The organism is Erysipelatoclostridium sp. MSK.7.34 (assembly GCF_019041935.1).
Lineage (GTDB): Bacteria > Bacillota_I > Bacilli_A > Erysipelotrichales > Coprobacillaceae > Thomasclavelia > Thomasclavelia ramosa.
The window spans coordinates 57,672-115,342 of sequence record NZ_JAHPYJ010000002.1 but is presented as its reverse complement, the minus strand read 5'-3'; the positions used below and the strand labels follow the sequence as shown (position 1 = coordinate 115,342).

Annotated in this window: 59 protein-coding genes and 1 other annotated feature (2 of these 60 cut by a window edge); of the genes, 48 read left to right on the top strand and 11 right to left on the bottom strand. The window is 31.1% G+C overall.

Going from position 1 to position 57,671, the window contains the following annotated elements; genetic code table 11:
• From KTF99_RS02060 to KTF99_RS02050, 3 genes are all read left to right on the top strand, one after another.
• Positions 1-843 carry the 3' portion of an L-rhamnose isomerase gene (locus KTF99_RS02060; protein ID WP_029481679.1) on the top strand. 411 nt of this gene lie to the left of the window's left edge, so only the last 843 of its 1,254 coding nucleotides appear in the window; its start codon lies off the left edge, out of view; it ends in the stop codon at positions 841-843.
• Positions 844-853: 10 nt separating this feature from the next.
• Positions 854-1,678 (top strand): rhamnulose-1-phosphate aldolase, encoded by an 825-nt coding sequence (gene rhaD / locus KTF99_RS02055; protein ID WP_029481678.1) that lies wholly within the window; start codon positions 854-856, stop codon positions 1,676-1,678.
• A gap of 216 nt (positions 1,679-1,894) precedes the next feature.
• Positions 1,895-2,860 (top strand): AraC family transcriptional regulator, encoded by a 966-nt coding sequence (locus KTF99_RS02050; protein ID WP_029481676.1) that lies wholly within the window; start codon positions 1,895-1,897, stop codon positions 2,858-2,860.
• A 60-nt stretch (positions 2,861-2,920) separates the two neighbouring features.
• On the opposite strand, the gene KTF99_RS02045 is transcribed toward KTF99_RS02050, so the two are convergent.
• Positions 2,921-3,478: a DUF3793 family protein gene (locus KTF99_RS02045; protein WP_003538648.1), complete on the bottom strand. Its 558-nt coding sequence runs from the start codon at positions 3,476-3,478 to the stop codon at positions 2,921-2,923.
• 248 nt (positions 3,479-3,726) lie between these two features.
• Between KTF99_RS02045 and pfkB the strand changes: the two genes are divergently transcribed.
• From pfkB to KTF99_RS02015, 6 genes are all read left to right on the top strand, one after another.
• Complete coding sequence (pfkB, locus tag KTF99_RS02040) at positions 3,727-4,638, top strand: 1-phosphofructokinase (protein ID WP_003538645.1); 912 nt, start codon at positions 3,727-3,729, stop codon at positions 4,636-4,638.
• A complete protein-coding gene (locus tag KTF99_RS02035; RefSeq protein WP_003538643.1) occupies positions 4,638-6,524 on the top strand; it encodes a PTS fructose transporter subunit IIABC in 1,887 nt (628 codons plus the stop codon). Before pfkB ends, KTF99_RS02035 begins: the two co-directional genes overlap by 1 nt.
• 1 nt (position 6,525) lies before the next feature.
• The gene (locus KTF99_RS02030; protein ID WP_009008764.1) at positions 6,526-7,296 is read left to right on the top strand and encodes an HAD-IIB family hydrolase; all 771 of its coding nucleotides are present in this window, start codon (positions 6,526-6,528) and stop codon (positions 7,294-7,296) included.
• A gap of 464 nt (positions 7,297-7,760) precedes the next feature.
• A complete protein-coding gene (locus KTF99_RS02025; protein ID WP_003538631.1) occupies positions 7,761-8,549 on the top strand; it encodes a PHP domain-containing protein in 789 nt (262 codons plus the stop codon).
• A gap of 202 nt (positions 8,550-8,751) precedes the next feature.
• On the top strand, positions 8,752-9,357 hold the full coding sequence (locus KTF99_RS02020) for a recombinase family protein (RefSeq protein ID WP_003538629.1): 606 nt from the start codon (positions 8,752-8,754) through the stop codon (positions 9,355-9,357).
• 273 nt (positions 9,358-9,630) lie between these two features.
• Positions 9,631-10,122, top strand: coding sequence for a hypothetical protein (locus KTF99_RS02015; protein WP_003538627.1), 492 nt, complete (start codon positions 9,631-9,633; stop codon positions 10,120-10,122).
• A gap of 88 nt (positions 10,123-10,210) precedes the next feature.
• On the opposite strand, the gene KTF99_RS02010 is transcribed toward KTF99_RS02015, so the two are convergent.
• Positions 10,211-11,839 (bottom strand): VanW family protein, encoded by a 1,629-nt coding sequence (locus KTF99_RS02010; RefSeq protein WP_003538625.1) that lies wholly within the window; start codon positions 11,837-11,839, stop codon positions 10,211-10,213.
• A 254-nt stretch (positions 11,840-12,093) separates the two neighbouring features.
• Here KTF99_RS02010 and serC point away from each other — a divergent pair, with 254 nt between their 5' ends.
• The 6 genes from serC to KTF99_RS01980 all read left to right on the top strand — a co-directional run bounded on the left by serC (position 12,094) and on the right by KTF99_RS01980 (position 20,316).
• On the top strand, positions 12,094-13,179 hold the full coding sequence (serC, locus tag KTF99_RS02005; protein WP_029481673.1) for a 3-phosphoserine/phosphohydroxythreonine transaminase: 1,086 nt from the start codon (positions 12,094-12,096) through the stop codon (positions 13,177-13,179).
• Positions 13,180-13,189: 10 nt separating this feature from the next.
• Positions 13,190-14,353 carry a phosphoglycerate dehydrogenase gene (locus tag KTF99_RS02000; RefSeq protein WP_003538622.1) on the top strand — a complete coding sequence of 388 codons (1,164 nt, stop codon included), beginning with the start codon at positions 13,190-13,192 and terminating at the stop codon, positions 14,351-14,353.
• Positions 14,354-14,494: 141 nt separating this feature from the next.
• On the top strand, positions 14,495-15,919 hold the full coding sequence (locus KTF99_RS01995) for a polysaccharide deacetylase (protein WP_118143363.1): 1,425 nt from the start codon (positions 14,495-14,497) through the stop codon (positions 15,917-15,919).
• 161 nt (positions 15,920-16,080) lie between these two features.
• Positions 16,081-16,908, top strand: a complete 828-nt coding sequence (licT, locus tag KTF99_RS01990) for a BglG family transcription antiterminator LicT (protein WP_029481669.1) — start codon at positions 16,081-16,083, stop codon at positions 16,906-16,908.
• Positions 16,909-16,998: 90 nt separating this feature from the next.
• The gene (locus KTF99_RS01985; protein ID WP_029481667.1) at positions 16,999-18,831 is read left to right on the top strand and encodes a beta-glucoside-specific PTS transporter subunit IIABC; all 1,833 of its coding nucleotides are present in this window, start codon (positions 16,999-17,001) and stop codon (positions 18,829-18,831) included.
• A gap of 42 nt (positions 18,832-18,873) precedes the next feature.
• Positions 18,874-20,316: a glycoside hydrolase family 1 protein gene (locus KTF99_RS01980; protein ID WP_029481665.1), complete on the top strand. Its 1,443-nt coding sequence runs from the start codon at positions 18,874-18,876 to the stop codon at positions 20,314-20,316.
• 41 nt (positions 20,317-20,357) lie between these two features.
• Here KTF99_RS01980 and KTF99_RS01975 read toward each other — a convergent pair whose 3' ends face one another.
• Together KTF99_RS01975 and KTF99_RS01970 are read right to left on the bottom strand one after the other, a co-directional pair.
• Positions 20,358-21,161 carry a polysaccharide deacetylase family protein gene (locus tag KTF99_RS01975; protein WP_008792113.1) on the bottom strand — a complete coding sequence of 268 codons (804 nt, stop codon included), beginning with the start codon at positions 21,159-21,161 and terminating at the stop codon, positions 20,358-20,360.
• Between the two features lie 107 nt (positions 21,162-21,268).
• Entirely contained in the window at positions 21,269-22,456 is a 1,188-nt protein-coding gene (locus KTF99_RS01970) for an MFS transporter (protein ID WP_003538607.1), read from the bottom strand.
• Positions 22,457-22,603: 147 nt separating this feature from the next.
• Here KTF99_RS01970 and KTF99_RS01965 point away from each other — a divergent pair, with 147 nt between their 5' ends.
• Both KTF99_RS01965 and KTF99_RS01960 read left to right on the top strand, forming a co-directional pair.
• The gene (locus KTF99_RS01965; RefSeq protein WP_003538605.1) at positions 22,604-23,368 is read left to right on the top strand and encodes a ChbG/HpnK family deacetylase; all 765 of its coding nucleotides are present in this window, start codon (positions 22,604-22,606) and stop codon (positions 23,366-23,368) included.
• Between the two features lie 363 nt (positions 23,369-23,731).
• The gene (locus KTF99_RS01960) at positions 23,732-25,114 is read left to right on the top strand and encodes an MATE family efflux transporter (RefSeq protein ID WP_003538604.1); all 1,383 of its coding nucleotides are present in this window, start codon (positions 23,732-23,734) and stop codon (positions 25,112-25,114) included.
• Between the two features lie 30 nt (positions 25,115-25,144).
• On the opposite strand, the gene KTF99_RS01955 is transcribed toward KTF99_RS01960, so the two are convergent.
• Genes KTF99_RS01955 through KTF99_RS01945 form a run of 3 tightly spaced genes read right to left on the bottom strand, consistent with a single transcriptional unit; the run spans position 25,145 to position 28,238 of the window.
• Positions 25,145-25,669, bottom strand: coding sequence for a biotin transporter BioY (locus KTF99_RS01955; RefSeq protein WP_008792111.1), 525 nt, complete (start codon positions 25,667-25,669; stop codon positions 25,145-25,147).
• Positions 25,670-25,709: 40 nt separating this feature from the next.
• Positions 25,710-26,987 carry a patatin-like phospholipase family protein gene (locus KTF99_RS01950; RefSeq protein ID WP_003538600.1) on the bottom strand — a complete coding sequence of 426 codons (1,278 nt, stop codon included), beginning with the start codon at positions 26,985-26,987 and terminating at the stop codon, positions 25,710-25,712.
• 60 nt (positions 26,988-27,047) lie between these two features.
• The gene (locus KTF99_RS01945) at positions 27,048-28,238 is read right to left on the bottom strand and encodes an aminotransferase-like domain-containing protein (protein WP_009299585.1); all 1,191 of its coding nucleotides are present in this window, start codon (positions 28,236-28,238) and stop codon (positions 27,048-27,050) included.
• 158 nt (positions 28,239-28,396) lie between these two features.
• Between KTF99_RS01945 and KTF99_RS01940 the strand changes: the two genes are divergently transcribed.
• From KTF99_RS01940 to KTF99_RS01925, 4 genes are all read left to right on the top strand, one after another.
• Positions 28,397-28,771: a RidA family protein gene (locus tag KTF99_RS01940; RefSeq protein ID WP_003538595.1), complete on the top strand. Its 375-nt coding sequence runs from the start codon at positions 28,397-28,399 to the stop codon at positions 28,769-28,771.
• Positions 28,772-28,914: 143 nt separating this feature from the next.
• Positions 28,915-29,586: a response regulator transcription factor gene (locus tag KTF99_RS01935; RefSeq protein ID WP_003538593.1), complete on the top strand. Its 672-nt coding sequence runs from the start codon at positions 28,915-28,917 to the stop codon at positions 29,584-29,586.
• Positions 29,574-30,767, top strand: coding sequence for a HAMP domain-containing sensor histidine kinase (locus KTF99_RS01930; protein WP_003538591.1), 1,194 nt, complete (start codon positions 29,574-29,576; stop codon positions 30,765-30,767). Before KTF99_RS01935 ends, KTF99_RS01930 begins: the two co-directional genes overlap by 13 nt.
• A 376-nt stretch (positions 30,768-31,143) precedes the next feature.
• Entirely contained in the window at positions 31,144-31,305 is a 162-nt protein-coding gene (locus KTF99_RS01925; RefSeq protein ID WP_003538588.1) for a hypothetical protein, read from the top strand.
• A 34-nt stretch (positions 31,306-31,339) separates the two neighbouring features.
• Here KTF99_RS01925 and KTF99_RS01920 read toward each other — a convergent pair whose 3' ends face one another.
• A complete protein-coding gene (locus tag KTF99_RS01920) occupies positions 31,340-32,182 on the bottom strand; it encodes an undecaprenyl-diphosphate phosphatase (protein WP_003538586.1) in 843 nt (280 codons plus the stop codon).
• Positions 32,183-32,279: 97 nt separating this feature from the next.
• On the opposite strand from KTF99_RS01920, the gene KTF99_RS01915 reads away from it, so the two are divergent.
• The 5 genes from KTF99_RS01915 to spx all read left to right on the top strand — a co-directional run bounded on the left by KTF99_RS01915 (position 32,280) and on the right by spx (position 35,323).
• Positions 32,280-32,858 carry a hypothetical protein gene (locus KTF99_RS01915; protein ID WP_003538585.1) on the top strand — a complete coding sequence of 193 codons (579 nt, stop codon included), beginning with the start codon at positions 32,280-32,282 and terminating at the stop codon, positions 32,856-32,858.
• 132 nt (positions 32,859-32,990) lie between these two features.
• Complete coding sequence (locus tag KTF99_RS01910; protein WP_003538583.1) at positions 32,991-33,689, top strand: ABC transporter ATP-binding protein; 699 nt, start codon at positions 32,991-32,993, stop codon at positions 33,687-33,689.
• Complete coding sequence (locus KTF99_RS01905) at positions 33,683-34,411, top strand: ABC-2 transporter permease (protein ID WP_003538581.1); 729 nt, start codon at positions 33,683-33,685, stop codon at positions 34,409-34,411. Before KTF99_RS01910 ends, KTF99_RS01905 begins: the two co-directional genes overlap by 7 nt.
• Before the next feature lie 8 nt (positions 34,412-34,419).
• The gene (locus KTF99_RS01900; protein WP_003538578.1) at positions 34,420-34,776 is read left to right on the top strand and encodes a GntR family transcriptional regulator; all 357 of its coding nucleotides are present in this window, start codon (positions 34,420-34,422) and stop codon (positions 34,774-34,776) included.
• Between the two features lie 100 nt (positions 34,777-34,876).
• A complete protein-coding gene (gene spx, locus KTF99_RS01895; RefSeq protein ID WP_003538576.1) occupies positions 34,877-35,323 on the top strand; it encodes a transcriptional regulator Spx in 447 nt (148 codons plus the stop codon).
• A gap of 49 nt (positions 35,324-35,372) precedes the next feature.
• Here the strand turns inward: spx and KTF99_RS01890 are convergent, their stop codons facing one another.
• The gene (locus KTF99_RS01890) at positions 35,373-35,939 is read right to left on the bottom strand and encodes a CYTH domain-containing protein (RefSeq protein WP_009299590.1); all 567 of its coding nucleotides are present in this window, start codon (positions 35,937-35,939) and stop codon (positions 35,373-35,375) included.
• Between the two features lie 53 nt (positions 35,940-35,992).
• On the opposite strand from KTF99_RS01890, the gene KTF99_RS01885 reads away from it, so the two are divergent.
• Both KTF99_RS01885 and KTF99_RS01880 read left to right on the top strand, forming a co-directional pair.
• The gene (locus KTF99_RS01885; protein WP_008792106.1) at positions 35,993-36,775 is read left to right on the top strand and encodes an NAD kinase; all 783 of its coding nucleotides are present in this window, start codon (positions 35,993-35,995) and stop codon (positions 36,773-36,775) included.
• Positions 36,772-37,608 carry an RluA family pseudouridine synthase gene (locus KTF99_RS01880; protein WP_009008782.1) on the top strand — a complete coding sequence of 279 codons (837 nt, stop codon included), beginning with the start codon at positions 36,772-36,774 and terminating at the stop codon, positions 37,606-37,608. Before KTF99_RS01885 ends, KTF99_RS01880 begins: the two co-directional genes overlap by 4 nt.
• A gap of 112 nt (positions 37,609-37,720) precedes the next feature.
• Here KTF99_RS01880 and KTF99_RS01875 read toward each other — a convergent pair whose 3' ends face one another.
• Positions 37,721-38,917 (bottom strand): FtsW/RodA/SpoVE family cell cycle protein, encoded by a 1,197-nt coding sequence (locus tag KTF99_RS01875; protein ID WP_008792105.1) that lies wholly within the window; start codon positions 38,915-38,917, stop codon positions 37,721-37,723.
• Between the two features lie 87 nt (positions 38,918-39,004).
• Between KTF99_RS01875 and KTF99_RS01870 the strand changes: the two genes are divergently transcribed.
• The 18 genes from KTF99_RS01870 to KTF99_RS01785 all read left to right on the top strand — a co-directional run bounded on the left by KTF99_RS01870 (position 39,005) and on the right by KTF99_RS01785 (position 55,649).
• The gene (locus tag KTF99_RS01870; protein WP_008792104.1) at positions 39,005-39,349 is read left to right on the top strand and encodes a PTS transporter subunit EIIB; all 345 of its coding nucleotides are present in this window, start codon (positions 39,005-39,007) and stop codon (positions 39,347-39,349) included.
• A gap of 45 nt (positions 39,350-39,394) precedes the next feature.
• On the top strand, positions 39,395-41,623 hold the full coding sequence (locus tag KTF99_RS01865) for a tetratricopeptide repeat protein (RefSeq protein ID WP_217215419.1): 2,229 nt from the start codon (positions 39,395-39,397) through the stop codon (positions 41,621-41,623).
• Positions 41,624-41,671: 48 nt separating this feature from the next.
• Complete coding sequence (locus KTF99_RS01860; protein WP_029481661.1) at positions 41,672-42,904, top strand: aminopeptidase; 1,233 nt, start codon at positions 41,672-41,674, stop codon at positions 42,902-42,904.
• A 90-nt stretch (positions 42,905-42,994) separates the two neighbouring features.
• Positions 42,995-43,930 carry a hypothetical protein gene (locus KTF99_RS01855; protein WP_227141166.1) on the top strand — a complete coding sequence of 312 codons (936 nt, stop codon included), beginning with the start codon at positions 42,995-42,997 and terminating at the stop codon, positions 43,928-43,930.
• 60 nt (positions 43,931-43,990) lie between these two features.
• Complete coding sequence (locus KTF99_RS01850) at positions 43,991-45,577, top strand: peptide chain release factor 3 (RefSeq protein ID WP_008792101.1); 1,587 nt, start codon at positions 43,991-43,993, stop codon at positions 45,575-45,577.
• 56 nt (positions 45,578-45,633) lie between these two features.
• A complete protein-coding gene (locus KTF99_RS01845) occupies positions 45,634-45,882 on the top strand; it encodes a hypothetical protein (protein WP_008792100.1) in 249 nt (82 codons plus the stop codon).
• Positions 45,879-46,403 (top strand): GNAT family N-acetyltransferase, encoded by a 525-nt coding sequence (locus KTF99_RS01840; RefSeq protein WP_029481658.1) that lies wholly within the window; start codon positions 45,879-45,881, stop codon positions 46,401-46,403. The genes KTF99_RS01845 and KTF99_RS01840 overlap by 4 nt, the downstream gene beginning before the upstream one ends.
• Positions 46,404-46,461: 58 nt before the next feature.
• Positions 46,462-48,411: a P-type ATPase gene (locus KTF99_RS01835; protein ID WP_009299596.1), complete on the top strand. Its 1,950-nt coding sequence runs from the start codon at positions 46,462-46,464 to the stop codon at positions 48,409-48,411.
• A gap of 39 nt (positions 48,412-48,450) precedes the next feature.
• The gene (locus tag KTF99_RS01830; protein WP_003538549.1) at positions 48,451-48,750 is read left to right on the top strand and encodes a YbjQ family protein; all 300 of its coding nucleotides are present in this window, start codon (positions 48,451-48,453) and stop codon (positions 48,748-48,750) included.
• The gene (locus tag KTF99_RS01825; RefSeq protein ID WP_003538547.1) at positions 48,743-49,582 is read left to right on the top strand and encodes an RluA family pseudouridine synthase; all 840 of its coding nucleotides are present in this window, start codon (positions 48,743-48,745) and stop codon (positions 49,580-49,582) included. The genes KTF99_RS01830 and KTF99_RS01825 overlap by 8 nt, the downstream gene beginning before the upstream one ends.
• Positions 49,583-50,013: 431 nt before the next feature.
• Positions 50,014-50,135: a sequence feature (ribosomal protein L20 leader region), on the top strand.
• A 6-nt stretch (positions 50,136-50,141) separates the two neighbouring features.
• Positions 50,142-50,696, top strand: coding sequence for a translation initiation factor IF-3 (gene infC / locus KTF99_RS01820; RefSeq protein ID WP_003538545.1), 555 nt, complete (start codon positions 50,142-50,144; stop codon positions 50,694-50,696).
• Positions 50,697-50,713: 17 nt separating this feature from the next.
• Positions 50,714-50,908, top strand: a complete 195-nt coding sequence (rpmI, locus tag KTF99_RS01815; RefSeq protein ID WP_003538543.1) for a 50S ribosomal protein L35 — start codon at positions 50,714-50,716, stop codon at positions 50,906-50,908.
• A 25-nt stretch (positions 50,909-50,933) separates the two neighbouring features.
• Positions 50,934-51,293, top strand: a complete 360-nt coding sequence (rplT, locus tag KTF99_RS01810; RefSeq protein ID WP_003538541.1) for a 50S ribosomal protein L20 — start codon at positions 50,934-50,936, stop codon at positions 51,291-51,293.
• A 67-nt stretch (positions 51,294-51,360) separates the two neighbouring features.
• On the top strand, positions 51,361-51,753 hold the full coding sequence (locus KTF99_RS01805) for an SRPBCC family protein (protein ID WP_008792097.1): 393 nt from the start codon (positions 51,361-51,363) through the stop codon (positions 51,751-51,753).
• Positions 51,754-51,880: 127 nt separating this feature from the next.
• Positions 51,881-52,306: a MarR family winged helix-turn-helix transcriptional regulator gene (locus KTF99_RS01800; RefSeq protein WP_029481654.1), complete on the top strand. Its 426-nt coding sequence runs from the start codon at positions 51,881-51,883 to the stop codon at positions 52,304-52,306.
• Between the two features lie 13 nt (positions 52,307-52,319).
• Positions 52,320-53,630 (top strand): FtsX-like permease family protein, encoded by a 1,311-nt coding sequence (locus KTF99_RS01795; protein ID WP_008792096.1) that lies wholly within the window; start codon positions 52,320-52,322, stop codon positions 53,628-53,630.
• Positions 53,617-54,387: an ABC transporter ATP-binding protein gene (locus KTF99_RS01790; RefSeq protein ID WP_008792095.1), complete on the top strand. Its 771-nt coding sequence runs from the start codon at positions 53,617-53,619 to the stop codon at positions 54,385-54,387. Before KTF99_RS01795 ends, KTF99_RS01790 begins: the two co-directional genes overlap by 14 nt.
• The gene (locus tag KTF99_RS01785) at positions 54,387-55,649 is read left to right on the top strand and encodes an FtsX-like permease family protein (RefSeq protein WP_003538532.1); all 1,263 of its coding nucleotides are present in this window, start codon (positions 54,387-54,389) and stop codon (positions 55,647-55,649) included. The genes KTF99_RS01790 and KTF99_RS01785 overlap by 1 nt, the downstream gene beginning before the upstream one ends.
• On the opposite strand, the gene KTF99_RS01780 is transcribed toward KTF99_RS01785, so the two are convergent.
• A complete protein-coding gene (locus tag KTF99_RS01780; RefSeq protein WP_009299597.1) occupies positions 55,642-56,181 on the bottom strand; it encodes a metallophosphoesterase in 540 nt (179 codons plus the stop codon). The two genes, KTF99_RS01785 and KTF99_RS01780, sit on opposite strands and share 8 nt — an antisense overlap.
• A gap of 163 nt (positions 56,182-56,344) precedes the next feature.
• On the opposite strand from KTF99_RS01780, the gene KTF99_RS01775 reads away from it, so the two are divergent.
• Positions 56,345-57,049 carry an ABC transporter ATP-binding protein gene (locus KTF99_RS01775; RefSeq protein ID WP_003538528.1) on the top strand — a complete coding sequence of 235 codons (705 nt, stop codon included), beginning with the start codon at positions 56,345-56,347 and terminating at the stop codon, positions 57,047-57,049.
• A gap of 1 nt (position 57,050) precedes the next feature.
• Positions 57,051-57,671 carry the 5' end (the start) of an FtsX-like permease family protein gene (locus KTF99_RS01770; RefSeq protein ID WP_029481648.1) on the top strand. It continues 2,619 nt past the right edge of the window, so 621 of the gene's 3,240 nt are visible here — the first part of the coding sequence; it begins with the start codon at positions 57,051-57,053; its stop codon lies beyond the right edge, outside the window.

The following is a 57,671-nucleotide window of genomic DNA, read 5'->3' as shown; positions in this document are numbered from 1 at the left end:
CCTAAAGCTGAGGGTCTAACATTATCTAATCCGGATAAAGAAATTCGTGAATTTTGGATCAGACATTGTAAGGCTTGTATTCGTATTTCTGAATATTTTGCTAAAGAATTAAATAGCCCATGTCTAATGAATATTTGGATTCCTGATGGATTAAAAGATATTCCCGCTGATCGTTTAGGACCACGGCAACATTTTATGGAATCATTAGATGAAATTTTATCAATTGATTATGATAAAGAAAAAGTATTGGTTTGTTTAGAATCAAAAGTATTTGGAATTGGGATGGAATCGTATACTGTTGGGTCTAGTGAATTTACGATTAATTATGCTCAAACAAGAGGAATCTTGCCACTGATGGATAATGGACATTATCATCCTACTGAAGTAGTATCTGATAAACTATCTGCAATGTTGTTATTTAATCAAAAAGTAGCTTTGCATGTAACTAGACCAGTTCGCTGGGATAGTGATCATGTTGTATTATTTGATGATGAAACAAAAGAGATTGCTAAAGAAATTGTTCGTAACGATGCCTTAGATCGAGTATTAGTTGGTTTAGATTTTTTTGATGCAAGCATCAATCGTATTAGTGCTTGGACAGTAGGAATGAGAAATATGCAAAAAGCTTTATTAAATGCCTTATTAATCCCATTTGATGATTTGAAAAAAATGCAGTCTGAAGGTGATTTTACAAAAATCATGGCGCTACAAGAAGAATTGAAATTATACCCATTGGGTGATGTATGGAACTATATTTGTAAAATTACTCAAGTACCTGAAGGTCTAGAGTGGTTTAAAGAAATTAAAAAATATGAACATGAAGTTTTAGTAAATAGAAAATAGGAGTAAAATAATGGAAATCTTAAAAACACAATTTATTCAAGGTTTTATGAGAATGTGCAGCGACGGCTATAAGTTAGGCTGGCATGAGCGAAATGGTGGAAATCTTACCTATCGAATTAAAGTAGGTGAAATCGCTTTAATAAGAGAAGGGTTAGATGAAACAACTGAGGATTATCCGATTGGGACGAGTGTTCCAGCTTTAGCTAATGAATATTTTTTAGTAACTGGTTCAGGTAAATTTTTTAGAAATGTTGATATTGATCCATTAGATAGTATAGGTATTATTAAAATTGATACTCGTGGTGAGAATTATAAGATTTGTTGGGGACTTATTAATGGTGGAAAACCAACTAGCGAATTGCCATCACACTTAATGAATCATGAAGTAAAAAAATTAAAGAATGAAAATTATCGTGTCATTTATCATTGTCATGCTACTAATGTAATTGCTTTAACATTTATTTTACCATTAAAAGATGAGATATTTACTCGGGAGTTATGGGAAATGGCGACTGAATGTCCAGTTGTTTTTCCTGATGGTGTAGGGGTAGTCCCTTGGATGGTTCCTGGAGGTCGTGATATTGCCATCGCAACATCTGAATTAATGAAAAAATATGACGTGGCAATCTGGGCTCATCATGGTATCTTTTGTGCAGGAAGCGACTTTGATATTACTTTCGGTCTTGCTCATACAGTTGAAAAATCAGCTGCAATTTTAGTCAAAATGTTATCGATGTCATCAACTAAATTACAGACTATCTCACCAGCTAATTTTAGATTGTTAGCTAAAGATTTTAATGTTGTTCTACCAGAAAAATTTTTATTTGATAAATAAAATATTGTCTTGATTAACTATGTGTTTTTTGACCAACAATCAAAAATATCTCCAGTTATTTATCATTGATTAAAACCTCTCTTTTAATGCTGGTGGTTAATCATGTTTGAAAATAAAGATTATTTAATTAATAATTTAAATAATCTTTATTTTAGTTTAAATCGATTGCGTTTTAGAATTTACAAAGTTATCATAAATAAAAGGGGGAAGATAAATATGAATCAAAGCCTTTTGGAACAGCTGAAAATAATAACTGCTGAAGAACAGGCAATCTTAAATAATAAAGTAAATATTCAAAAATCAATTTATACTGGTAATGATCAGTTTATTGTTGAAAGTAAAAAAATGCTGGATAAACAAACTTTGATTTCAGTTAGAACCCATACTCGTTTTGCTGACTTCCCCTTGCATCGTCATAACTATATCGAAATGATGTATGTATGCCAAGGCTCAATTACTCATATTATTGATAATAAAAAAGTAGTTTTACGACAAGGAGAAATCTTATTATTGAATCAGCATTCTTGGCATGAAATAAAAAAAGCTTCAGCTGATGACATTGCTATTAATTTAATGATTTTGCCAGAGTTTTTTGATATGGTTTATACAATGATTGGATATAATAATATTATTGGTGATTTTTTAATAAATATTTTAAAACAAGATGAATGTCGTGGCGAATATTTACTGTTTAAAGTTGCTGATATTCTTCAAATTCAAAATCTAATGGAAAATATAATCTATTCATTATTGCAGAGTGAATCTGAATTTCGTCACGAACATCAAATTACAATGGGATTATTATTTTTATACTTGACTAAATATATTGCTCGAACAAAGAAAGGGACGACCAAGGAATTTGAAGAACTTTTAGTAGAGACAGTTGTTGATTATATTACCGATAATTACAAACATGCGACTTTGAATGAAATTGCACAAATTCTAAATCAGCCAGTTTATGCTTTAAGCAAGCTAATCAAACAACAAACTCAACGGAATTTTAAAGAATTATTGCAAAGTCGTAAATTTTATCGTGCTGAAGAACTATTGAGGGATACAAAACTATCAATCAATGACATTATCACAGCTGTAGGATACGAGAATAATAGTTATTTTTTTAAAAGATTTAAAGCAAAATATAAAATGACGCCAACTGCATATCGAAAAAAAATGAAATTGTGATTTTTAATATAATTATAAAAGCTATGACTCATGTCAAAATAACCGGTCATAGTTTTTATTTTAAACATGGGCTAATAATTGTTCAATTCGTTCTCCTTGACAAAAACGTCTTTTTAATTCTTGTGTGCATTTTTTATATCGGTCAAAAGTACAGAGGGTTTGGGGAACATGGCTATATACTTTCCAATATCCAATATATTTATAATCAGCACCGTTGATAAACCCTTTAACATCAGTCAAAGGGTACCCCAAAAACAAACCGATTTCATGAGGAAATTCACTACTATTCATTCTAATCTTTAGCCAATTTATTAGACTGTCGATATCTTGATAAGGGTAATGATAATTATTTAGAACAGCTCTAAATTTATGGTTATTAAAAAGGTTATTTAATTTTTCTTTTTGATAAACATAAATCATTTTTGAATTATTATTTTCATGAATAATCGAAATGTATATTCCTCTTTGATTGCATAGTTGGTTGTAATAATTTAAACACTCTTCTAATTCATTGAACTCATTGCTAATATTAAAAATATTTCCAGCTTTCATTTTTAATAAAGTAGGACTACAAAAAGTAACAAGTTTAGATTCAAATAATAATGCAGTTGATGGCATATAATCACTCCTTTTACATAGTTAGCAATGACTAACTATGTAAAAGATATCATAAATATAAGGTGATTTCAATTGTTTTTGTAAGAAGCTTGTTAATGGAGTTAAAATTATTATTAAGTTTAAATAATTAAAATTATAAGATTAAATTTCTTTATTTGAAAATAAATATTGACTCATTAATTTGACGGAGAATACACCTAAGTATATACTAAGAGTGGATTAAAAATTAACTTAAGGAGAAAATTAAGATGATATATACAGTAACGTTAAACCCAGCAATTGATTATGTAATTAAAGTAGATAATTTTGAAACCGGAATTGTCAATAGAACAAAACAAGAAAACATGTTTTTTGGTGGTAAAGGAATTAATGTTTCTAACGTTTTAAAAACTTTAGGTGAAAAAAGTACGGCGTTAGGATTTATCGCAGGATTTACTGGCAAAGCAATCAAAGAGGGATTAGAAGCTAAAGGATTAAAAACTGATTTTGTTGAAGTTGCCGGATTATCAAGAATCAACGTGAAGATGAAATCTGATAATGAAACTGAAATTAATGGGATGGGACCACAAATTAAAGATGCACAAGTTCAAGCATTATTAGGTAAGTTAGATAATTTAAAAGATGGTGATATTCTAGTTTTATCTGGAAGTATTCCAGGCAGTATGCCGGATGATATATATGAAAAAATTATGGAATATGTAAAATCAAAAAATGTTTTGATCGTAGTCGATGCAACTAATAATTTATTGATGAACTGTCTAAAGCATCATCCATTTTTGATTAAGCCAAATAATCATGAATTAGCTGAAATTTTTAATGTTGAAATTAAAAATAAAGAAGATGTCGTTGTTTATGCTAAGAAATTACAAACAATGGGAGCTAAAAATGTGTTAGTTTCGATGGCCGGAGATGGAGCAGTATTAGTCGATCAAAATAATGATGTACATATAACATCTGCTCCTAAAGGTGAGGTTAAAAATTCAGTTGGGGCGGGTGATAGTATGGTCGCTGGATTTATTTACGGTTATATTAAGACAAATGATTTCAAAACGGCTTTAAAACAGGCTACAGCTACTGGTAGTGCAACTGCATTCAGTGAAGATTTGGCATCAAAAGAAAAAATAGATGAATTATTAAAAACAATAAGTGAGGATGAATAATGAAAATTACAGATTTATTATGTCTGCAGGGAATTGATATGAATGGGGAAGTTGCTAATAAAGAAGAAGCGATCGATCACTTAGTTGATTTAATGGTGGGTACTGGAAATATTAGTGATAAACTAGCCTTTAAAAAAGGTATTTTAGCTCGCGAAGCTCAAAGTACAACGGGAATTGGAGAAGGAATTGCAATCCCGCATGCCCAAGTAGCAGCAGTAAAAAAACCTGGACTAGCAGTAATGATAGTTAAAGATGGTGTGGATTATCAATCATTAGATAGTCAACCAGCACGGTTGTTTTTTATGATTGCAGCCCCAGTTGATGGTGGTAACATTCATTTGGAAACATTAGCAAGATTATCCGGGATGTTAATGGATAATGATTTTAAAGAAAATTTAATTAATGCTAGTGATGCAGTGGAATTTTTAAGATTAATTGATGATAAAGAAAATGAAATAGTGAAAGTAAAAGAAGAAACTGACGGTACTAATTATGAAGTTTTAGCAGTTACCGCATGTCCTACTGGAATTGCTCATACTTTTATGGCAGCAGAAAGTTTAGAAGCAAAAGCTAAAGAAATGAACATATTATTTAAAGTAGAGACAAATGGGGCAACAGGGCCTAAAAATGTTCTTACGGCTGAAGAAATCAGTAAGGCACGATGTATTATTGTGGCAGCAGATAAACAAGTGGAGATGTCACGTTTTGATGGTCGGCCTGTAATTATAACTAAAGTAGCTGATGGAATTAATAAAGCAGAGGAGTTATTGTCGCAAGCAATAAATGGTAATGTAGAAATTTATCATCATCAAGGAGATAAAGTGGTTAGTAGTTCTGCCAATGAGGGAATTTGGCGAAAATTATATACCCAATTGACAGATGCTTTAAGTAAAATATTGCCAATCATTATTGGATCGGGAGCATTGATTTCAATTGCTTCATTAGCAGCAAGTTATAATTTATTTGGAATCAAACAAATTTATGATAGTATTTGGCTAAGTAACAGTTATATTCTGGGGATAACCGTTAATGGGATGATCGTTGCTTTATTTGCTGGCTTTATTGGTCAGGCAATTGCAAGTCAGCAGGGATTTGCAGTAGCTCTTGCTGGCGGGGCTGCAATGTTATTAAATAATATGTATCTACAAAATATGCCTAGTCCTGGTATTTTAGGTGCAATCATAGCGGGCTTTATTGGTGGATATGTTGTAATTTTATTACAAAAAATTTGTCGTAAATTGCCAGAATGTTTAGATGGTATAAAGCCAACAGTAATATATCCGATTTTTGGGGTCATGATTACGGGTGTTTTATCATATTTGATTAGTCCTTATGTTGGAAGTCTAAATCAGACTATTAGTGTATTTATTGGTAGTATGGATATTGTTTATAAACTAATTTTAGGAGTTATTGTTGGGGGAATGATGTCTGTTGACATGGGTGGCCCAGTTAATAAAATTGCTTATCTTTTTGGAATAGCTCAAATTGTTGAAGGTAACTTTGATGTTATGGCTGCTGTAATGGCCGGCGGAATGGTACCGCCATTAGCAATTGCAATTAGTACAACTTTCTTTAGAAATAAATTTACATTAACTGAACGTAAACTAGGTTGTCAAAATTACTTAAAAGGCTTAATGTTTATTTCTGAAGGGACAATTCCTTTTGTTCAAAAAGACCCCCGCTTAGTAACATTAGCTTGCATTGTTGCTTCAGCAGTAGCTGGTGGTTTTTCAATGCTTTATAATTGTGGAATTAGAATTCCTCATGGTGGAATCTTTGTATTACCATTAATAGCGCATCCTTTTAGATATATTGTTGCTTTATTAGCAGGAAGTCTTTGTGGAGCTGTTATTTATGGATTCTTTAAAGAAATTGGAGAAGAATGATATGAAATATATATTTTTTGATATCGATGGAACTTTGACGGATAATACAACTGGAAAAATTGTTCCAAGTGCCCAAGAAGCCCTAGATAAATTACAAGAAAATGGTAATTTTGTAGCTATTGCAACGGGACGCGCTTATTATAAAGCTAAAAACTTTCTTAAAGAAGTTGGTTTAAATAATATGGTTTGTAATGGTGGTAATGGTCTTGTCATAAATCATCAGTTAGTAAAAAATGCACCATTGGATCGGCAAAAAGCATTGGCTGTTATTGATGAAGCAGAAAATTTAGGCTATGGAATCCTAATAGCTCCATTTGATAGTATTGATGTATACAGTAAAAATACGTTATTTTTAAAACAAGCAGGTTATCGAAAAGAACCAACACGTTATACAATTGATAGTGAAATAAATTATCATAATTTAGAAAATATTTATAAAATTTATATTTCTATTCCAGCTAGTGAAGAAACACGATTAACATTAAAAGATACGTTAGGTTCATTACGTTTTGAACAAGAATATTTAATGTTTCAGCCAGATGATAAAAAGCAGGGAATAGTTGATATGATTGCGATGATAAAAGGAAATATTGATGATGTTGTAGTATTTGGAGATGATTATAATGATCTTGTTATGTTTGATGAACGTTTCTATCGAATTGCGATGGGTAATGCCTGTGATGAATTAAAAGCTAAAGCGGATTATATAACTGATCGCAATACTAGTGATGGAATTTATAATGCTTGTAGGGTGCATGGTTGGATCAAATAATCGAAGGATAAAATTTCTAATTATTTGTTTTAGATTAGTTCACATTTAATTCATAGAGTGATGCTAGGATAATAGTGTCGAAAGACAAACCATAATAATATGTAAAATATATTAATCCCCTCATATATGTTTTACAACCTGAATGATGGATGATTCCCTCTCCCAAAAACTCATCCATCCTATAAGGAGTCTCCCCTGGCTCCTTTTTTATTTTAAAAAATTATACGGTTCACATTTAATTCATAGAGCGGTGCTAGGATAATAGTGTCGAAAGACAAACCATAATAATATGTAAAATATATTAATCCCCTCATATATATTTTACAACTTAAATGATGGATGATTCCCTCTCCCAAAAACTCATCCATCCTATAAGGAGTCTCCCCTGGCTCCTTTTTTTATTTTATTACTGTACTTTTTTTTAAGAATTGCATATAATCATAAAAAAAGAAGGGGTGATAAAGATGATTGACGGACATATGCATTTAGAATATGGGGATCTAAATAAAGAATATGTATTAAAGTTTGTTGATGCAGCTGTTAAAAAAGGTTTGACAAAGATTCAAATTTTAGATCACACACATCGTTTTAAAGAGTTTGAAGAGATTTATACAGAATTAAAAGAAGAGCCATTGCAAAAAAAATGGCTAGAGAATAAAGCAATGAAATTTAAGGATACTTTAGATGATTATGATAAATTAATTGAGGAAGTTAAAGCATTAGATTTGCCGATTGAAGTTACATTTGGTTTAGAAGTATGCTACGTGCCTAAACATGAAAAGAAGATTGGAGAAGTATTAGCTAACCATAATTATGATTTTGTTGTTGGGGCAATACACTCAATTAATGGCAGATTATATGACATGAATTTCTCTAAAGATATTTTATGGAATAAATTTGATGTTGATGATATTTATCGTGATTATTATGAATTGATTTTTTCATTGGTTAAGTCTGATTTATTTACGCAATTAGCACATCCAGATACAATAAAAATGTTTAATTATTATCCAACCTATGATTTAACACCAACTTATCATCAGTTAGCTGATTTGTTGGTTGAACATAATGTAAAAGCTGAAAATAATACAGGATGTTATTATCGTTATAATCATAAAGATATGGGATTAAGCGAAGAATTGTTAAAGATATTAAAAGAACATGGAGTATCGATGATTACAGCAAGTGATGCTCATCAACCAGATCATGTTGGAACTAACATTGCTGATATTTATGAAAAGACGATGTTATAATTATAAATTAAATTTTATTAGTTAAACAGAAGCGATAATTTGTTGATTATTGTTTCTGTTTTAATTTTATCGTATTACGATTATAAAAATGGATTTATCACTGCTGACGATGTAAGATGCAAAGAATCCCTAAATAATTAGCCATTTATAGCATTCTAACTTTCCCTATGCCATAATTTTTACTCGAGGAGGAAAATATAGAATGGAATATAACAAATATGGATATATACGGGTATCAAGTAAAGACCAAAATGTTGATAGGCAGATTACAGCTTTAAAAGAGGTTGGACTTACAGGGAGCCAGCTTTATATTGATTATCAGTCCGGTAAAGATTTTAATCGTCCTCATTATCAAAAACTTCTTCAGGTTTTAAAACAGGGAGATATTTTATACATTAAATCAATTGATCGTCTTGGACGTGATTATGATGAAATCATTGAACAGTGGCGTTATATTGTCAAGAAAATCGGAGTAGATATTGTGGTAATTGATTTTCCTTTATTAGATACACGTGAAAAGCATGATGGAATTACGGGTAAATTTATTGCAGACTTAGTATTGCAAGTGCTTTCTTATGTTGCTCAAATAGAACGCGAAAATACACGTCAAAGACAAGCCGAGGGAATTCGTGAAGCTAAACGTAGAGGCGTACGATTTGGAAGACCAAAATTAACGATTCCCGACGATTTTGAAGAAATTTATTATTTATGGCGAAAAAATGTAATCAGCAAAGCTGAAGCTTCGCGTCGTTTAAGTACAAATAATCATACCTTTACTAGATGGGTAAAGGATTATGAATCAATATAAATAAAGTTATTTAAGTAAAAACAGGAAAAAATGTAGACCTTTTTTCCTGTTTTTTTCAATCATAATATTTGTGAAAATTAAGAAAATATCTTATTTAAGTTTGTTTATTTAATTATATATTCTATGTGAGAAAAAGTCTACTTTGCTTCCTAAAAAGAAATACTTTATATTACAAAACACTCGAATACAAACCCTGATATTTGTATTCGTAAACAATATTTAATTATTTTCAAGTTTACAGAAAATAAAGTATGTTTTAATGTAATGACTTGAATGGTGGAAAGGATAAAAGAAGTGGAAAGAATTATTATTAGAAAAGATATGATTTTAACAACTATTCTTATTTTATCCATAATTCCATTTTCATTAATTATGATAAGCATTCCAATAGTAGCTTCAGGATTTATTTCGAATGTATCATCAGCTATCATGATATTTTGTTTATTTATATTTGGGGTGCTAGAGTTCTTTTCTTTGGTAATTGTAATAGTTGGAACTATTGAATTATTAGAATTGATATTTTTTGGAATGAAAAAGTTTGTAATTGATAAAGATGGTATCACTTCTTATAGGCTATGGAAAAAAGTGATTTTATGGCAGAAGGTTGCGGAAATTCAGCTGCACCATGAGCCTTTTTATTTTCTGATAATTCTTGAAAAGAATGGTAAGAATATGGAAATAAATCTAGCCAGTGCTTCGTTAATGATTTCAGAACAAGAGATATATCAGTATTGTTTAAAAAAGTGGAAGATTGCACAAAAATAAAATAATTAAAAAGATTATTATTTTATGTAATAATCTTTTTAATTATAGAAAAAGGTGGAAAAATTCCACCAGTATTTAATTTAAGATTCTACGATGTTTCATTATTGGGAATGGTAGGCGTTTCTGGTTGTGCTGGAGTTGTAGGTTCAGTTGGTGCAGGCGTAGCTGGTTCAGTTATTTTCATAGTACCTCTTAAAATAATTTCCTCATGTCCTTTATATACACTATATGCTTCTTCATTTGATGAAATTAAATTGCCATTAGCATCATAAACATAACGCCATGATTTTGCTTTACTACCTGGAGTTCCTTTTTGTTTTACTTTTGTCTGTCCTTCGGGTAATGTAGGATCGTCTTCATATTTAGTATTATAATTAGTTGAAGCAAGTTTTTGACTTTTTAGCTCAACACGAATATTATTAACATTAGTACCTAAAATTTTAGTTGTTAGACGACTATTTTCATAAGAAGCGATGATCTTAATAGGATAAGCCTGGTCATTTTTAAATTTAAAATCAGGGCCACCCCAAGATACTGTAGCATCACGACCGATTGGAACATAGCCAGAAACAAAAGTATGATTAGTCCGCTCAGTAATCTTTAGATTAGCGTACAATACAGCATTATACAAAGTTGATGATGTCTGACAGATTCCACCTCCAACTTCTTGCACAGTCTCTCCATTTAAATAGGCTGCAGCTTCACCGAAACCATTTTCTTTCGTTCTTTTGCCAACAACATTATTATAAGAGAATTCCTCACCTGGCAATAAAATAACTCCATTGCATTTATCACCAGAAAGTTTAACATTATTTTTACGAACTGAAGTACCGCTGACGTTAGTCGCATATTCACCTAAAACATCTTTAAATAAATTTTGTTCTAACATTTCTTTGGTTATTTCAGGTTTAATGATCGTAGCATTTAGGGTAAACTGTTTACCTTCAGTAGTTTTATTGTATTTAGCAACAGCATCTTCTAAATCAAATTTAGCACCTACTTGGCTATCGATGATTTCATAATTGTTATTTTTATCTAGAGTAGCATTTTTAGCTTCCTTTGATAAATTTTCATGAATTAGTTTTATTTCTTCATCATTAAGTTTATGTTCTACTGGAGAATATTTAATTTTCCCTTTAAAATCATAATTATTTAATGCCTTATTAATTGTATTGAAAACTGATTCTAATTCTGCTGTTTTACCGGATTTTCCTTTAGTGAAAATAATTTTATCATCTTTAAGTTCATAGTTAGTAGGAGTCAAAGTACTATAATTTAGAATTTGACTATTAGTAATTTTTTCATTTAAAAGATCTTTATTTTTTATTTTTACCCCAACTGTATAATCATGATTAAACAAATAGTTATATCCTCGTCTGAAGAATGAACTATTAGACTGTTTAGAAATTTTATCTACAGCTTTTTTACTATCGAATGTAAGATTATCAGTTAAATCAACTGGGTATTCTTGTTGATCGAGTAATAAAGTTAAAGTAGGGGGATTTAAATCATTTTGATATTGTTGTTCTATAGCCTTACGTGCTTCTTCTTTATTCATATTACCAACTTTAATACCATTGATAGTTGTATTTGAAACAAAATTGTCTCCCCCTGTTACTAAACATAAAATAAGGTATAGTATAAGGGCAGCTAGGATGACGAGGCCACCAATAACAAAGTAAGCTTGTTTTTTCAATTTTAGTTTTTTTCTTTTCATTTTTTCTCTCCTATATGTACCTTTTCATCATATCTTAGAAATGTATTTAATTCAATTTATTTTATCGTAAATGTAGTTAAAATATCGTGAATTTATCAAATGTTCCAGCATATAATGAAACTGATAATTACTAAGAAAAATAGCTTTTTTATGAAACGATGTATAATTGTATACAATTTTTTACAAAATCCCTTTACAAATTAGATTGTATACAATATAATAGACTTCACATACAAGAAAGGAAAGGTATATATATGACTGAAAAGAGAGTACTGAATTTTTCTGCAGGTCCTTCAATGTTGCCTGAGCCAGTTTTAGAAAAAGCTGCTAAACAAATGTTGAACTATGAAAATAGTGGGATGAGTGTTATGGAGATGAGTCATAGATCCTCTTCCTACTTAGACATTTTTGAAAAAACAAAATGGTTATTAAAGAAAGTAATGAATATCCCTGATGATTACAAAATTGTGTTTATCCAAGGGGGAGCAACACAACAATTTTCAATGGTTCCATTAAACTTATTAAAAAATGGTAAAGCTGATTATGTTGTAACTGGAGCTTTTAGTAAAAAAGCTGCAGCCGAAGCAAAAAAATTTGGGGAAATTAATATTGCTTATGACGGAAGTGAAAACAATTTTAAACATATTCCAACTCAAGACGAATTGAAATTAGATCCTGAAGCATCTTATGTTCATTTATGTGCAAATAATACAATTTACGGAACTGAATGGAAATATATTCCAGAAACTAATGGTGTTCCTGTAATTGCGGATATGTCATCAAATATTTTATCAAAACCAGTGGATGTTTCAAAGTTTGGAATGATTTATGCAGGTGCACAAAAAAATATGGGGATCGCTGGATTAGGAGTAGCAATTATTAAAGAAGATTTATTACAAAAAGTTGCTGCGACAACACCAGTATTATTAGATTATAAATTGATGATTGAAAATGATTCAATGTATAATACTCCGCCGGCTTATGCGATTTATGTATTAGGACTAGTTTTGGAATGGATCGATAGTATGGGTGGACTTGAAGTTATGCAAGAAAGAAATATTAAAAAAGCTAATCTTCTTTATGATTATCTTGATAGTAGTGATTTCTATATCGCACATAGTGATAAAGATAATCGTTCTTTAATGAATGTTACTTTTACTACACCAAACAAAGATCTTGATGCTAAGTTTGTTAAGGAAAGTATTGCCGCGGGTATGACTAATTTAAAAGGTCACCGTTCAGTTGGGGGAATTAGAGCATCTATCTATAATGCTATGTCATTAGAAGGTGTTGAAAAATTAGTTGCTTTCATGAGAGATTTTGAAGCAGCGAACAAATAGGAGAATAATTATGTATAACATAAAATTATTAAATAAAATATCTAAAGTAGGATTAGATGGATTTGACGAAAATTATGCTTATAGCGAAGAAATGACTAATGAAGATGCTATTTTGGTTAGATCAGCTTCTTTACATGAATATGATTTTGGGGAAAATCTAAAAGCTATTGCAAGAGCAGGAGCAGGAGTAAATAATATTCCACTTGATGATTGTAGTGAAAAAGGAATTGTTGTATTTAATACACCGGGAGCAAATGCTAACGCTGTTAAAGAACTTGTATTATGTGGATTATTTCTCTCTTCAAGAAAAATTGTTGAAAGTATTCGTTGGATTGATGGTCTAAAAGACGATCAGGATATTGCTAAAACAGCAGAAAAAGGTAAAAGTAATTTTGTTGGACCAGAAATTGAAGGAAAAACTTTAGGGGTAATTGGCTTAGGTGCTATTGGAGTAAATGTTGCCAATGCAGCTATTAAATTAGGAATGAAAGTAAAAGGTTATGATCCGTATATTGGCGTAAATGCGGCCTGGGCTTTATCTAAGCATGCTCGTCATGCAGCTTCTTTAGAAGAAATTTATCAAGAATGTGACTATATTACAATCCATGTACCTAGTACTAAAGAAACAAAAGGTTTCATGAACAAAGAAGCATTTGCACAGATGAAAACCGGTGTCAGAATTTTAAATTTTGCTCGTGGTGATTTAGTTAATAATGAAGATTTATTAGCTAATGTTGCAAGCGGTAAAATTAATAAATATATTAGTGATTTCGCTGCACCAGAATTAATTGGACAAGAAAATATTATTATTCTTCCACATTTGGGTGCAAGTACACCAGAATCAGAAGATAATTGTGCAAAGATGGCGGTTGAAGAAGTTTGTGAATATTTAGAAAACGGAAATATCATTAATTCAGTAAACTTCCCAGGAGTCAATCAAGCAAGAATGTCTAAAACAAGATTATGTATTATTAATAAAAATGTTCCTAATATTTTAGCAAATATTTCTAAATTATTTGCTGATCATAATTTGAATATTGAAAATATGGTTAATCGCTCTCGTGGTGAATATGCATATACACTAATTGATACAAATGATGAAGTTCGACCTGATATTATTGAGCGGATTGAGTCGGCAAATGGAATTATTAATGTCCGTGCTATTATTGATTAATAATGATTAAATACTTATCTGATTATAGATAAGTATTTTTTATTTAGTTGATTTTTATAAATAGTTTTATTGACAAAGATTGTAAAATACTGAGGTTTGACATATACTAAAAGTATATAAATTAGTTAAGGGAAAGATATAATGAAAAAAATTAAAAATTTAACTATAGGAAATAAGATTGTAATTGTATCAGTATTACTAGTCATAATAGTTGGTGGAGTAGCAACATATTTTTTAACCCGCTCACCGATAGTCTTTAAAGCGGATATTATCAAAGTCGAGATTAATGATAGTTATGATGTGATGAAAAATATCGCAAGCGTACGCAATGGAAATGTTAAAGATGTAAAAGCTGATATTTCTAAAATAGATTATAATAAGTTGGGAAGATATCCAGTAATCTATATATATAAAGATAAAAAATATGAAGCAACGATCGAGATAGTTGATACTAAAAAACCACAGTTTGATGTTGTTGATCTTGATATTGATTTAGGAATGAAAGTTGATCCTGCAAGTATGGCAACAAATATTAATGATGCAACAAAAACTGAAGTTTCTTTTAAAGAAGATTATGATTTTAGTAAAGAGGGAACTGTTGAAGTAATTATTCAGGTTAAGGATAAAGGAAATAATGTAACTGAAAAGAAGGGAAAAGTCAAGGTTACTAAAGATAGTGAGCCACCCCAAATTACAGGGTTAGAGCCTTTGACGATCGTGATAGGGGCAAAAACAGATTATAATAGTGGTGTCAGCATTAGTGATAACCGTGATCCCGAACCAAAATTAACGGTTGATTCTAGTAATGTGAATATTCAAAAAGAGGGAACTTATACACTTATTTATATAGGGATAGATCGTTCTGGAAACAAAATAGAAAAGCAGCGTGAAATTAAAGTAATTGAAAAGAAAGCAATTGGAAGCAATAATCAAACAAGTGATAAAATCGTTTATTTAACTTTTGATGATGGTCCATCAGCTAATACCCAAAAGATTTTAGATATTTTAGATGTTTATGGAGCAAAGGCGACATTCTTTGTTACTGGGAATAATAAACCTTATAATCATTTAATTAAAACTGCTCATGATAAAGGACATACAATAGCGTTGCATACATATAGTCATGACTATAAAACTGTTTATGCTTCACCAGAAGCTTATTTTGACGATTTAACAAAAGTCGGTAATATGGTGAAGGATATAATTGGGTTTGTACCCAAATATGTACGCTTTCCTGGAGGTTCTTCAAATACGGTATCACGTAAATATTGTCCAGGTATTATGACTGTATTGTCAAGGGAATTAATCAATCGCGGTTATCAATATTATGATTGGAATGGCGATTCTACAGATGCTTCAGGAAATAATGTAGCAGTCAGCAAGTTAATTGCTAATGCTACATCAAGCAAAGCAAATAACATTAATATTTTATTTCATGATACAGCTGCCAAATCAACAACTGTTCAGGCTCTACCGGCAATAATTGAAAATTATAAAGCACGTGGTTATCGCTTTGAGGCAATTACAGATAGTTCGTTTGTGCCGCATCAAGGGATTAACAACTAATTTTTGATATATATGATTGGTAATTGACAATTAATTTTGGAAGTGCTATCATAAAATTACAAAGATTGTTACTATTCAATTAGGCTAAACTTTGATGGATATATATTTCTTATATATATTATTTGAGTTTGGCTTTTTCTATGCAAAAAAGGAGGTGTCTTATGATAATTCATAAAATTATTAATAATAATATTGTAAGCTCACTTGACGAAAATCATAATGAAATTATTCTTATGGGAAGAGGTATTGCATATCAAAAATCACGGGGAGAAGTTGTTCCAGATGAAATGATTGAAAAACAATTTTATTTAAAAAATGATAAACAAAACAATCGCTTCCTTGAATTGATTAAGGATATTCCAGTCAATGTTCTTAATGTTACTGATGAAATTATTGATTTTGCACGGAAAGGATTGGATAAAGAGTTAAATGATGGAATATATATAACTCTTACTGATCATATAAACTATGCTATAGAGAGATATTTACAAGGAATTAATGTTCAAAATCCGCTTTTATGGGAGATTAGGCAATTTTATCAAGAGGAATATAAGATCGCAGCAGAAGCTTTGAAAATAATTAACCAAAAATTAATGGTTAATTTATCAGAAGATGAAGTTGGTTTTATTGCTCTACATTTTGTCAATGCTGAACTTAATAGTGAAATGGAAGAAGTAACTCAAATTACCAAAATTATTCAAGAAACACTTAATATTGTGAGATATCATTTGAAGATATCATTTGATGAGGATTCTCTAGACTATCATCGTTTTGTGACACATTTAAAGTTTTTTGCAAAGCGGCTGATGTTTGGTGAAAAAGAAGCTAAAAGAGATGATATATTATTTGACATCGTTATTGAAAGATATCCAGAAGCATTTGAATGTGTAAAAAATATAGAAAAACATGTTCAAAAAATTTATAAAAAAGATTTAAGTCAGGCGGAAAAATTGTATTTAACTTTGCATATTGCAAGATTAAAATATTAGGATTGTTATTGCTTTGGCAAGCTAAACCTAGAATAAAAACATGATTGAATACATGTTTTATTCTAGGTTATTTTATTAGGAGGAGAAAAAATGAAATATGAAAAATTAGCAAGATTTATTATAAAAAATGTTGGTGGCGAAAAAAATATAAATATAGTACAGCATTGTGCTACTAGGTTAAGATTTGAATTAAAAGATGAGGAGAAAGTAAATAAAGTAAACTTAGAAAATAGTTCAGAAATTCTTCAAGTGTTATTTTCGGGTGGACAGTGTCAAGTGGTTATTGGTACCCATGTTGCTGATGTATATAAAGCAATCTTGACAACAGCTAAAATAAGTACTGTAAAGGAACAATCAAATAAAAATAAGAAATTATTGGATAAAATATTTGCATTATTTTCAGGCATATTTACACCATTTGTTCCTGTTATGGCAGGAGCAGGTGTATTGAGGGGATTGTTAACCATATTTACTAGTATGGGAATATTAACAACTGAAAGTGGAACATATATGATTTTATATGCTGCCGCAGATGCAATCTTGTATTTTATGCCGTTCTATTTAGCGATTAGTGCATCACGCTACTTTAAAATAGATGAATTTATAGGAGTCACTTTAGCTGGAACAATGTTATATCCAACCTTATTGACAGCTTTTAGTGAAGGTGCAAAGTTATCTTTCTTAGGACTTGATGTAATTTTAATTAAATATGCATCTTCTGTAGTACCGATTATTGTTGCAGTATATGCTGTATCATTATTGGATAGGCTGATTCGTGATAGACTGCCTTCAATAATTAGAAGTTTTGTTACTCCATTGATTGATTTAGTTATTATGGCCCCATTATCATTATTAGCAATTGGACCAGTAGTGACATTTTTAACAAATATTTTTACAGATGGATTATTAGCAGTTTATAGTTTCAATCCGATTATTTTTGGATTTATATTTTGTGCATGTTGGCAGCCATTAGTTATTTTTGGTTTACATCGTGGATTTATTCCTGTCAATTTAAATAATCTTGCAACAACTGGTAGAGATGCATTGTTAGCAATGACGATGCCATCAGCATTTGCACAAACTGGTGCTGCATTAGGGATTGCTTTTAAATCAAAAAATAAAAATTTTAAATCGGTTGCAGCAGCAAATGTAATTCCCTCAGTTTTAGGAATTACAGAACCACTGATTTATGGAACTACTTTGAAGGCTAAAAAAGCTTTTTTCATGGCATGTCTAATGAGTGGTTTCGGGGGTGCAGTTGTTGGTGGGGCTGGATGCTATACGACGGGGTTGCCAGCAGGTGGAATTTTATCATTACCATTGTTTGCTGAACATGGGTTTGTATGGTATATTGCCGGTTTATTAATTTCATTTATTGGAACTTTAGTATTAGTATTATTATTTTGGAAAGATGAATTTATTGAAAAAAATGATGATGTAATCAAGGAAACTGATCAACTGCTTGAGGTTGATACTGAGATATTAGGTGCTGTAGGGACTGGTAAAGTATTGCCGTTAGAAATAGTAAATGACAGTACTTTTAGTTCGTTAGCATTAGGAAATGGGGTTGCTATTATTCCTGATGAAGGGAAATTATATGCTCCCTGTGATGCTAAGATCGTTGCTGTATTTCCGACTAATCATGCAATTGGGTTAAGGTCAATATTAGGAGCAGAAATATTATTACATGTAGGAATTGATACAGTTAAAATGGAGGGAAAAGGTTTTTATGCTTTTGTAAAAGAAGGTGATATGGTCAAGAAAGGACAATTATTACTAGATTTTAACATTGATGAAATCAACCATGCGGGATATGATCCAACTATTATTGTTATTGTAACAAATACTAATCATTATAATAAAGTCGAGCTGTTAAATATGAATACAGTAGTAAATAATGATGATATTTTGCGATTGGAGTAAGAGATCATAAATCAATAATAGAGAAAGGAAAGGATGTTCGGTATGTGTGAATTAGATAAAGATTTTCTGTGGGGTGGTGCAAGTGCTGCCAATCAAATGGAAGGTGGATATGACCTTGATGGGCGTGGAATGTCAATAGCCGATGTTTTTATGTTTTATGAAAAGAAGGAACGTCATTTAGCTAAAAAGGAATTAACCATTGAAGAAATTAAAAAACTTAAAGAAAATAAAAGTAATAATTTTCCCAAAAGAAGAGGGAATGATTTTTATCATCATTATCAAGAGGATATTGCTTTATTGGCTAAAATGGGAATTAAAGCTTTTAGAATGTCATTTAGCTGGTCGAGGATTTTCCCACGAGGGGACGAGAAAGAACCCAATAAAGCAGGACTGAAATTTTATGACAATATTATTAATGAATTACTTAAATATAAAATTGAACCGATTATAACTTTATCTCACTTTGAAACACCACTAGTTATTGCGACTGAATATGGTGGCTGGTGTAATAAAGAAGTCATTAAATTTTTTCAAACATATTGTTATACAGTTTTTACACATTTTAAAGGACGAATAAAATATTGGATGTCATTTAACGAGATCAATGCGGCATTAGAAATACCATTTAAAGGTTCAGCAGTTCCCTTTAGTCAAGATCAATTATATGAAACACGAGTGCATCAGGGACTGTATAACCAGTTTTTAGCAAGTGCATTAGTAACTAGAGAGCTAAAAAGAATTGATAAAACTGCTAAAATGGGTTGTATGATCGCTTCATTTACAACTTATCCAGCAAGCTGTGATCCGGATGATATTCTTAAAGCAATGAGAGCAAATCAAGAATATTATTTATACGCAGATGTTCAGGCTAATGGGAATTATCCTAACTGGTATTTAAAAAATTTAGAAAAAAGAGATATTCATTTAAATTTCTCAAAAGAAGAATTAGACATAATCAAAAATAATACAGTTGATTACATATCTTTTAGTTATTATTTATCATTAGTAGCATCTCATGACCCTGCTAGAAAAGTAGGGGAAGGTAATTTAAAAGGTGGTGTTGAAAATCCATATTTGGAAAAATCAGATTGGGGTTGGGCTATTGATCCAATTGGTTTAAGAATTACAATGAATGAGATATACTACCGTTATAATTTACCTATTTTGATTAGTGAAAATGGTTTTGGTGCTAATGATATTTTGACTGTAGACAATCAGATTCATGATGAATATCGAATTAAGTATCTTCAAAAACATATTAATGAGTTAAAGAAGGCAATTGAGTTGGATGGAGTCATATGCTTAGGATATTTGAGCTGGTCACCAATTGATATGATAAGTGCAGGTACTTCAGAGATGAATAAGCGATATGGTTACATTTATGTTGACTACGATGATTATGGAAATGGAAGTGGAAAGAGATATTTAAAAGATAGTTTTTATTGGTATCAAAAGGTTATTGCTAGTAATGGAAAAGTCTTATAATAATTATAAAAATGACAAGAACAAACAGTCCTTGTCATTTTTTATTCAACGATCCATTTAAAATAGAACATTGGCATTTTACTAAACATTAGATATCGTGGTAACAAGTACTTATCATCATGATAGGTCATCGTTCTATTTTGGTTATAACCAAAAGCTAATGAAACATTAGCTTTTATCAATGCTTCATTAGCATTGTCACATGTTCGACCATATGGAAAGGCAAAGTATTTACTAGAAACAATATTTTCATTTTGTTTAAAATCATTGATTATTTCTTGTGTGGATAATGTTTCAATTAGTTTGGTATTAGGATATTTAGTGTTATGATGAAGATTATAAGAATGTGAATAGTATTCAACATATTCGTCATTTACTAAATCACTTTTTCTTAAGTATTGATGCTTATAAGGGTTTTGGCTATTTTTTACTGTAGTTTTATAGCCAATAACAAAACAAGTAGCTTTAAAATTATATTTTTCTAAAATAGGTTTAACAACTGTTTTAAAGTTTAATAAGCCATCATCAAAGGTAAGAGCAACACTTTTTTTGGGTAGTGGTGTATGATTTTGATAATAATCGTTGATTTCATCCATTGTTAAGGTATGATAATTATTTTGATTTAAATACTTCATCTGAGCTTCAAATTCACTCAATGACATACAGTATGGATAATTAGCAAAGTATTTTTCTTTATCTTTATCTTCGAGGACACCATGATAACCTAGGATTGGTAAACCATCAATATTTTGATAATGAATGATAACATCCTTTCCAATCCAAAGGGAACCTAAGACTAAGTAGAACGATAATATAAATAAAAACATTTTTGTGATATTCTTCATAAACTTCTCCATGAATATCATTATAATATAAATTATATTATTTAAAAGAAAATATTTTAATTTAATCTAAAAATGGATAGATAGCATATAACTATCTATCCATAAACTTATGCAATATGACCTTTATGTTTATCGATTTCATCAAAACAATGAGAACGAGAAATCATTAAGAAAGCAATGACAAAAGGAATCAAACAAATTCCGAACATTATAAAACTTCCCCAAATTTCATAAACTACTCCAAAAATGTAACCATAAATGGCTTTACCAATTGATAGTGTCGCATTAAGTAATGTAATAGCGGTTCCTAAAACTGCGGGATCAACGGAATTTCGAATATAGGTTAAACTTGCTACAGTTGCGATGGCAACGCCGATGCAATGTACGATGCTTATTGCTAAAAAAGCATATTGATTGGGAATAAAAGCATATACCCCAAAGCGAAGCATCATTGATACACAGGCAATCAAATAGAATTTTTTAAAGCCGGTTTTATTAAGAACTTTGATTGCAATCATCAAGAATGCAACTTCGGGTAAAACTGTTGCAAAAGTCATCCAGCTTATTGCTGAGGCACCACTATTTAAAGTAACAGTTAAGTGATTTCCGCCATATGTCATAGCAGAATCGACAACTGTTGACATTAATAGTTGTAAAAATAGAATAAATAAGAAGTTTTTATTAGTTAGAAGTTCTTTAAAACTCCCTTTTTTTACTTTAACTTCTTCACCATCTTCTTTCTTTCCATCATCTTTAGGAAAGCCGAAGGAAATCGAGAAAGCCAAGATTAATAAAACGGCATATGTTGCAAACATTGCTCCATCAAGACCAAAAAGATCAGCTAAAAATCCTACAGCCATTCCTGCCAGCATATACCCTAATGAGCCCATTCCTCTAATAGAACCATAGTTACCACCAGTTTTATGGCAATAATTAGTTGCCAGCGTGTCGGCCATCGGCATTGTTCCTAGTCGTGATACTTCAAGTGCGATTGCACAAACTACGATAGCAGGATAAACAGCGGCTTTATAATAGAAGTAAAGTACTACTAGTGCAGCCATAATTGATAACTTTAATAGTGCACTATATTTTCTGGTCTTATCACCAACGACCCCCCAAATAGGAATCACGCATACCCCTAAAACAAGACTGATGGCTGTAATTAAGCCAATTTGTGAACCGCTTAAGCCGGCATTTTTTTCTAAATAAGTATTAATGTAGGGAATAAAAGAGCCAATCGCGCCCAAATAGATTAAATAAAAAGCTTTAAATGATAAACTAAAACGATCTTTCATATAGTGTGTTGTCCTCCCTTAGTTATCTTTTATTATACCGCAAATATAAGCACTATCATAAATGTTTCATGAATATGAAAAAATAAATTGTATAGACTATTTATTTGGTATAGTATAATTATATAAAATATAGAAAAGAGGATAATTATGGTAAAGCAGTTATTGATACGTGGTGATGATTTAGGATATAGCGAAGCAGTAACATTGGGAATGATTTCAGCACATCGAAAGGGATTGGTAAATAGTGTTGCTTTGATGGTTAATATGCCGTATGCAAAAGAAGCAATTAAATTAGCAAAGCAGTGTCCAAATCTGTGTTTAGGATTACATGTTAATGTAACTAATGGATATGCATTAGCACCAAAAGAGATGATTCCTAGTCTAGTTGATGAACACGGGATATTTTTATCGAGTACGATTCGTCGAGCACAAATAAAAAATAATGAACCATTATTTAGTGAGGAAGATGCTTACATCGAAGCTAAGTATCAAATTGAAAAATATATTGAATTAGTTGGCCAATTGCCTGAGTACATTGATTTACACGTTTTAGAAGTAGAACCATTGATTAATGCAGTGGTAAGAATTTATCATGAATATAATGTTCCAGTATGTTATTACGGAATGGACTTGGAGCAGGGGATTATTGATCAGACAATGAAACAATATGATTATTATGAAGAACATGATCATGACTTTGAAAATATGTTCATTGATGGTTATTATCAAATTAAAGAAGGTTTGAATATTTTAGTAACACATCCTGGTTTTATTGATTATGATGTGGCGACTACTTCTTCGATGTTAAAAGAAAGATTATATGATTATTCACTCGTAACAAGTGAAAAGTTAAAACAGTGGCTTCGTGATAATGAAATAGAAGTAATCTCATTTAGAGATGTAAAGAAATAAGAACCATTACCCCATGGTTCTTATTTTTTATCATCTTTTTATTGAAACAAAATTATGAATAAGATTTATAATGTTTAGCAAAATTTCATAAATCAATGATTTCTTATAAATTATAAGTATGATTTTTTGTTGATTAAGCCAAAATAGCTTAATTCAACAAGTTATACAAATATTATTATTATCAAAGAGAATATGAATAAAAAAGAAATGATAATTCTGCTAAGTTTTTTAATAATTGAAAAAATATATATCAATATGTTGATATATGAATGAGTATTTAAAATGATGTAAATTAGATAATCTTTTAAAGAATTGAATTATCTTTGAAATTTGTTATAATTACTCATTGGATATTTAAAATAGATGAAGGGAGTAATTAAAGTGAAAAAGAAAAAAGAGGCTGATTTAGGTAAAGATAGCTTAGGTCCATTATTATTAAAATTAGCTTTACCCGCTATTTTAGCACAAATAATAAATGTGTTATATAATATGGTTGACCGCATGTATATTGGACATATCCCCAAAGTAGGGCCTAGTGCATTAACGGGGGTTGGAGTAACAATGCCTGTTATTATGGCTATTTCAGCATTTGCCGCTTTAGTTAGTATGGGAGGTGCTCCCCGAGCATCAATCATGTTAGGCCGTGGTGAACACCCAAAAGCTGAAAAGATTCTTGGTAACTGTACTGTGATGTTAGTAATTATGGCAATTATCTTGACAGCTGTTTTTTTAATCTGGGGTGAACCGATTTTAATGGTCTTTGGAGCTAGTGAAGCAACTATTGGTTATGCGCTTGATTATATGAGAATTTATGCCTTAGGTACAATTTTTGTTCAATTGGCTTTGGGGTTAAATGCGTTTATTAATGCTCAAGGGTATGCTAAGATTGGGATGATTACAGTTGCAATTGGAGCTTTATGCAATATTGTGCTTGATCCAATTTTTATTTTTAGTATGTCAATGGGGGTAAAGGGTGCTGCTTTAGCAACTATTATTTCTCAAGCGATATCTTCTATCTTTGTTGTTTATTTTTTAACAAGTAAGCGTAGCGGCTTAAGAATAAAATTAGATAATTTAAAATTAGATTTTCAAGTCATCTTACCATGTTTAGCATTAGGGCTATCACCGTTTATTATGCAGTTTACAGAAAGTGTCATCTCAGTATGTTTTAATACTTCATTATTAAAATATGGTGGAGATATCGCGGTAGGTTCAATGACTATTTTGACTAGCGTGATGCAGTTTTCAATGTTACCGTTACAAGGGCTTACTCAAGGAGCTCAGCCAATTATTAGTTTTAATTATGGTGCTGAAAATATTGATCGAGTAAAGCGCGCTTTTAAACTTTTATTAAAAATCTCATTATCCTATTCAATGCTCTTATGGGCAGTAGCGATGTTTATACCAGATACTTTTATTTATATTTTCACAAGTCATGGAGAACTGGCGACGTATACACGTTGGGCGATTCGTATTTATATGGCCGCTTCAGGAATTTTTGGAATTCAGATTGCTTGTCAACAAACTTTCATTGCTATTGGAAATGCTAAAACATCAGTATTTTTAGCCGTTCTAAGAAAGGTTTTAGTTTTAATACCATTGATTTTTATTTTACCAATGTTTATAGAAAATCAAGCATTTGCAGTATTTTTAGCAGAGCCAATCGCTGATACGATTGCAGTTAGTGTTACAGCCACATTATTTTATCAAACGTATAAACGTTTAGGAAAAGAAACAAAAGCATAAAATGAAAAAAAGATTAGGAAAGCAAATTCCCTAATCTTTTATTATATTCTTAAATTTATTTGTTAAGGCTGCTGCGATAAAGATTTTAAGTACATCACCAGGTAAAAAAGGCAGGACGCAAATAATTAATGAAGCACTAAAACTCATCTTCATTATATACATAAACCATAAAGTTCCAATTAAATAACAAATTATTGTTCCGAGTATTAAAGCGCCAAACTTAAAAATAGTGGTACTTCGATAATGGACAAGGTAACTGATTATTAAAGCTGTAATTGGAAAACTAAATATATAACCACCAGTTGGTCCTAATATAGTACTTAAACCGGCACTAAAGCCGCTATAGACAGGCAGGCCGATAGCTCCCATTAAAATATATATTAAGGAACTAATGAAAGCTATTTTAGGTTTTAACACCAGACCAATTAAATAAATCCCGAGTGTTTGTAAAGTGATTGGGACTAGACTTGGTAAGGTAAATCGAATTTGTGCCAAGATTGCAGTGATACATGCAAACATTGAACAATATATCATATTTTTTACTTTGAGATTCAAACTAATTCCTCCTAGGAGGATTCTAGCAAATTTTAGTTAATTATACAAGCGTATATAGTAGTAAAGCGATTAAATATTCTTCTAAAAAAATATTACTAATTAAAGTTGTTTCGATTTCTTCGTTATTATTTAATGAGTGATAAAAAGCACAAATAGCATCTTTACTGCTTAATTTTTTTATTTTGGAGAAGAGTTCTTTAATAGGTATGTCGACAAACCGTTTTTCTAAAATATCATAGCGTTCCTGATATTCTTCTTTAAAAGTGTTAAATATTTCGTGACACACTTCATTTAGATCATAAAGAAGATCACTTTGATAGTGATAATGATCCATAGTGATTTCAACCGCTCGAACAAAGTAATCTTCGGTTGTTAGTTCCTTTAAATAAGTATTATTCTTTAGCAGATCACTCAAGGGAGTTGAACTGCTGGTAATTGTTTTACTAACGACATTTTTATTTATGCTATCTTCATAGTTTAAAATTAAACGATAGAATTTATGGGCTAATTCGTGATTGATTTCAAAATTTTTAAAGTTATAACGATAGCCTTTTAGCTGGTTAAATTTTTTTAAAGTATCGTGATAGCCAAGTTTAATCCGCCAATCAAGAATTTCGCGACCAAAATCAAGAAATCCGCCAAGATCATAGCTAGGACGAATAAATATGATATCAGGACGATCGAGGAAATAATCATGAGTAGCATCTTGATTTAATTCAATTGCAATAATTTTATCAGCACCCATTTTTAACGCTAGCGAAATAGGAAGATTATCATAATAACCACCATCGATATAACCTTGTTTATCAATATGATGCACTGGAAAAGCGGGAAAACATGAAGCTGAAGCAATTGCATATTCAATGGCTGGTACAGGCTTCATTTCTTCTTTAGTTATTTCGATAGGAGTCAATTTAGGATATTTTACAGCTACAACACCATAATCTATTTTATTATTAAAGGCTTTTTCTTCATTATAAAGAGCATGGAGAATGTTTTTTAAAGGAGTGATATCAGCACCTTTTTCATTGATATATGATTTAAAAAAAGGTTTGATTAAATTGGTTTGTGAAAGCATTGAGTCAATTGAAAAATTAAAATTGACAGGATCCTCTAAAACTTCACTAATTGTGATTTCATCCCATAATCGATAAAGAGTGTTATAATCTTCTTGAACGACTAATAGGCCATTGAGAGCTCCAATCGAAGTTCCGGTTACTAGATCAAAATCATAGCCCAATTCTTTTAATGCTTTAATACAGCCGGCTTGATAAGCTCCCTTAGAACCTCCGCCTGCTAAAACTAATCCACGTTTCATTTTTAGTCACCTCATTTCAATTATACGCGCGAACAAATAAAAATCCACCAATCAGTGGATTTATTTACATAATTCATATGTTAGTTTACCTAACTTAGCAATACCTGTTTCTATTTGCTCCATTGTTGCACTAGTAAAAGATAACCTAAAACCATTCATTTTATCACGTCTGTTAACGGCAAAAGTTTCCTCATTTACAATTGCGATATGCATAGTGGTAGCTCTATTCAAAAAAGTCCTAGCATCAGCATATTTTGGAAGTTCAAACCATACGAACATACCACCTTCTGGGGTAGTGAATTTTACATCAGGATGAAAAGTTTTTTTCATCATTTCAACCATAAATGTACTTTTCTTGCCATATACAGATTGTAAATGAGCAAGATGCTTATCCATATCAACTGTTTCTAAAAAGCGTGCAATTACATGTTGTGACCAATTAGTTACGGCTCCAGCACTAGCCCCTTTAAGAATATTAAATTTATCAATAATTTCTTTATTCGCAATTATTGTTCCAAGCCGGATACCCGGAGAAATGATTTTTGATAGGCTTGCACAGTAAACAACGATTCCTTCAGTATCGATTGATTTTAAAGTCGGGATGGTTTTACCTTTAAAACGCAATGTGCCATATGGATTATCTTCAAGAATGATGATATTATACTTTAAACATAAGTCATATATAGCTCTTCTTTTTTCTAGTGAAGTAGTGATACAGGTAGGATTTTGGAAAGTAGGAATAATATATAGTAGTTTGGGGGCAGGAGTGCTTTGCATTGCTTCTTCTAATAATCCTAAATTCATTCCATCACTTTCAACAGGCACACCAAGCAGTTTAGCATCATTGCTAATAAATCCATTCAGCGCTCCGACAAATGTAGGATCTTCGACGATGATACTTTCTCCTGAGTTTAAAAATACTTTGGCAGCCATTTCCAGTCCTTCTCCTGAGCCGGAAGTAACCATTAGATCATCATTTTCTGTAAAAATTTTTTCTTGACGATTAAAGAAAGCTTTTAATGCCTTTTTTAATGGTGGATAAGTGGTACCTCTGGAATATTGCAAGATAGTATAAATATCTTCCTTAAGAACATCTTGTGAAATCTTTTGAATATCATTAGCTGGAAAAGCATCGTTATCAGGAAAGCCCGGTGAGAAGTTGATCATATCGGGTCCCGCTGCTTTTTCTAGTACAGCGCGAATACCACTTGGAGTAATGTTATTAAATCTAGCTGCAAATGTATATTTCATAGTCGTGCTATCCTCCTTTTGTATTGTCAACATTATAGCAAAGAATTGTAATAAGTCAATAATAAATTATCACAGTGATAAAAATGGCAATATTTTAATTAATAAAACTTTAAAAATAGTGATTATTTGTTTATAATGATTTAAGGAGGATATTAAAGATGAAAAATGTAGTAAAAACAGATAAAGCACCTGGAGCTATCGGGCCATATAGCCAAGGAATTAATGTTGGTGATATGTATTTCTTTTCAGGACAAATTCCATTAGTACCAGAAACAGGGGAAATGCCTGAAGGGATTGAAGCACAAGCTCATCAATCATTAAAGAATGTTCAAGGATTATTAGAAAGCCAAGGTTTAACATTTGCAAATGTTATTAAAACAACTGTATTTTTAGATAATATGGATGATTTTGTTACTGTAAATGACATTTATGCTCAATATTTTGTTGAACCATTCCCAGCTCGTAGTGCTGTAGAAGTAGCTAAATTACCTAAAGGGGCTTTAATTGAAGTAGAAGTTATTGCAACTAAATAATTATAAAAGAGCTTAAGTTATTGTATTGAACCTTAAAAATCTAACGATTGCAGGTTGATGCATAATACTTAAGTTTTTTTATGAAGTTGACCAAAAATTGACAAACTTAAGTATAATAAAAATAACTATAGGGGGAAAAAACAATGTATAAGATTCTTATGATTGATGATGAAAGAGACATTTTAGAAATGCTGGCATTACAATTTCAATCTGAAGGATATTTAGTTTATTTAGCTAATGATGCTAATGAAGCTTTAAAACAATTATCAGTTTTACCTGACCTTATTTTATTAGATATCAATATGCCGGAGATGAATGGTTTAGAATTATGTACGATGATTCGGGAACATGTGAATTGCCCGATTATATTTTTAACAGCGCGAATTTCTAGTCGGGATATGATCAATGGTTTAATGCTGGGAGGCGATGATTATATTACAAAACCATTTTCGATGGATGAACTTTTCGCAAGAGTTCAAGCTCATTTACGTCGTGAAAAACGCAGCTCCCATAAATCACGAGGACATTTTACTAGGGAACTGATTATTGATTATAGTCAAAGAACCGTAATTATTAAAAATAAAAAAATTGATTTTTCTAATAAGGAGTTTGAAATTATTAAATTATTATCTATGAATGCTGGTCAAATATTTGATCGTGAAAAAATTTATGAAGTAGTATGGGGCTTTGAAGCTAATGGTGATAGTGCTGTAATTAAAGAACATATTCGTAAAATCCGAATGAAATTATCCCGGTATAGTGAAAATGAATACTTAGAAACAGTGTGGGGCGTAGGGTATCGATGGAAAAAATAAAACAGCAATTTTATAACATGTCTTTAAAAAAATCATTATTATTAATATTAAGTGTAGCTTTATTTTTAATTATTATTTTGTCTTCTACAACAGTTTTGTTGACTTCATCATTACGACAAATGATTCTTGATAATCGGACTATTCATATTGCAGTAGATACCGCTATTATTAGTGAAAATATTACAGGTACGTATGAAATCTCGCCCTCAAACGATGAGTATCAGTATAGTGAATTGGCTAATCAAGATAAATTTATTTATCTTAGTGCGACAGTAGCGATGATCGCATTACCAACATTATATCTTGTTTTAGGGACAATCTTTATTGTAAAGATATACTATCGTTTAAAACTGGCGTTGCCGATTGAACAATTAAATATAGGAATCGCTAATTTAACCAATAATAATCTTGATTTTCAAATAACTTATAATTCTAATGATGAATTAGGTCGGTTATGTAGTACTTTAGAGGTAATGCGTAATGAACTGATTGAAAATAACCAAAAAGTATGGGAACTTTTAGATCAGCGAAAAGCTTTAACGGCATCAGTATCACATGATTTAAGAACCCCGATTACAGTATTGAAGGGATACCTTGATTATTTATTAAAAAATCTTCCAGAAAAGAGAGTATCTGATGATGTTTTATTAACGACCTTAAAAAGTATGGCTCATTCATCAGCTCGTTTAGAGCGATATGTTGAATGTATTCAAGATATCCAAAAAATAGAAGATATTGAAATTAGTAAGACAATGGTTGTCGGCAAAGATTTTCTAGAAGAAATTAATAATGATTTTATGATTATTGCTAAGAATAATCATAAAGATTTAGTATTGGAAGCAAAAATAGTGTCTAAACAATTATATCTTGATAAACAGATTATTTTTAAAATATTAGAAAATTTGTTAAATAACGCTTTCCGCTTTGCTAATAATGGGGTTAAGTTAACGATTATGGAAACTGTGGGTTATCTTGAATTTGTTATTCAGGATGATGGGCCGGGTTTTAGTAAAAAGGATTTAGAAAATGCAACTACATTATTTTATTCATCACAGACTAATAAAGGAAGTTTTGGAATTGGATTATCGATTAGTAAGATCCTTTGTGAAAAACATGGCGGTATTCTAAAATTATTAAATAACGAAAATGGAGCTTGTGCAATTGTTCAAATTAAAAAGTGAGAGATGGAATTCTTACTTAATAATAGTTTTTAGTAAAAATAACTTTGCCAATTATCTTTATTGGTAATTCTAGGATTTGGTGAGGATCAAAGTATTTATCAATAACCATCGAATTACTTGTGATTAAAGTAAATCAATGGTATTTTTTTATTGTAACTTCATCATCAGCTATTAACTGGTTTTTAGCATGTTGGAAAGAGAATAGTTCAATGTGATGAAAAGGCCGAACGTGTAAAATAATTTTATCTTATGATCCACTAAAAGGATTTAAAGAATTGTTCAGGGCTAAATTGTGGGTCATTATCGAACGAAAAAGCTTGCTCTTGATGCAATAGAAGAGTTGGACTGGAAGATTAGGTAGCTTAGAAGTGAATAAATGATCGAAACTGCTTATTATGCTCAAGATAATTATGCAATTCTCAAGGATATACTTACAGCCTTTGATCTATACAAAAAAATAATCAAAATTGATGGTAAAGAAATGAATATTACAGATATAATTAAAATTAATAGTAAAAAAAACAGTTTTTTGAAATGAACTTTAATGGAGAGACATTTCATTTTAAACTGTTTTACAAAAATAATACGGCTAAAATACCAACTACTAAACAATATAAAGAAAAGACATTTAATTTCTTTTTATCTAGTAATTTAAATAATAAGTGTAGAGCCAAATATGTAACGATTCCACTTATAATAAAAGCAACTAAATAAGGAAGCCATAAAGCACCAAGTGTGCTGGATGTTAAAAAGTCTTTTAGTTTTAAAATAATTGCTCCAAAACTAACAGGCATGAACATAAAAAATGAAAAATCACGAGCGGCCTTTTGTGATAATCCCCCTAACATTCCTCCTGTTAGGGTAGAACCACTACGAGAGATTCCTGGAAGTAATGCAAATAACTGAAAAATCCCCATTCTTAAAGCGTCGAATAAGTTTAATTTTTTTGCTGTCCGCTTTCCTTTGTAGCCAAATTTATGGATTGATAATAAGAAAATCGCTGTAACCAGTAACATGCATCCAACTAATTTAGGGTTAGAAAAAGCTGCTTCAATTTTATCATTAAATAAATATCCTCCAATTGCTGCCGGAATAGTTGCAACAATCAATAAAATACAGTATCTAAAATCACCTTCGTAATAGTTTCTTTTTTTTGGTTTTCGAATATAGCCAAAGAAAGCTGTGAATAATCTAACAATATCGTGGCGATAATAATACATGATCGCGAGTAGTGATCCAGTATTGACGATTACTTCAAAAGTAACATCGTTCATTTGAGGAACCATTAGTCCCATTTTTTCAAAAATACTTTGAAAAATAACTAAATGGCCGCTACTTGATATGGGAATTGGTTCACTAAAACCTTGAATCGCTCCAAGAATACCATAAATGATGATATTTTTAATTAATTCCATGTTTTCACCTCAGGAATCATTATATATTAATTAAAAATAAAAATATACTAAAAACATGATTTTATAAAATAATCATATATTTATATGGGAGGAAGATATGAAAGATATAATTGTAAACTGGGTTAAAGAAGATGAAGAATTATTAGAACCATATGAATGGGATGAAGATGATGATCTAGAAATCATTTCAAGAGTAGATATTTATCATGTTGATGAGAAGACTTTGCATGATTTTATTTATGGCTGTATCAATATTTATGATAGTCAATATTTTAATAACATCTTTATTGTTGGTGATGGGAAATATAGTGTAGTCGTAGAAATAAATAATAATGGTAAATTAGTTTATCGTTCATTAACGATGATGAAACAGCGAACATTAATTAATCATGAATTAAAAAAATTACCGATAGTAAAGATCAATTATCACATGTATGATGAGGGTTTAATCAAAGAATATGGCTTAACACGCAATGAACGAATTAAAAAACAATATGTTGAAAACATGGTTGATCAATTATATGTTGAAGACTATGATAAATTTCTAAATGTTTGTAAACAGTTGGAAATCAATGATGATAAAAGTATTGGTAAATATCTTCATCTAAAGAAAAAATTAGAAAAGGGATATTCTTTTATTCATGAACTTCTTTATAATGAATTTGTGAAAAAATAAATAAAAAGATTTTTCTATGTAAATAACTAGAAAAATCTTTTTATTTTGTTTTGAGTCATAAGAATAATTGTATTGACAATACTATAAATGCGTGTTACTGTATTAGTGTATTAATACAGTAGGAGGAGAGTTATGAGTGAACTATTAAAGATTACTAATGTAACCAAAAAATATCATCATTTTAAGGCTTTAAACAATGTTTCGATGACATTAGAATCTGGTAAAATAATTGGTTTATTAGGTCCTAATGGATCAGGAAAAACAACATTGATTAAAATTATTAATGGGTTATTGAAAGATTATGAAGGTGAAGTATTAGTCGATGGGAAAAATGTAGGAATTGATTCACGAAAAATTATTTCATATTTACCGGATGAGAATTATTTTCAAGATTGGATGTATATTAAAGATGTCTTAAGTATTTTCAGTGATTTATATGAAGATTTTGATAAAGAAAATTGTTTGACTCTGATGAATCGTTTTAAATTAGATAAGGGAATGAAAATTAAAGAGATGTCTAAAGGAATGAAAGAAAAATTCCAACTATCATTGGTGATGTCACGCAAAGCTAAATTATATATTCTTGATGAACCGATAGCTGGTGTTGATCCAGCTGCTCGTGAAGTTATTCTAGATGTTATTTTGAATAATTATGAAGAAGATGCTCTGGTACTTATTTCAACACATTTAATCAGTGATTTGGAAACTATTTTTGATGATGTCGTGTTTTTAAAAGATGGTGAAATCGTTTTGCATCAATCAACAGAAGATTTAAGATTAGAAAGAAAACAGTCAATTGATGAAGCCTTTAGGGAGGTATTTAGATGTTAAAATTATTAAAATATGAGATGATTCAATCGTATCGTCAATACTTTTTAACTTTAGGAATATTTTTGATTTTATGTGTTTTGGCACCGTTGTTGCCAGATTTTATTAGTCAAGTATTGAGTTCATTGATGATTTTTGCAATGTTAGGTATATCAATTGCAGTTTTGGTCAATGTTATTACAAATTTTAATCGTTCAATGTATAAGCGACCTGGTTATTTAACCTTGACGTTGCCTGTAAGTACTGAAAAATTGGTTGGGGCTAAATTTATAGGTAGTTTAATTTGGGTGTTTGTTAGTTCGATTGTTTTATCACTGGGAATATTAATTATTGTATTTTTAATTGGTAATGTTCCTTTGAATACTTTATTTGATTTATTTGGTGAGTTGTTAAAGGCTTTAGGTAATAATTTTGGTTTAGTAGTAATAAATTTAATTGATTCAATTGCGATGGTTAGTTCAATGATATTATCATTTTATGCTATTATTACATTAACAAAGACTAAATATATTCCTAAACACAAAACTGTTATTGGAATTATTGTTTATGTAGCACTTTTAATTTTAGGAAGCAGCTTATTAATGTGGCAGCCAATTGAGAGCTTTGTAATGAGTTTGGATAGTACTGCTTCTGTTTGGTTTAGCATTGTTTTAAATTTAGTATTAGCAACAGCATTTTATTTCTTCACTGTTTATTTAATTGATCATAAAATTGAAGTAGAGTAGGTGGTAGAATGAAAAATGACTTCGATCCTAATTTACCAATTTATATTCAGGTCATGGAAGAAATAAAAAAAGAGATTTTTGCTAGTGAGTATTTACCGGGAAGTAAGCTTGCTTCAGTAAGAGAGCTAGCGTTGGAATATGGAGTTAATCCCAATACAATTCAAAAAGCTTTAAGTGAATTAGAAAGAACGGGAATAATTTATAGCAGGCGAGCTTTAGGACGTTTTGTCAGTGAAGACAGTAATTTGATCAGTGAATTAAAAAAAGATGTTTCACTTGATAAAGTTAAAGTTTTTATTGAAGAAATGAGGAAACTAGGTTTTTCAAAAATAGAGGTAATTAAAATGATCGAGGAACTTGATTAATCCAAGTTCCTCGATTTGCATATTATTTTACTATGATTAACGAAAATGATAGAAAAATAATAAAAATAATGTATAATAGTGAAGTAAGGGAGATGGTATTATGATTCGTATTTACACAGCACCGAGTTGTGCATCATGTCGAAAGGTTAAGTCTTGGCTGAAAGAACATAATATTCCTTATGTGGAAAAAAATATTTTTTCAACCTTGCTTAGAGAAATTGAATTAAAAGAACTATTGGAACGAAGCGAAAATGGAACAGACGATATCATTTCTAAGCGAAGTAAAATCATTAAGGAAAATGATATTGACATTGATAGCATGTCAATTAGTGAGCTGATCAAGTTTATTCAAGAAAATCCATCAGTTTTAAAACGCCCAATTATGATTGATGAGCGAAGATTCCAGGTAGGTTATAATGCAGAGGAAATCCGGGTATTTATTCCTCGTGAGTTACGTAAATTAGCAGAATGTCCAAGTAGTGAAGTTTGTCCACAATTTATTAGTGAACCATGCTCAATTAAAGAGGCTTATTTTAAAGATAGATAGCAGTGTTATGAAACGCTGCTTTTTTAGTTCTAGTAAAAAAGATGATTATTTAATCATCTTTTAAACTATCCATTAAACGTTTTACCTTGCTAGGACAATTACGAGAATACTTTAAATTATATTGACCAATAAAGTCTAAAAATATTTGTTTACCATGATGATAATCAAATACTTCGTATTCTAATTCATAATCAGTAATTCCGTTATAAAGACTTTGATCTAGACAAATCAAGCCATCAGTAGTCTTAATTTCACAACGTGTAGTAGTAAGTACACAGTCTGTTTTAAACATCGTACTATCTAATCCAAGGGGTTTTAGAAGGTCAAAAATTTCATTAGTAACAAAATCGTGAGTAATGATTTTCTCTTTAGTTATTTTGTCAATCTTTAGATTAGTTTCTAAATTTCCATATGATTGTGGTTGCTTTAAGGTTAATTCATAATTCTCTTGTTTTTGACGGATTCGCAGCATATATTTTAATTCAGTTAATTTAGGGTGAATCAAATAGTAATTAGTTTGACTATATTGATGGTCGATGTGGTGATCGTTATAGATTTGCTGGTATATTTCTTTGTCTATCAATACTTTAAATTCTATTTCTAAGTTTTCTTCCATAGTAGCCTCCATTAGTATATACTATAGTATATACGCTAAGGTTGGTGAAAACAATGAAACAATATGCATTAGTAGTAAAACAGGATGAAATGTCTGCTAATATTGCTGAAAAAATTAAGAAAGGGTTAACCGGAATTATGGAATATAATCCCGATGATCCTGATTTGGTTATTAGTGTTGGTGGTGATGGAACAATGCTTTTGTCAGTGCATCAATATATGGAGCAAAAAGTTAGTTTTGTAGGTGTTCATACGGGAACCCTCGGTTTTTTTACAGATTATCAAAAAGATGAAATTACTGAATTGATTGCGGCTATAAAAGCTGATCATTATCAAATGACGCCCCGACATTTATTAGAAGTTGATGTGTATCATAAAGCAGGTAAAGAAACATATTTAGCATTAAATGAGATGCGCATTGATCATGGGTATACAACTCAAGTAATTGATGTCTATATTGATGATGAGCTTTTGGAAGTATTTAGAGGAAATGGTCTTTGTGTTTCTACACCATCAGGATCGACGGCTTATAATAAGTCAATTGGTGGAGCTGTTATTTATCCAGGAAGTCCCTTAATGCAACTGACAGAAGTCGCCGCTATACAACATAATGCTTATCGAAGTTTGGGTGCTAGTTTAATTTTAGATGAAAATAAGGTGATTAAGTTAAAAGGACAGCATTTTAATCGAGTTTATTTGGGAATTGATCACTTATCTTATCATCTTGATGATGTTGAAAAAATTGAAATTAGAATTTCTAAGAAAGTAGTAAAGTTTATAGAATATAAGGAAATGTCTTTTATTCAACGAATTAGAAGGGCTTTTATCAGCGAATGAAATTTATTGTCGCAATGAAAGAAAGCGGAATGTTGTTAAGAGAATTTCTTAGTCAACAGGAGCTTAGTAAAAAAGCTGTTAAATTAATTAAAATGCATGGGAAGATTCTTGTTAATGGTCAGCGTCAAACGGTACGATATTGTTTGCGGTACGGTGATGTTGTTGAATTATTGTGGCCTGAAGAAGTTAGTACTATGGAACCATATCCGCTAGCTTTAAAAATTAGCTATGAAGATGAAAATTTTTTAGTAATTGATAAGCCGGCAGGATTACCAAGTATTCCTACAAAGCGTTATCCTCGAAATACTTTAGCCAATGCAGTTGTTTATTACTATCAAAGCCAGGGAATAAAGGCAACTGTTCATTTGGTTAATCGATTGGATAAAGATACCCAAGGATTATTGTTGATAGCTAAAAACAGTTATGCTCATTATTTATTGTCTAGAGATATCAAGCAGGTACGCCGTGTCTATCACTGTGTAGTAGAGGGAGTATTGACGGGACAAGGAACGATTACAGCGCCAATTATTAAAGATAAAAAAAGTGTTAAAAGACTGATTCATCCAGCTGGGAAATTTGCTGTAACCCATTATCGGGGACTGGAGGTAAGTGCTAATCAGAGTAAAATAGAGTGTATCTTAGAAACAGGAAGAACTCATCAAATTAGGGTTCACCTATCTAGTATCAATCATCCGTTAGTTGGGGATACACTTTATGATTCGATTTATCAAGAATCTTACTATTTGGATAGTATAGCATTAAGTTTTATTGACCCTTTTACACAACGTCTGATTGAAGTAAAGAAAGATTCAAAACAATTTGAAAAGAATTAAAATGATTCCTCATAAATGGATAGCAAATAGCTGAAATTAAATGAAGGAATCTTTTTTATCGAAATAAAAAGATGATTTATCATTTAATAAATCATCTTATATAATTAATAAGTTAATAGCGCTTTTTTCCTTCGAGGATTCGCGTTTGTCGTTCCATATCTAAGAAAATTCCCATTGCAATCATATATGAAAGAAGTGATGAACCACCGTAGGATAGAAATGGTAAGGTGATTCCAGTAATTGGAAAGAGTCCTAAAACCATTCCGATATTCCAAACTTGCTGGAAGATAAGTAGACCAAAGATTCCGGCTGTGAGATATTTATCCCGATTATTTTTAGATTTAAAACCAATTCTAATTAATAAGGCATCAAGTACACAGACAACTGCAATAGTGAAACCGCCACCGACAAATCCAAATCCTAAGGCAATAACAGCGAAAATAAAGTCTGTTTGTGCCTCAGGAAGATTAATGATAGCTGTTCCCATACCATGTCCCCATAGACCGGCAGTTCCATATGATAACATTGCATTAAACAGTTGGAAGCCTTGATCATTATAGGTACCCTCGGGATCGACCCAGCCATAGAAACGATTTAATTTATGGTCTCCTCCCATTAAACTAGCAAAAATATCATGTTGGTATAAGAATAGATAAACTCCAATCCCAAGGATGATTGCAACTACAATCCCCCCTATGATAAACCAGCCGGCTTGAATACCGGACATAAAAATAACGAATACTACTGATGCAAGCATGATCATTGTTACTCCGGCATCATTTTGTAAATAAACGAGGATACAAGGTGGTAAGGAAATAGCTAAGAGCTTACCAATCAATAAACAATCATTATGAATATTATGTACTAAATAGCGATTATTATGTTTATCGACTGTATCTGCCATGACAACCACCATGATGATTTTCATAAACTCTGATGGCTGGAGATCAAATACTTTGAGATTGTACCAGGATGTGGCACCACCCGCCCATTTAGCTAAAGGAACAATATGTATTCCAAATCGCGTAAATGCAAAGTGATCAATAGCAAGACCAACTAGTAAAACCATTAAAATTCCATAAATGATCCACATCGATGAATAGATTCGATCGTTGGAGACTTTATAAACGATAAACATCAAGATAAATGATATTCCATAAAACATTAGCTGTTTAATCCAATAGCCACTTGGATTTCCTTTAGTAATCAAAGGAGTGGCGCTTTTAATTCCCAGACAGCTAATGAAACAAAGCAATAGTAATAGACCGATTAATGGCCAACAGATAACGGATTTTTCTTTTTCTTCCACAAAATCCCTCCTTATAAAAATGATAGTTTTTTCTATCATGGTATAGTATACTATAATTAAATGGTAATTAATAGGGGGTATATTTTAATGAATGAATATTTATTATATGGAATAATCGCACTGATTGTAATCGTAATATTAGCGTTTATTTTCCTAAAAGTAATGAAAAATAAGCAACCAAAGCAAGTATCAGCTGCTGATATTCCAGTTGATGTAAATAGTATTATCGAAGCTGTCGGCGGTAAGACGAATATTAAAGAAACAACAGCTACTTCTTCAAAAGTCACTTTCTTTGTAAATGATGATAGTTTGGTTGATTTAGATAAGTTAAAAGCACTTGGTGCTTCTGGAATCGTTCAAACAAGTAACAAGGTTAGTGCAATTTTAGGAAAGTATTCAAAAGAGATATCTCATATGATTAATGGACAGTAAGCAGATAACAATATCTGCTTATTTCTCTATCGAAAGGAGGTAAGTATGGATATAAAAGATCGTGTTAAAAGTTATGAGCCGTTATTTAATCAATGGTTGTTTGAAGAACTGGTAGAAATTCATGATCAAGAATCATTGATAAAAATTAAACATCGAGCGATTGGTGTTGAGAAAACGGCTCTTTTAAAGGTAATAACATTATATGATCAAGATAATAATATTGAATTTTTAGAAAAACGTGTAGAAGAGATTAAAAATAGATTAGGATTGCAAGTAATCAATGAAAGTGAATATTTAGATTATGAACAATATCTTATTGAGGATAATCAAGGAAAGATAATTGGTATTGACCTATGTCTTTTGATGGTTGATGAAGTTGATCGTTTACAAAATATAAATAATGTCAGTGGTAAATTATTGTATGAATTAGGTTTGAAATTATTTGATAAACATGAATATCTGGAAGCTTTAGAGTATTTTAAAAAGGGAGCAGAGGTGGATAATAGTGATTGTGTTTGCATTATTGGTTATTTATATGAACGTGGACTAGGTGTCGAACAAGATCATTATCAGGCTTTTCGTTATTATCAATCAGCAACAAGTTTAGGAAATGTTGTCGCAAGCTGCAATTTAGCATATTTCTATGAGTTAGGAATCGGTGTGAAACAAGATTATCAGAAAGCTTTTGAGTTATATGAATTTGGGGCTCGAGCTGGATTTGCTCGTGCTATTTGTAATTTAGGCTATTGTTACGAATACGGTCATGGAACTGCTGTTGATCTTCCACGTGCTGTTAATTATTATTATCAGGCGGCTAAACTAGGGTATAGTGAGGCTTTGTATAGCTTAGGAACTTGTTTCGAATTTGGTGAAGGAATTGAACAAGATATTGAACGTGCTTTCAAATGTTACGAAGAAGCTGCGAACCAAGGGCACGAACGTTCTCAACACCGTCTGGGTTATTGTTATGAAAATGGATTAGGAACAATTCAAGATTTTGTTAAAGCATTTTATTGGTATTATCAAGCTAGTCAAGTTAATTACGCTCCTGCTTTAATTGCGTTAGCGTCGTGCTACGAATTAGGTCAAGGAACTGATATTGATTTAAAAGCTGCACGTCAAAATTATTTAAAAGCTGCACGTCAAGGATATTCGCGAGCACAGTTTTGGTTGGGTTATTTTTATGAGAATCATCCTGAAATTAAAAATGCACCATATCGCTGTTCATATTGGTATCGTCAGGCAAGTAAACAAAATGATGTTCAGGCAATCGTAGCACTAGGTTACTGTTATGAAAGTGGTTTTGGAGTTAAACAAAATTTAATCAAAGCAATTGAGCTATATAATAAAGCAGCTAATCAAGGGTATGCTCCAGCCCAATGTAATTTAGCATATTGTTATGAAATGGGAATTGGTATAGATGTCGACTTAAATGAAGCTGTCCGCTATTATCGCTTGGCTGGAGATGCAGGTTATCCGCGGGCTTTATGTAATTTAGGTTACTTATACGATCATGGAGAAGGAGTGGATGTTGATCATCATCAAGCTTTTAAGTTATATCAAAAAGCTGCAGAAGCTAATTATGCTCCGGGTCTTTATCATCTAGCTTTGGCATATGAAGAAGGTAATGGAGTGGATGTTGATATTGATAAAGCAATTGAGTATTATGAATTAGCAAGTCATCAAGATTATGGAATTGCCCTTTATAATTTAGGTTTGATCTATGAGCATAATGAACAGTATCATGATGATTTAAAGGCAATCAAATATTATGAAGCTGCAATTGATCAAAATGATGTCCGAGCTATGTATCGGATGGCTTTATATTTAGATGAAGGTAAAGTAATTGCTAAAAATCTAGATAAAGCTTTTACTTATTTGCAGATTGCTGCTAATCAAGGCTATGGACCAGCTATGAATATGTATGGAATATATCTTGAAAATGGAATTGGCGGATATAAAAATTTAGATGAAGCTTTCAAATACTATCTTGCTTCAACAAGTGATGAATATGTACCGGGAATATATAATTTAGCACGTTGTTATTTTTATGGTATTGGAACAACAGTTGATAAAGCTTCAGCTTTTAAATTGTTTTTAAAGGCTAGTGAACGTGGGTATTATGATGCTAGTTTTATGATTGGCTATATGTATAGTTATGGAGATGGAATTAATCAAGATAAACAAAAAGCCAAAGAGTATTTTAAGCAGGCTGCCAATAAAGGAATGAAAGAGGCGATTGAAGAGTTGAATAAGCTCGATAAAGAGGTATAAAGAAGTTTAGATTGATTATAATAAATTGATGGAAAGAGGTAGATAAAGATGTCGTTTAAAGAAAAATTATCAAAATATGCACAATTGATCGTTAAAGCTGGTTTAAATGTTCAGCCAGCTCAAATTGTTGTAATCGATGCACCTGTTGAGAGTGTTGAATTAGTACGTTTAGTAACTAAGGAGGCATATGCGGCTGGAGCTAGGGAAGTGGTTGTAAAATATAATGATGAAGTTGTTTCACGATATAAATATAAATATCTTGAAAAAGAAGCGTTTGCTCATGTTCCAACGTGGTTTAAAGAATTTAGAAATGATTATGCTGCTAAAAAGGCTGCCTTTTTAACAATTATTAGTGATGATCCTGAAGGCTTTAAAGGAATCGATCCTGCAAAGATCGCATTGTGGTCAAAAAGTGTATCAACTGCTTGTAAACCATTTTATGATAGCCTTGATTTGGGGATAAATACATGGTGCATTGTTGCTGGCAGTTCAATTAAATGGGCAAATAAAGTATATCCTGATATGTCTGATAGTGAGGCAGTAGAGGCGTTGTGGAATGCTATTTTTAAAGCGGTTAAAGTCGTAGATGATGACCCTTTGACTGCCTGGCAGGAACATCGTAAAAGATTTGAAGCTCGAGTAGCATATTTAAATAAATTGAATTTAAATACATTGACTTATACTAATTCGCTTGGAACAAACCTAACTGTTACCTTAAATGAGGGTTACCTATTTGCTGGTGGGGGTTCTTATACGACTAAAGGACAATATTTTTTTCCAAATATGCCAACCGAGGAGATTTTTACAAGTCCATATCGTAATGGGACTAATGGGGTTGTGTATAGTTCTCTGCCATTAAATTATAATGGTAATTTGATTGATGAATTTAAAATGGAATTCAAAGATGGTCGAATTATTGATTTTGATGCAAAAATGGGTAAAGAGGTTTTAAAAGAGATGTTGAGTATTGATGAAGGTAGTCTTTATTTGGGTGAAATTGCCTTGGTACCATATGATTCGCCAATTTCTAATATGAAAACATTATTCTATAATACTTTATTTGATGAAAATGCTTCATGTCATTTAGCAATTGGAAAAGGCTTTAGTGAATGTATTCAAGGTGGTTTAACAATGACTAAAGAACAATTGTTGGAAAAGGGAGTCAATGATTCATTAACTCATGTTGATTTTATGATTGGTACTAGTGATTTGAAAATTGTGGGAGAAACAAAAGATGGTCAAGTAGTAAGGATATTTGAAAACGGAAATTTTGTATTTTAAGAAATGACGATATAACGGTTAGGTTATATCGTTTTCTTATTTACTATACTCGCTTTTTGTAATAGAATGAGTTCTATTGAGGTGAAAATGATGGAAGTAAAGAAAAGTATTGTTCCCCAGATAATGACGATCTTGCTAGTAGCTTTAATGATCTTGATGTCAGAAGTGTTTCATGAAAAAGAATTTATTTTTCCAGAAATTACGGCATTGACGATTGGAGCATGGTTAGCGCCTAAACAAGTATGGAAAACTAATAAAATTAAATTGGTTTTTTTAATTGCGACTTATGCGTCGTTAGGGATTATTTTGGTTAAATATGTAGATATTGATATTTATTTTAAAATTTTAATTGGCTTTGTAGTATGTGTGACGGGATTATTTTTATCTAAAACGACGTTTGCTCCATTGATATCTGCAACGATCTTACCAATTATTATTAATAGTGAGTCATGGTTGTATCCGCTTTTTGCTACTGCAATGAGTATTTTGATTGTAATCGGGCAACAATATTTAGAGAAGGGCGGCTATCGTAGTGTTCAGGAATATCATCCGGTTACTGCAGCAGTTAAAGAAACCTATAGCTTAAATTTAAAACGGTTATGTGCATTAGCATTAACGGCTTTTATTGCTTTACAATTAAAATTACCGTTTTTGATTGCCCCACCCTTGATAGTTGCTTTTGTTGAATTGAGTAGTAATCACCCAAAGTTGCGTCATAATTCGATTAAATTAGCATTTGTTACCTTTATTTGTGCATTTAGTGGTGCTTATGGAAGAATTTTGATAAGTGAGATTGGTGATTTGCCATTAACTATTAGTGCAATTATAATTGTAATGACCATGTTGAGCATTATGAAAATTACTAAATTATATTTTCCGCCAGCTGGTGCCTTAGCAATTTTACCGTTATTGATTGAATCGGGAAAATTAATAGTTTATCCGTTTGTGATAATCGGTGGATTTGTAATCTTCACTGTCTTTGCTTTCATTATTACGAAGACTCCGTTAAACAGTCTGAGTAAATAGATTTCGGTTGACAAATTCATTATAAATCTATATGATTAATCCTTGCAAGGAGATATAAAAATGAGCGATTTTATCAAAGAAGTTGAAAAAAGAAGAACGTTTGCCATCATCTCCCATCCCGATGCTGGTAAGACAACATTAACAGAAAAATTCTTATTATACGGAGGGGCAATTCAACAGGCAGGTACCGTAAAAGGAAAAAAGAACAGCAGACATGCAACAAGTGACTGGATGGAAATAGAAAAGCAAAGAGGAATCTCTGTAACATCATCTGTATTGCAATTTAATTATGATGGTTTTTGTATTAATATTTTAGATACACCAGGTCATCAGGATTTCTCTGAAGATACTTATCGTACATTAATGGCAGCTGATTGTGCAGTTATGGTTATTGATGCAAGTAAAGGGGTCGAAGATCAAACTCGTAAATTATTTAAAGTTTGTACGATGCGTAATATCCCAATTTTTACTTTTATCAATAAAATGGACCGTGAAGCTCAAGATCCATATAATTTAATGGAAGAGATCGAACAAGAATTGGGGATCGATACTTGTCCAGTTAACTGGCCTATTGGTTCTGGAAAACAGTTTAAAGGTGTTTATGAACGGCATGATCAGGAAGTAATCCGTTTTATCCCTGTTGATGGCGGGCGTAAAGAAGTTGATACTAAAATAATGAAATATGATGATCCTGAATTAATTAATGAATTAGATGAAGAATTATATAATAAGCTGCAGGAAGATATTGAGTTATTAGATATGGCAGGAAATGATTTTGATTTAGAAAAAGTGCGTCAAGGTAAACTTTCTCCAGTATGCTTTGGTTCTGCTTTGACTAACTTTGGAATCGAACCATTTTTAAAACATTTCTTAGAAATGACAACACCACCATTACCACGAAGTACTGGTGAAAAAACAATCGATCCATTTAGTGAAGATTTCAGTGCCTTTGTTTTTAAGATTCAAGCTAATATGAATAAAGCACATCGTGACCGAATGGCTTTCTTTAGAATTTGCTCTGGTAAATTTACTAAAGGGATGGAAGTATATCACTATCAAGGTGGTCGTAAAATAAAATTGAATCAGTCAAAACAATTGATGGCTGATGAACGTCAAGAAGTTGATGAAGCTTATGCTGGAGATATCATCGGAGTTTTTGATCCAGGGATCTTTTCGATTGGAGATACGATTACAACAGGTAAAGCTAAATTTGCTTTTGAAGGTATTCCTACCTTTGCTCCAGAACATTTTTCATTGATTCGTAATAAAGATACGATGAAAAGAAAACAATTTGTTAAAGGTGTAGAACAAATTGCTAAAGAGGGAGCAATCCAAATTTTCACTGAATTAGGCGGTGGAATGGAAGAAATTATTGTTGGTGTCGTTGGGGTACTTCAATTCGAAGTATTAGAATATCGCTTAAAGAATGAATATAATGTTGAGATAATCAAGCAGCCGCTACCATATCAATATGTGCGCTGGGTTAAAGAGGGATGCGATTTAAAAGCTTTAAATTTATCTAGTGATACAAAAAAAGTACAAGATTTAAAAGGACAACATTTATTATTATTTACTAATGATTGGGGCGTTCGTTGGGCTACAGAGAAGAATCCTGATTTAGAGTTATTGGAATTCAGTAAGAATTAGCAGGGCTAATTCTTACTTTTCTTTTAATTATCATGTTATAATGAATGAGAAAAGAGGTGATTACTATCGCAAATACAGGAAAACGTCGCGTGTGTCGTTGTATCAAGACAATGAATATTGTAATTGGTAAAGAACAGCGGGATCTATTTACTAAGGGCCAAGTTTACGATTGTGTGATTCGTGATAGTGGTCAGCTTCAGGTAAATTATAAAATATATGGTAAAGAGTTTGATTTGTCATGTACTAAAGAGGAATTTGAAGAAAACTTTGTTTTAATAAATAAAAAAACGGGGGTTAGAAAATGATATTTGAAGATTTAAAATTAGCAGAATTTAATGATTTTTATAAAGTTATTTTAGGAAATTTTCCTAGTAAAGAAATCAAAGAATATGATTATATGAAAGAGACTTTTATTAATGGTGATTTTAAAGTTTTGACTTTAAAAGAAGATGATGAAATTAAAGGTATTTTATCACATTATGATGGTGGAGAATTTGCTTTTGTTGATTATTTTGCAATAGATGGTAATCAAAAAGGCAAAGGTTTGGGAAGTAAGATGTTAAAATATTTTATGGAGACGGCAGGGAAACCGGTTATTTTGGAAGTTGAACATCCAGAAGATGAGCAAAGTCGTCGACGGATTGCGTTTTATCAAAGAAATGGCTTAGTGCTAAATGATCAGCATGATTATTTTGTACCACCTGTGCGTAACTTAAAACATCGTCTGTATTTTCATTTAATGTCTTATCCAACGGAAATTGATGCATTGCAATTTGAACGTTATTATCCTCAAATTTTACAGTTAGTTTATGGTGTTAATGAGTAGAGTTGGAATTTTTTTGAAGATATGCTAAAATTAGGTGACTATTGGAAAGGAGATTACTATGGCTCGTAATTTCTATATTGATAATATAAATGATAATGATAAATTAAATGAGGTCAGCCTCCTCTTAAACGAAATGGAAGAAGTTTCACGAATCAAGATTGGAAAAACAGGTATTTCATTTTATTGTGAAGATCCTGAAAATGTGCAGGCGGTTTTGAATAATCATGATGAAAATCTTGTTTTAAAAGAGGAAATCAACTCACGTAAGCGTGAATTCGTGGCACCAGAACAAAAAGTAGAACATATTTTTATGTTTACTAATTTAGAGACAGAAGAAGAGGCAAAAGAAATTGAGGAAGTTATTTCACGATATTCAGCCTATGAAAATGTTAGTCTTGATTTTACTAATAAGTTACTTAAAGTCACAACTAGTCAAAAGAATATTTTAGTGCGATTAAATCGTCTAGTTGATAAAGTTAATCCTAAAATTGATGTGGAGCAATGGAAGAAGCCATTTAAATCACAAGATATTTTTCAACAAAAATATTTAAATACAATGATTAGAATTGCAGGATTATTTGTAGCTTTAGCACTTGGATTAGTTACAAAAGATGATCCTAATTTTATAACTAATATTGCCTGGCTGATTGCTTTGATTATTTTTAATGAAAAGACCTTGGTTCAAGCATATAAAGATTTAAAAGTTAAACAATTCTTAAGTGAAAATATTACAATTAATCTAGCTTGTTTATTTGGATGGGTTTATGGTGCTTATATTGAGGCTATCGTGGTTTCTTTGATTTACCAAGTTGGAGAACGGTTATTGATGCGTTTAATCAATTTAACGATGGAGAAAATTGATGACGAGATCAACCCAATTCAATTGGGACGTCGAGAAATTGGTGAAAATGAATATGAGATGGTTTCTTTAGAAGATTTTGATATTGGTGATGTGATCGTAGTTTTACCTGGAGAAACGATACCTCTAGGTGGCAAGATTGCTTCGGGTGAAAGTGAATTAGATATGTTTGCCATTAATGGATCAGATATTTTAGAGCCAGTTAAAGCCGGAAGTGAAGTTCAAAGTGGAAGTGTCAATGTTAAAGACACTTTGAGAATTAAAATTTTATATACGTATGATCGCAGTGCAATGAGCAGAGTCTTAGAAATTGCGACAATGGCACCTGTTGGTTCTTCAAGAACGCATAGGCTGGTAGAATTAATCAGTAAGATTGATACAGTTCTTTTAGTCGTCGCAGGAATTCTTTGTGCAACATTAGTGCCAATTCTTAATTTTGAAGCAAATTTTAAATATATTTATTTAGGGGCTATTTTAATAACAATTTCTGGTTCTTTTGCTTACAAGCAGGCTTCTTCTTTTGCTGTTCTATCAGGAGTGGCTAAAGCTTTTTCTAAAAATATTGTTATTAAAGAAAATAGTGGTTTAGATGCTTTGAATTTATGTCGAACAGTTATTTATGATCGTTTTGATGGAGTTGAAGTAACTGAAGAGGAAATGGAATTATTCGCTAAATTATCAAAATTACATGTTGGCTTGATTATTTTCAATGATGGACCAGTTGATCTTGAAAATGATCAGTATCGAATCTATAATAATTTGACAGTTGATGAAAAATTAGAAGTAATGGATAAAGCAAGTATTGCTGGACCAGTTGCTTATATTGGTGATAATTCAAAAGATATTGCATTATTGCAAAAAGCTTATGTAGGTATTAGCCGTGGTGGCATCAAAGATAAAAAAGTGATTGAAAATAGTGATATTATGCTGATGAATTCTGATCTTAATACCGTTATTGAAACATTCATGATTTCTAAGAAACAAAAATATATTACGATTGAAAATATTTTTGTAGGATTGTTTATTAATGTAATCTTAATGATCTTAGCTGTTTTATTTATTATTCCTTGGTGGCTGGCATTAGTAATTTATTTAATAGAAGTTGTAGTTGTATTATTTAATACTCATCGAATCATTGATATGAAATAGGTTACTTTAGTAACCTTTTCTTATAAGGAGGAAAATATAATGGATATGATTGAAGTAAGTACGATTGATTATTTACCCGGATACCGAATTACAAAGAGTCTGGGAATCGTTTTTAGCAGTAAAATCATGAATCAGGCAATTGCTAGTGATAATACTAATATTGAAGAAATGTTAGATACAGCAAGACAAGAAGCGATGGCAGAAACAGTTGCTCAAGCTTCTCGAAGACATGCTTCAGCAATCATTAATGTTCGCTTTACAACAACAAACCTTGGCAACAATATGATTGAGTGTCAAGTTTCTGGAATGGCAGTTAAGGCGGAAAAAATCGATGAATAAGTATTTAGTGAAGACAGATTCTACGTTAATGGAGTTTTTATTAAATCACTATAATAAAAAGAATGTTAAAAATTTACTTAAATTTAAGCAGGTGTCTGTCAACGGGCAAGTGATTAGTCAGTTTGATTATTCATTAAAACGGGATGATGAGATTGTTGTTGATCGTAATCCTAATAATAATTCAAGTCTAGATATTATTTATGAAGACAGAGAACTGATCGTTATTAATAAACCGGCTGGTTTACTAAGTATGGCCGGAGGAAATGAAAAAGAAAAAACAGCTTATCATTTAGTTGGAGAGTATCTTAAAAGTAAAAATAAAAATGCCCGTGTTTTTATTGTTCATCGACTTGATAAAGAAACATCGGGGGTACTGTTGTTTGCTAAAAATGAAATAATTAAAAATAAATTACAAAATAATTGGAATGATATTGTTTATAAGCGTGGTTATTTGGCAATTATTGAAGGAAAGCTTAAAAAGAAGCATGGAACGATTAAAAATCACCTTGATGAAAGTAAGACACAAATGGTTTATATTGCTAATAATGGTAAAGGTAAATTGGCGATTACAAATTATAAAGTATTAAAAGAATCACGATATAATTCATTGATTGAAGTATTTCTTGAAACGGGTCGTAAAAATCAGATTCGGGTCCATATGCAATCATTAGGTCATAGTATTGTTGGGGATAAAAAGTATGGTGCTACAACTAATCCGATTAAACGAATGGGACTTCATAGTCATGTATTCGCCTTTGTTCATCCGGATACAAAAGCTAGAATGGAATTTAAAGCGGTTGTACCAGAAGAATTTAAAAAAATGTTTAAATAATGTCTTGTTATGATAAGTAGCAAGGCATTTTCTAGCTTCTATTTAGCCGATATGCTATAGTAGCAAGAGGCTGTGGGCGCAGTATAATTTGACACAAGAAGAACTAGGGGGCAAGCGGTCGCTAAGTGAGAAATAAATGGTGGTATCTTGATATTGAAAATATTAAGAATTTGGCTAAGTTTATATTTATTAATAAATATAATTGCTGTAGAATGGAAAGTATTTAAACATAATCATAAAAACAAGTAATAATTTTATTGGGATTACATATATTATTAGTGGTGATGAAATGTTTGCATTAATAGTATTGATAGTCTTTTCGGTGTTTGGATACTTTAAATATTTACAAATAGATGAAGATGAATAAATCTTTTAAATATGGGTTGACTTTAATTAAATAAAATGATAATATACTCAAGTAAATGAAAAGTAGTGGAAAGAAGAAGTGCCTACTTCTCGCCTGATTGATTATGTCGATAGGCAAATGTCGCTAAGATAAACTATCTTAATGTCAATGTGTGGGTACTCAGTGTGCTCACTTTTTGTTTAAACTACTAAAATGGAGGTGGCTTTTATTAGCAGATTTGATAACAGAAAACCAAAACAACCGGATGAGTTAGTAAACGAAAAAATTCGTTTCAAAGAAGTACTAGTCATTGATCAAAATGGTGATCAATTAGGTGTCAAAAGTCGTAACCAGGCAATTGATATTGCTTATGGTGCAGGACTTGATTTAGTGTGTGTTGCCCCTAACGGTAAACCACCAGTATGTCGTATTATGGACTTTGGTAAATATCGTTTCGAACAACAAAAGAAAGCTAAAGAAATGAAACGTAATTCTAAAGTGGTTGCTTTAAAGGAAACTCAATTATCGGTAACTATTGATGTTCATGATAAAAATGTAAAATTAAAAAGAACATTGAAATGGTTAGAAGAAGGTAACAAAGTTAAAATTGCAATTAGATTTAGAGGAAGACAATTAGCTCATATGGATCTTGGGAAAAAAGTTATTGATGACTTCGTAGCTGAATGTGCTGAAGTTGGTCAAATTGAAAAACCAGCTAAGCTAGAAGGTAGAACTCTAACTGCAATAATTGCACCAAAGAAAAAATAATTTAGGAGGAATATATCATGCCAAAAATGAAATCACATAGTGGTCTTAAAAAACGTTTAAAAAGAACAGGTAGCGGTAAATTAAAACGCAGCCATGCTTATGTATCACATTTATCTCACAATAAAACTCATAAACAAAAGAAACACTTAGCTAAAGCTACTTTAGTAAGTGCATCAGACTACAAGAGAATTAAATCTAGATTAGCAAAATAATTATTGACATAGGAGGAAGAAACAAATGGCAAGAGTAAAAGGTGGATTTACTACAAGACGTAGAAGAAAAAAAGTATTAAAATTAGCCAAAGGATATTTTGGATCAAAACATACATTATATAAAACTGCTCATGAACAAGTTATGCATTCATTAGCATATTCATATAGAGATAGAAGACAAGTAAAAAGAGATATGAGAAAATTATGGATTGCACGTATCAATGCTGCTGCAAGATTAAATGATATCTCATATTCAAAATTAATGCACGGATTAAAATTAGCTAACGTTGAAGTTAACCGTAAAATGTTATCTGAAATCGCAATTTGTGATCCTAAAGGATTTACTGCAATTGTAAATACAGCAAAAAAAGCATTAGCAAAATAATTATTTAGAGAAAGTTCGCTTTCTCTTTTTTTATTGTGTTATAATGGAATCGTGGAGGGCTCAAAAAATGAAAAGAATAGATATGACAGTTGATTTTAAAAGTGAAGTAGCAGCAGTTTTTAAAGTAATAACTAATTTAAAGGATTGTTCATGGCGTAGTGATTTAACACGGGTTGAGCAGATTGGTGATAATCGATTTATTGAATATGATCGAAAACAGCGGGAAACGAAGATTTTTGTTACAGATTTACGTGAAAATATTCAATTTGACTATGATGTTGAAAATAATAGTTATCGTGGTCATTGGAGCGGACAATTTGCCCCTTTGCCTGATGGTGGATGTCGCATGTATCTAAATTTTGATTTTGAACCTCAATCGATATTAGGAAAATTTGTTCGTGTAGATAAATTTGAAGAAAGATATATTGAAGATTTGAAAAAAGAGCTGAATGAATATTAAAACTATACTAAGGTATAGTTTTTTTAGTCAATTAGAATATGTAGCTTACTACATATTTTAATTGACTATTAATATTAGTCATCTTATAATATTAATATGTAGCAGGCTACATATTAGGGAGGCGGAAATGAAGGATTATGAAGTAATGTTCAGTTTAAATAAACTGGCAGGAAATATTGCTAATTATGCAAATGCTCGTTTAAAGCCATATGGATTAACTTTTACACAGCTTAGTGTCCTGATTTTTTTAGCCGATAATCAGGATCGAACGATCAATCAAAAAGATATTAGTATGGAATTTGATGTCTCACATGCTACAACAGTAGGAATAGTTGCACGAATGCATGGCCGTAGTCTTGTTAAGGTTAAAGCGTGCGAATCTGATCGACGAATAACCAATGTTATAATCACAGATCATGGTAAAGATATGATAGTTCAGACTAGAAAGGTACAAGAGGAATTAGTGCAATTATTTTCTAAATGTTTAGATGAATCAGAAATGACTAATTTTTTTAAATTGATCAATAAAATTAATCAAGTTTTTAAAACTTAGATAGGAGAAAAGTATGGGAAATTTTAAGTTTGCAATGACATTACTGGTGAAAGAGTATAAAAAGAGTGCTTTTTATGCTTTGACAATGGTTTTTGCTATTGCAGTTTGCTTTATCTTTTTTAATATTATGAATAACGACTTATTAGCTGATCCTGGTGCTGTCGTTGGTGGTGCTACATGGAATCAAGTCAATGTACCGCTTTCTACAACATTATCTTTTATCATAATTTGCTTTTGTTGTTTTATGATTTTCTTTGCAAATAGCTTTTTTATTTCTCGAAAAACTAATGAAATTGCCATTATGACATTATCGGGAAACAGTTCTTTTAAATCTACTAAATATTTGATTTATCAGACATTTGTATTATTACTGATTGCAGCACCAATTGGTCTTGCGTTGGGGATGGCAGTTACACCAATCTCAAATTATTGGATGTTTCATTATTTGGGGATTGAGGCATCGATTTATCATATACCTTCAGCAGCATTTATGCAGACCATAGTTGTAGTTGCAATGATCCTAGTTGCACTTTGTGTTTTTGCTAGTGGGTATATTTATCGAAATGATATTTCAAGTTTGTTACAACAAGAAAAGGCAATGGATTTTAGTGATAAACGTAAATTAGTAATTCCATCAGCTGTTTATTTATTTTTATATGTATTTGGAATAGTTATGATGTTTATGAATGAGCATAGTGCTACCGCTTATATTGCACCTACCGGGGTAGGGATCGTTGGGGCTATTGGTTTGATTAGATATGCGCTGCCAGAGTATATTAAGAAGTTTAAAGAAAAGAAATTATTAGAAAAGAGATATGCATTGATTTATGTTTCTAACCTTGGTTATTCAATTCAGCGAGCTATTTTACTAATTAGTTTAATGATGATTTCTGTTACAGGGATGATTGCGGCAATCGCTGCTAATCAGGGAGCACCTCGTGAATATATTACTGGAGTGATTGGTTACATTGTAATAATCATTTTGTTAATAACTAGTATCGTTTATAAATTTTGTATGGAGGCCCAGACAAGAAAAACTTTATTTTTTAATCTTTGGAAGATTGGGTATACACGAAAAGAAATAACTAAAATAATTAAGTATGAGGTATTTTATTTTTATTTAGTTTTATTATTAATTCCAATGATTTATATAATTATTATTTCAGGATGTTTTATTTATCATGGGGAGATGTCGGTTGCTTTTGCGTTAGGAGTAATTGGGGTCTACTTTATTCCTGTTGTTTGTTCAGGTTTAATTACTTACTATAATTATAAAAAAGCGGTGGTAGCACCGATTCATGGAGGAAAAAATGATGGAAAATAAAATTTTAGTTGCTAAAAATGTAACAAAAATATATGGTGTAGGGACAAAAAACCCCTATACTGCGTTAAGTGATGTTTCTTTAGAAATGTATGAGGGAGAATTTGTTTGTGTCATGGGTCCTTCAGGAGCTGGTAAATCGACTTTTATTAACAATTTATCAACAATCGATATTCCAACTAAAGGTTTTGTTTATATTAATGGTAAAGAGGTACGACAAATGTCGGAGGGAGAAATTGGTAAATTCAGATATGAAAATTTAGGATTTATTTTTCAAGAATTTAATTTATTAGATTCACTAACGATTTTTGAAAATATTGCTGTACCGCTGACGTTAGCAGGAAAATCAAAAGTAGAGATAAAAGCAGCAGTTGCAAAGATTGCAAAACGGTTAGATGTCGAGCAGATTTTGAATAAATATCCAAGTGAGTGTTCTGGGGGACAAAGACAAAGGGCAGCAATTTGTCGGGCTTTAGTTACTAATCCAAAGATTATTGTAGCTGATGAACCAACTGGAAATCTTGATAGTAAAAATTCTCATGAATTGTTATCGTTGTTTAGAGATTTAAATATTAATGACGGTGTATCTATTTTAATGGTAACTCATGATTCTAAAATTGCTTCGTATTCATCGAAATTATTATATATTAAAGATGGTGTGATTGATGAAACAATAGAGCGAAAAGATATGAGTCAAAAAGAGTATTTTTACAAAATCGTTGATATTAATTCGACAGAATCGCAAGCGTTGTTTGACTAATGGGCTTAATAAAATTAGCAATAAGATCTTTAAAAACTGATTTTTTAAAGAGTTTATTTTATTTTCTATCTTTTGTTTTAACAACGATTTTTATCTTTTTATTCTTTAATCTTACACTTAATCCTAGTACAGGGATCAATCTTGGTGGGAATGATGCAAAGTTGATTACTACGATAGCTGCTTTTGTAATTTTGATTGCAATGGTTTGTGTATTTATGGCTAATGATTTTTATGTTTTAGCGAAAACTAAAGATGTGTCAATTGTTTTGATGTCAGGGGCATCTGTTTATCAAGTTGGGATTTATTTGCTTTTACAGAGTACGATTATCATGTTTTTAGCTATTCCAATTGGTTTTGTCATTAGTTATCCTCTAGTTCCTTTAGTAAATAATTTACTTTTTATGGTCTTTGATTATCAAGGAAGTTTAAATTATATTTCGAGTAATACTTTTATGGCAACTGCTATCATTTTATTTTGTGAAATTGGCTGGTGTACGCTTTTAAATATGGGATATTGTTATCGTACCAGCATCAATAAGATGGTGACTGCAAATGTTAAAATTGAAAAATTTGGAATAGGCGTAAAGAAACTATCAAATCGAATATATCTTGTTTTGTTTATTTTACCAATGATCGTATTTCCTTTTCTTAATGATACAGCTAGTCATTTATTGATTGCTCTTATTGGAATAATTGGTGTTTATGGCCTAGTTAAGAATATAATTCCTGAATTCATTGAAAATCGGCAAACTAATGAATCGTTAGAAGACCGCTGTTTATTAATTACGCTGGGAAATGTTCGCTATGATCTAGAAAAAGTTAGAATGCTTGTTTTAGTAATAACCATAGCAGCGATTATTTTGATGTGTACAACTATTTATACTTTAGATACCCCATTGATTAGTATGGTTACGTTGATGTCATATTTTAGTGTCATGGTATTGTTATCGATTACAACTATTTTTAAAGTAGGAATGGAATTGCAAGGACGAAAAAGGAGCTTTCTTAACTTGTATCATATGGGGTATGATCTAAAAGATTTAAAAAAGATAATCGATTTGGAAATGATTATCTTCTATGGTTTAATTATTGTTATTCCTTTGTTGTATCAAATAATTATTTTAATTAAATTGTATAGTTTAGGATTGATTAATTTTTATCTAGTGGGGGGATTGTTATTGATTCAAATTATCCCAATGCTAGTTTGTATGATTATTTGTACGCTCATGTACCAAAAAGTTTTGCCGGAACCGATTATTTGAACCATTTTTTATAAAATGGTTCTTTTCTTTTAGGACGTTCCATTGGGGAAAAAGGGTCACATGGTTCTAATGTCGTGACATCATAAAAAGTACTTTTTTTTGTCTTAGTATCAAAAATACAATAAGTTGGATTACGATACTGACCTCTAGGATAACAAACACTACCAGGATTAATAAAAGTGATTCCTTCATGAAAATCGTAATAAGGTCGATGAGTGTGCCCGAAACAAACTATATCAGCTCCCTTTTCTTTTGCGATATGGGTTAAATAATCTAGGTTATAATCAACATCATAGCGATGACCATGGACAATATAAAATTTTAAATCATCGATTGTAATAAATAATTCATCAGGAATATTACCAAAATCGTTATTACCACGGACTAAATAAAAACTATTAAGATTGATGCCATCATAAGTCATATAAATATCACCGCAGTGAATGTAATAGTTAACAGAGTTGTTTTTTAAAAGGGTTAATAAATCGGTTTTAGAAACAGAATGAGAATCTGATAAAATCATTATTTTCATAATAGACCTCCTAATTGATTTAATTTTAGCACGATTTTTATAAAAATTCTTGTAATATGAGTAGCATTATTTAATTTGTTTATTAAAAAAGTAGAAATTGGATTGAGAATAGTTTCGTGATATAATTATGTATATGTTTTAATTAGAAAGGTAGTGATGATAAATGAAAAGTTTCATTACATTTAATAATGTTAAAAAGACATATAAAGTTGGTGATGTCGAAATCAATGCATCAGATGGTGTTGATTTTGAAGTTAATAAAGGTGAATTTGTAGTAATTGTTGGGCCTTCTGGTGCTGGAAAAACAACTATTTTGAATCTTTTAGGGGGAATGGATAAAGCAACAAGTGGGCAAATTTTAGTTGATGGTCAAGATGTTGCTAAATATAGTGAAAGACAGTTGACGCAATATCGACGAGATGATATTGGTTTTGTTTTTCAATTTTATAATTTGGTTCAAAATCTGACGGCTTTAGAAAATGTTGAATTAGCTACCCAGATATCGAAGAATCCTTTAGATGTGAGAATGGTTTTGGAACGTGTAGGATTAAATAAACGGTTAGATAATTTTCCGGCTCAGTTATCAGGTGGTGAGCAGCAGCGGGTGGCTATTGCGCGAGCAATTGCTAAAAATCCTAAACTGCTTTTATGTGATGAACCGACAGGAGCATTAGATTATCAAACCGGTAAAGCGATTTTAGGATTACTACGGGAGATGTGCGATAAATATACAATGACAGTAATTGTTATTACTCATAATAGTGCTTTAGCTCCAATGGCAGATCGAATCATTCATCTTAAAAATGGTCAAGTAGCTTCAATGAATATAAACGAACATCCTAAGTCAATCGCGGAAATTGAGTGGTAATATGAAAAAGAGAGCATATGTAAAAAATCAAATTCAAATAATAAAAAAAACTAAAGCACGTTTTTTGTCGATTTTTTGTATTGTCTTTTTAGGTGCTGCCTTTTTTGCAGGACTCCGGCATACGGCTTCAATTATGGAAATAACGATGGATAGTTATCTTCAAGAACACGCTTTCAATGATCTTAATTACGTTGCAACACTAGGATTTACAAATGAGGATATAGAAGCTGTTAAAAAAATTGAGCAAGTCGCTCAGGTTGAATATGGAAATCGCTTTGATGCTTTGATCCAAGTTGGTGATAATGTCAAAGGAACGACAGTATATACAAATGAGAGTTTTGATAATAAGGTCAATAAAATTGAATTAGTTGATGGTACAGTTCCAGTTGCTGATGATGAATGTTTGGTGGATAATAATTATGCTTCAAGAAATAAAATCAAAGTAGGAAGTAAGATAACATTAACTAATGATAATGGTGAAAAGAAATTTAAGGTTGTTGGATTGATCAATGATCCTCGTTATTTTAGTACGATTGAACGGGGGACAAATACTCTCGGTGATGGAACTAATGAGGCTTTTGTTGAAATTTTAGCTCAAGGCAATGAATCATTAGCTTTACCG

What these genes read in the sequence shown, in the direction of transcription:
- rhaD (WP_029481678.1), top strand. Translation starts at nt 854, where the DNA reads ATGGAAATCTTAAAAACACAATTTATTCAAGGTTTTATGAGAATGTGC.
- KTF99_RS02050 (WP_029481676.1), top strand. Translation starts at nt 1,895, where the DNA reads ATGAATCAAAGCCTTTTGGAACAGCTGAAAATAATAACTGCTGAAGAA.
- KTF99_RS02045 (WP_003538648.1), bottom strand. Translation starts at nt 3,478, where the DNA reads ATGCCATCAACTGCATTATTATTTGAATCTAAACTTGTTACTTTTTGT.
- pfkB (WP_003538645.1), top strand. Translation starts at nt 3,727, where the DNA reads ATGATATATACAGTAACGTTAAACCCAGCAATTGATTATGTAATTAAA.
- KTF99_RS02035 (WP_003538643.1), top strand. Translation starts at nt 4,638, where the DNA reads ATGAAAATTACAGATTTATTATGTCTGCAGGGAATTGATATGAATGGG.
- KTF99_RS02030 (WP_009008764.1), top strand. Translation starts at nt 6,526, where the DNA reads ATGAAATATATATTTTTTGATATCGATGGAACTTTGACGGATAATACA.
- KTF99_RS02025 (WP_003538631.1), top strand. Translation starts at nt 7,761, where the DNA reads ATGATTGACGGACATATGCATTTAGAATATGGGGATCTAAATAAAGAA.
- KTF99_RS02020 (WP_003538629.1), top strand. Translation starts at nt 8,752, where the DNA reads ATGGAATATAACAAATATGGATATATACGGGTATCAAGTAAAGACCAA.
- KTF99_RS02015 (WP_003538627.1), top strand. Translation starts at nt 9,631, where the DNA reads ATGGTGGAAAGGATAAAAGAAGTGGAAAGAATTATTATTAGAAAAGAT.
- KTF99_RS02010 (WP_003538625.1), bottom strand. Translation starts at nt 11,839, where the DNA reads ATGAAAAGAAAAAAACTAAAATTGAAAAAACAAGCTTACTTTGTTATT.
- serC (WP_029481673.1), top strand. Translation starts at nt 12,094, where the DNA reads ATGACTGAAAAGAGAGTACTGAATTTTTCTGCAGGTCCTTCAATGTTG.
- KTF99_RS02000 (WP_003538622.1), top strand. Translation starts at nt 13,190, where the DNA reads ATGTATAACATAAAATTATTAAATAAAATATCTAAAGTAGGATTAGAT.
- KTF99_RS01995 (WP_118143363.1), top strand. Translation starts at nt 14,495, where the DNA reads ATGAAAAAAATTAAAAATTTAACTATAGGAAATAAGATTGTAATTGTA.
- licT (WP_029481669.1), top strand. Translation starts at nt 16,081, where the DNA reads ATGATAATTCATAAAATTATTAATAATAATATTGTAAGCTCACTTGAC.
- KTF99_RS01985 (WP_029481667.1), top strand. Translation starts at nt 16,999, where the DNA reads ATGAAATATGAAAAATTAGCAAGATTTATTATAAAAAATGTTGGTGGC.
- KTF99_RS01980 (WP_029481665.1), top strand. Translation starts at nt 18,874, where the DNA reads ATGTGTGAATTAGATAAAGATTTTCTGTGGGGTGGTGCAAGTGCTGCC.
- KTF99_RS01975 (WP_008792113.1), bottom strand. Translation starts at nt 21,161, where the DNA reads ATGAAGAATATCACAAAAATGTTTTTATTTATATTATCGTTCTACTTA.
- KTF99_RS01970 (WP_003538607.1), bottom strand. Translation starts at nt 22,456, where the DNA reads ATGAAAGATCGTTTTAGTTTATCATTTAAAGCTTTTTATTTAATCTAT.
- KTF99_RS01965 (WP_003538605.1), top strand. Translation starts at nt 22,604, where the DNA reads ATGGTAAAGCAGTTATTGATACGTGGTGATGATTTAGGATATAGCGAA.
- KTF99_RS01960 (WP_003538604.1), top strand. Translation starts at nt 23,732, where the DNA reads ATGAAGGGAGTAATTAAAGTGAAAAAGAAAAAAGAGGCTGATTTAGGT.
- KTF99_RS01950 (WP_003538600.1), bottom strand. Translation starts at nt 26,987, where the DNA reads ATGAAACGTGGATTAGTTTTAGCAGGCGGAGGTTCTAAGGGAGCTTAT.
- KTF99_RS01945 (WP_009299585.1), bottom strand. Translation starts at nt 28,238, where the DNA reads ATGAAATATACATTTGCAGCTAGATTTAATAACATTACTCCAAGTGGT.
- KTF99_RS01940 (WP_003538595.1), top strand. Translation starts at nt 28,397, where the DNA reads ATGAAAAATGTAGTAAAAACAGATAAAGCACCTGGAGCTATCGGGCCA.
- KTF99_RS01935 (WP_003538593.1), top strand. Translation starts at nt 28,915, where the DNA reads ATGTATAAGATTCTTATGATTGATGATGAAAGAGACATTTTAGAAATG.
- KTF99_RS01930 (WP_003538591.1), top strand. Translation starts at nt 29,574, where the DNA reads ATGGAAAAAATAAAACAGCAATTTTATAACATGTCTTTAAAAAAATCA.
- KTF99_RS01925 (WP_003538588.1), top strand. Translation starts at nt 31,144, where the DNA reads ATGATCGAAACTGCTTATTATGCTCAAGATAATTATGCAATTCTCAAG.
- KTF99_RS01920 (WP_003538586.1), bottom strand. Translation starts at nt 32,182, where the DNA reads ATGGAATTAATTAAAAATATCATCATTTATGGTATTCTTGGAGCGATT.
- KTF99_RS01915 (WP_003538585.1), top strand. Translation starts at nt 32,280, where the DNA reads ATGAAAGATATAATTGTAAACTGGGTTAAAGAAGATGAAGAATTATTA.
- KTF99_RS01910 (WP_003538583.1), top strand. Translation starts at nt 32,991, where the DNA reads ATGAGTGAACTATTAAAGATTACTAATGTAACCAAAAAATATCATCAT.
- KTF99_RS01905 (WP_003538581.1), top strand. Translation starts at nt 33,683, where the DNA reads ATGTTAAAATTATTAAAATATGAGATGATTCAATCGTATCGTCAATAC.
- KTF99_RS01900 (WP_003538578.1), top strand. Translation starts at nt 34,420, where the DNA reads ATGAAAAATGACTTCGATCCTAATTTACCAATTTATATTCAGGTCATG.
- spx (WP_003538576.1), top strand. Translation starts at nt 34,877, where the DNA reads ATGATTCGTATTTACACAGCACCGAGTTGTGCATCATGTCGAAAGGTT.
- KTF99_RS01890 (WP_009299590.1), bottom strand. Translation starts at nt 35,939, where the DNA reads ATGGAAGAAAACTTAGAAATAGAATTTAAAGTATTGATAGACAAAGAA.
- KTF99_RS01885 (WP_008792106.1), top strand. Translation starts at nt 35,993, where the DNA reads ATGAAACAATATGCATTAGTAGTAAAACAGGATGAAATGTCTGCTAAT.
- KTF99_RS01880 (WP_009008782.1), top strand. Translation starts at nt 36,772, where the DNA reads ATGAAATTTATTGTCGCAATGAAAGAAAGCGGAATGTTGTTAAGAGAA.
- KTF99_RS01870 (WP_008792104.1), top strand. Translation starts at nt 39,005, where the DNA reads ATGAATGAATATTTATTATATGGAATAATCGCACTGATTGTAATCGTA.
- KTF99_RS01865 (WP_217215419.1), top strand. Translation starts at nt 39,395, where the DNA reads ATGGATATAAAAGATCGTGTTAAAAGTTATGAGCCGTTATTTAATCAA.
- KTF99_RS01860 (WP_029481661.1), top strand. Translation starts at nt 41,672, where the DNA reads ATGTCGTTTAAAGAAAAATTATCAAAATATGCACAATTGATCGTTAAA.
- KTF99_RS01855 (WP_227141166.1), top strand. Translation starts at nt 42,995, where the DNA reads ATGGAAGTAAAGAAAAGTATTGTTCCCCAGATAATGACGATCTTGCTA.
- KTF99_RS01850 (WP_008792101.1), top strand. Translation starts at nt 43,991, where the DNA reads ATGAGCGATTTTATCAAAGAAGTTGAAAAAAGAAGAACGTTTGCCATC.
- KTF99_RS01840 (WP_029481658.1), top strand. Translation starts at nt 45,879, where the DNA reads ATGATATTTGAAGATTTAAAATTAGCAGAATTTAATGATTTTTATAAA.
- KTF99_RS01835 (WP_009299596.1), top strand. Translation starts at nt 46,462, where the DNA reads ATGGCTCGTAATTTCTATATTGATAATATAAATGATAATGATAAATTA.
- KTF99_RS01830 (WP_003538549.1), top strand. Translation starts at nt 48,451, where the DNA reads ATGGATATGATTGAAGTAAGTACGATTGATTATTTACCCGGATACCGA.
- KTF99_RS01825 (WP_003538547.1), top strand. Translation starts at nt 48,743, where the DNA reads ATGAATAAGTATTTAGTGAAGACAGATTCTACGTTAATGGAGTTTTTA.
- infC (WP_003538545.1), top strand. Translation starts at nt 50,142, where the DNA reads ATGGAGGTGGCTTTTATTAGCAGATTTGATAACAGAAAACCAAAACAA.
- rpmI (WP_003538543.1), top strand. Translation starts at nt 50,714, where the DNA reads ATGCCAAAAATGAAATCACATAGTGGTCTTAAAAAACGTTTAAAAAGA.
- rplT (WP_003538541.1), top strand. Translation starts at nt 50,934, where the DNA reads ATGGCAAGAGTAAAAGGTGGATTTACTACAAGACGTAGAAGAAAAAAA.
- KTF99_RS01805 (WP_008792097.1), top strand. Translation starts at nt 51,361, where the DNA reads ATGAAAAGAATAGATATGACAGTTGATTTTAAAAGTGAAGTAGCAGCA.
- KTF99_RS01800 (WP_029481654.1), top strand. Translation starts at nt 51,881, where the DNA reads ATGAAGGATTATGAAGTAATGTTCAGTTTAAATAAACTGGCAGGAAAT.
- KTF99_RS01795 (WP_008792096.1), top strand. Translation starts at nt 52,320, where the DNA reads ATGGGAAATTTTAAGTTTGCAATGACATTACTGGTGAAAGAGTATAAA.
- KTF99_RS01790 (WP_008792095.1), top strand. Translation starts at nt 53,617, where the DNA reads ATGATGGAAAATAAAATTTTAGTTGCTAAAAATGTAACAAAAATATAT.
- KTF99_RS01785 (WP_003538532.1), top strand. Translation starts at nt 54,387, where the DNA reads ATGGGCTTAATAAAATTAGCAATAAGATCTTTAAAAACTGATTTTTTA.
- KTF99_RS01780 (WP_009299597.1), bottom strand. Translation starts at nt 56,181, where the DNA reads ATGAAAATAATGATTTTATCAGATTCTCATTCTGTTTCTAAAACCGAT.
- KTF99_RS01775 (WP_003538528.1), top strand. Translation starts at nt 56,345, where the DNA reads ATGAAAAGTTTCATTACATTTAATAATGTTAAAAAGACATATAAAGTT.